General features: G+C 66.8%; 48 protein-coding genes and 1 pseudogene (1 of these 49 running past the window's edge). 19 read left to right on the top strand and 30 right to left on the bottom strand.

Annotated features, from left to right (window positions below):
- From AC07NX_RS14070 to AC07NX_RS13990, 17 genes are all read right to left on the bottom strand, one after another.
- Positions 1-78, bottom strand: the 5' portion of a protein-coding gene (locus tag AC07NX_RS14070) for a FliH/SctL family protein (protein WP_494642565.1). Its footprint begins 621 nt before the window's first position; 78 of the gene's 699 nt are visible here — the first part of the coding sequence; its start codon is at positions 76-78; the stop codon falls past the left edge of the window.
- Positions 75-434 (bottom strand): hypothetical protein, encoded by a 360-nt coding sequence (locus tag AC07NX_RS14065; RefSeq protein WP_494642563.1) that lies wholly within the window; start codon positions 432-434, stop codon positions 75-77. The genes AC07NX_RS14070 and AC07NX_RS14065 overlap by 4 nt, the downstream gene beginning before the upstream one ends.
- Positions 435-489: 55 nt before the next feature.
- Positions 490-1728: a flagellar basal-body MS-ring/collar protein FliF gene (gene fliF / locus AC07NX_RS14060; protein ID WP_494642562.1), complete on the bottom strand. Its 1239-nt coding sequence runs from the start codon at positions 1726-1728 to the stop codon at positions 490-492.
- A 54-nt stretch (positions 1729-1782) separates the two neighbouring features.
- Positions 1783-2100: a flagellar hook-basal body complex protein FliE gene (gene fliE / locus AC07NX_RS14055; RefSeq protein ID WP_494642561.1), complete on the bottom strand. Its 318-nt coding sequence runs from the start codon at positions 2098-2100 to the stop codon at positions 1783-1785.
- Positions 2100-2513 (bottom strand): flagellar basal body rod protein FlgC, encoded by a 414-nt coding sequence (gene flgC, locus AC07NX_RS14050; protein WP_494642560.1) that lies wholly within the window; start codon positions 2511-2513, stop codon positions 2100-2102. The genes fliE and flgC overlap by 1 nt, the downstream gene beginning before the upstream one ends.
- Positions 2514-2515: 2 nt before the next feature.
- Complete coding sequence (locus tag AC07NX_RS14045; protein ID WP_494642558.1) at positions 2516-2848, bottom strand: flagellar basal body rod protein FlgB; 333 nt, start codon at positions 2846-2848, stop codon at positions 2516-2518.
- A 9-nt stretch (positions 2849-2857) separates the two neighbouring features.
- On the bottom strand, positions 2858-3985 hold the full coding sequence (locus AC07NX_RS14040; RefSeq protein ID WP_494642556.1) for a flagellar basal body P-ring protein FlgI: 1128 nt from the start codon (positions 3983-3985) through the stop codon (positions 2858-2860).
- Positions 3985-4581 carry a flagellar basal body L-ring protein FlgH gene (locus AC07NX_RS14035; RefSeq protein WP_494642555.1) on the bottom strand — a complete coding sequence of 199 codons (597 nt, stop codon included), beginning with the start codon at positions 4579-4581 and terminating at the stop codon, positions 3985-3987. The genes AC07NX_RS14040 and AC07NX_RS14035 overlap by 1 nt, the downstream gene beginning before the upstream one ends.
- Complete coding sequence (locus tag AC07NX_RS14030) at positions 4578-5261, bottom strand: hypothetical protein (protein WP_494642554.1); 684 nt, start codon at positions 5259-5261, stop codon at positions 4578-4580. The genes AC07NX_RS14035 and AC07NX_RS14030 overlap by 4 nt, the downstream gene beginning before the upstream one ends.
- A gap of 6 nt (positions 5262-5267) precedes the next feature.
- Positions 5268-6038, bottom strand: coding sequence for a flagellar hook-basal body protein (locus AC07NX_RS14025; RefSeq protein ID WP_494642552.1), 771 nt, complete (start codon positions 6036-6038; stop codon positions 5268-5270).
- Position 6039: 1 nt separating this feature from the next.
- The gene (locus AC07NX_RS14020) at positions 6040-6744 is read right to left on the bottom strand and encodes a flagellar hook-basal body complex protein (RefSeq protein WP_494642550.1); all 705 of its coding nucleotides are present in this window, start codon (positions 6742-6744) and stop codon (positions 6040-6042) included.
- 95 nt (positions 6745-6839) lie between these two features.
- A complete protein-coding gene (locus AC07NX_RS14015) occupies positions 6840-8870 on the bottom strand; it encodes a flagellar biosynthesis protein FlhA (RefSeq protein ID WP_494642548.1) in 2031 nt (676 codons plus the stop codon).
- Positions 8867-9946, bottom strand: coding sequence for an EscU/YscU/HrcU family type III secretion system export apparatus switch protein (locus AC07NX_RS14010; RefSeq protein WP_494642546.1), 1080 nt, complete (start codon positions 9944-9946; stop codon positions 8867-8869). The genes AC07NX_RS14015 and AC07NX_RS14010 overlap by 4 nt, the downstream gene beginning before the upstream one ends.
- Positions 9947-10678, bottom strand: coding sequence for a flagellar biosynthetic protein FliR (locus tag AC07NX_RS14005; RefSeq protein WP_494642544.1), 732 nt, complete (start codon positions 10676-10678; stop codon positions 9947-9949).
- 34 nt (positions 10679-10712) lie between these two features.
- Entirely contained in the window at positions 10713-10979 is a 267-nt protein-coding gene (locus AC07NX_RS14000) for a flagellar biosynthetic protein FliQ (protein WP_494642542.1), read from the bottom strand.
- 97 nt (positions 10980-11076) lie between these two features.
- The gene (locus tag AC07NX_RS13995; RefSeq protein ID WP_494642541.1) at positions 11077-11421 is read right to left on the bottom strand and encodes a hypothetical protein; all 345 of its coding nucleotides are present in this window, start codon (positions 11419-11421) and stop codon (positions 11077-11079) included.
- A gap of 83 nt (positions 11422-11504) precedes the next feature.
- Complete coding sequence (locus AC07NX_RS13990; RefSeq protein WP_494642540.1) at positions 11505-12104, bottom strand: hypothetical protein; 600 nt, start codon at positions 12102-12104, stop codon at positions 11505-11507.
- Positions 12105-12230: 126 nt separating this feature from the next.
- Between AC07NX_RS13990 and AC07NX_RS13985 the strand changes: the two genes are divergently transcribed.
- Positions 12231-12443, top strand: a complete 213-nt coding sequence (locus AC07NX_RS13985; protein WP_494642539.1) for a hypothetical protein — start codon at positions 12231-12233, stop codon at positions 12441-12443.
- 28 nt (positions 12444-12471) lie between these two features.
- Here the strand turns inward: AC07NX_RS13985 and AC07NX_RS13980 are convergent, their stop codons facing one another.
- Together AC07NX_RS13980 and AC07NX_RS13975 are read right to left on the bottom strand one after the other, a co-directional pair.
- A complete protein-coding gene (locus AC07NX_RS13980) occupies positions 12472-12747 on the bottom strand; it encodes a hypothetical protein (RefSeq protein ID WP_494642537.1) in 276 nt (91 codons plus the stop codon).
- A gap of 19 nt (positions 12748-12766) precedes the next feature.
- Complete coding sequence (locus tag AC07NX_RS13975) at positions 12767-25351, bottom strand: pyocin-S2/colicin E7-DNase domain-containing protein (protein WP_494642536.1); 12585 nt, start codon at positions 25349-25351, stop codon at positions 12767-12769.
- Between the two features lie 248 nt (positions 25352-25599).
- On the opposite strand from AC07NX_RS13975, the gene AC07NX_RS13970 reads away from it, so the two are divergent.
- On the top strand, positions 25600-26754 hold the full coding sequence (locus AC07NX_RS13970; protein ID WP_494642535.1) for a tetratricopeptide repeat protein: 1155 nt from the start codon (positions 25600-25602) through the stop codon (positions 26752-26754).
- Positions 26755-26879: 125 nt separating this feature from the next.
- Here the strand turns inward: AC07NX_RS13970 and AC07NX_RS13965 are convergent, their stop codons facing one another.
- Positions 26880-29015, bottom strand: coding sequence for a M3 family metallopeptidase (locus tag AC07NX_RS13965; RefSeq protein WP_494642534.1), 2136 nt, complete (start codon positions 29013-29015; stop codon positions 26880-26882).
- 231 nt (positions 29016-29246) lie between these two features.
- Here AC07NX_RS13965 and AC07NX_RS13960 point away from each other — a divergent pair, with 231 nt between their 5' ends.
- Positions 29247-30098, top strand: coding sequence for a glutamate racemase (locus tag AC07NX_RS13960; protein WP_494642532.1), 852 nt, complete (start codon positions 29247-29249; stop codon positions 30096-30098).
- Positions 30099-30191: 93 nt separating this feature from the next.
- Positions 30192-30722, top strand: a complete 531-nt coding sequence (locus tag AC07NX_RS13955; protein ID WP_494642530.1) for an SRPBCC family protein — start codon at positions 30192-30194, stop codon at positions 30720-30722.
- Positions 30723-30875: 153 nt separating this feature from the next.
- On the opposite strand, the gene AC07NX_RS13950 is transcribed toward AC07NX_RS13955, so the two are convergent.
- The 4 genes from AC07NX_RS13950 to ahpC all read right to left on the bottom strand — a co-directional run bounded on the left by AC07NX_RS13950 (position 30876) and on the right by ahpC (position 36719).
- A complete protein-coding gene (locus AC07NX_RS13950) occupies positions 30876-32540 on the bottom strand; it encodes a hypothetical protein (RefSeq protein WP_494642528.1) in 1665 nt (554 codons plus the stop codon).
- A 207-nt stretch (positions 32541-32747) separates the two neighbouring features.
- Entirely contained in the window at positions 32748-34136 is a 1389-nt protein-coding gene (locus AC07NX_RS13945; protein WP_494642527.1) for an intermediate filament-like cell shape determinant CreS, read from the bottom strand.
- Positions 34137-34404: 268 nt separating this feature from the next.
- Positions 34405-35991: an alkyl hydroperoxide reductase subunit F gene (gene ahpF, locus AC07NX_RS13940; RefSeq protein WP_494642526.1), complete on the bottom strand. Its 1587-nt coding sequence runs from the start codon at positions 35989-35991 to the stop codon at positions 34405-34407.
- 164 nt (positions 35992-36155) lie between these two features.
- Positions 36156-36719, bottom strand: coding sequence for an alkyl hydroperoxide reductase subunit C (gene ahpC, locus AC07NX_RS13935; protein WP_028039395.1), 564 nt, complete (start codon positions 36717-36719; stop codon positions 36156-36158).
- 182 nt (positions 36720-36901) lie between these two features.
- On the opposite strand from ahpC, the gene AC07NX_RS13930 reads away from it, so the two are divergent.
- The 9 genes from AC07NX_RS13930 (at position 36902) to rimM (ending at position 45407) form a co-directional block, all read left to right on the top strand.
- Positions 36902-37852 carry a hydrogen peroxide-inducible genes activator gene (locus AC07NX_RS13930; protein WP_494642524.1) on the top strand — a complete coding sequence of 317 codons (951 nt, stop codon included), beginning with the start codon at positions 36902-36904 and terminating at the stop codon, positions 37850-37852.
- A gap of 23 nt (positions 37853-37875) precedes the next feature.
- Positions 37876-38889 carry a TraB/GumN family protein gene (locus AC07NX_RS13925; RefSeq protein ID WP_494642523.1) on the top strand — a complete coding sequence of 338 codons (1014 nt, stop codon included), beginning with the start codon at positions 37876-37878 and terminating at the stop codon, positions 38887-38889.
- Between the two features lie 157 nt (positions 38890-39046).
- Positions 39047-39538 carry a hypothetical protein gene (locus tag AC07NX_RS13920; RefSeq protein WP_494642522.1) on the top strand — a complete coding sequence of 164 codons (492 nt, stop codon included), beginning with the start codon at positions 39047-39049 and terminating at the stop codon, positions 39536-39538.
- Between the two features lie 55 nt (positions 39539-39593).
- Positions 39594-41729: a M10 family metallopeptidase C-terminal domain-containing protein gene (locus AC07NX_RS13915; RefSeq protein WP_494642520.1), complete on the top strand. Its 2136-nt coding sequence runs from the start codon at positions 39594-39596 to the stop codon at positions 41727-41729.
- Positions 41730-41842: 113 nt separating this feature from the next.
- Entirely contained in the window at positions 41843-42235 is a 393-nt protein-coding gene (locus tag AC07NX_RS13910) for a VOC family protein (protein ID WP_494642519.1), read from the top strand.
- A gap of 64 nt (positions 42236-42299) precedes the next feature.
- Positions 42300-42506: a hypothetical protein gene (locus AC07NX_RS13905; protein ID WP_494642518.1), complete on the top strand. Its 207-nt coding sequence runs from the start codon at positions 42300-42302 to the stop codon at positions 42504-42506.
- Positions 42507-42702: 196 nt separating this feature from the next.
- Positions 42703-44238, top strand: coding sequence for a signal recognition particle protein (gene ffh / locus AC07NX_RS13900; RefSeq protein WP_494642517.1), 1536 nt, complete (start codon positions 42703-42705; stop codon positions 44236-44238).
- A gap of 24 nt (positions 44239-44262) precedes the next feature.
- Entirely contained in the window at positions 44263-44769 is a 507-nt protein-coding gene (gene rpsP / locus AC07NX_RS13895) for a 30S ribosomal protein S16 (protein WP_494642515.1), read from the top strand.
- Between the two features lie 65 nt (positions 44770-44834).
- On the top strand, positions 44835-45407 hold the full coding sequence (rimM, locus tag AC07NX_RS13890; RefSeq protein WP_494642514.1) for a ribosome maturation factor RimM: 573 nt from the start codon (positions 44835-44837) through the stop codon (positions 45405-45407).
- A gap of 21 nt (positions 45408-45428) precedes the next feature.
- Here rimM and AC07NX_RS13885 read toward each other — a convergent pair whose 3' ends face one another.
- The 5 genes from AC07NX_RS13885 to AC07NX_RS13865 form a co-directional block, all read right to left on the bottom strand.
- Positions 45429-46283, bottom strand: a complete 855-nt coding sequence (locus AC07NX_RS13885; protein ID WP_494642513.1) for an acyl-CoA thioesterase — start codon at positions 46281-46283, stop codon at positions 45429-45431.
- 305 nt (positions 46284-46588) lie between these two features.
- A complete protein-coding gene (locus tag AC07NX_RS13880) occupies positions 46589-47401 on the bottom strand; it encodes a WcbI family polysaccharide biosynthesis putative acetyltransferase (RefSeq protein ID WP_494642512.1) in 813 nt (270 codons plus the stop codon).
- 131 nt (positions 47402-47532) lie between these two features.
- Positions 47533-48288, bottom strand: coding sequence for an SAM-dependent methyltransferase (locus AC07NX_RS13875; RefSeq protein WP_494642511.1), 756 nt, complete (start codon positions 48286-48288; stop codon positions 47533-47535).
- A 722-nt stretch (positions 48289-49010) separates the two neighbouring features.
- Entirely contained in the window at positions 49011-49430 is a 420-nt protein-coding gene (locus tag AC07NX_RS13870) for a PaaI family thioesterase (RefSeq protein ID WP_494642509.1), read from the bottom strand.
- Positions 49427-49927, bottom strand: coding sequence for a PaaI family thioesterase (locus AC07NX_RS13865; RefSeq protein WP_494642508.1), 501 nt, complete (start codon positions 49925-49927; stop codon positions 49427-49429). The genes AC07NX_RS13870 and AC07NX_RS13865 overlap by 4 nt, the downstream gene beginning before the upstream one ends.
- A 41-nt stretch (positions 49928-49968) precedes the next feature.
- Between AC07NX_RS13865 and AC07NX_RS13860 the strand changes: the two genes are divergently transcribed.
- The 3 genes from AC07NX_RS13860 to AC07NX_RS13850 all read left to right on the top strand — a co-directional run bounded on the left by AC07NX_RS13860 (position 49969) and on the right by AC07NX_RS13850 (position 53888).
- Positions 49969-50982, top strand: coding sequence for a ligase-associated DNA damage response exonuclease (locus AC07NX_RS13860; protein WP_494642507.1), 1014 nt, complete (start codon positions 49969-49971; stop codon positions 50980-50982).
- A gap of 310 nt (positions 50983-51292) precedes the next feature.
- Positions 51293-51901: a sulfotransferase family protein gene (locus AC07NX_RS13855; RefSeq protein ID WP_494642506.1), complete on the top strand. Its 609-nt coding sequence runs from the start codon at positions 51293-51295 to the stop codon at positions 51899-51901.
- A gap of 358 nt (positions 51902-52259) precedes the next feature.
- The gene (locus AC07NX_RS13850) at positions 52260-53888 is read left to right on the top strand and encodes a cisplatin damage response ATP-dependent DNA ligase (RefSeq protein ID WP_494642504.1); all 1629 of its coding nucleotides are present in this window, start codon (positions 52260-52262) and stop codon (positions 53886-53888) included.
- Here the strand turns inward: AC07NX_RS13850 and AC07NX_RS13845 are convergent.
- Positions 53863-54822: a right-handed parallel beta-helix repeat-containing protein gene (locus AC07NX_RS13845; protein ID WP_494642503.1), complete on the bottom strand. Its 960-nt coding sequence runs from the start codon at positions 54820-54822 to the stop codon at positions 53863-53865. The two genes, AC07NX_RS13850 and AC07NX_RS13845, sit on opposite strands and share 26 nt — an antisense overlap.
- Before the next feature lie 291 nt (positions 54823-55113).
- On the opposite strand from AC07NX_RS13845, the gene AC07NX_RS13840 reads away from it, so the two are divergent.
- From AC07NX_RS13840 to AC07NX_RS13830, 3 genes and pseudogenes are all read left to right on the top strand, one after another.
- Positions 55114-55824 (top strand): hypothetical protein, encoded by a 711-nt coding sequence (locus tag AC07NX_RS13840; RefSeq protein WP_494642502.1) that lies wholly within the window; start codon positions 55114-55116, stop codon positions 55822-55824.
- Between the two features lie 15 nt (positions 55825-55839).
- Complete coding sequence (locus tag AC07NX_RS13835; protein ID WP_494642500.1) at positions 55840-57360, top strand: glycosyltransferase; 1521 nt, start codon at positions 55840-55842, stop codon at positions 57358-57360.
- A 186-nt stretch (positions 57361-57546) separates the two neighbouring features.
- Positions 57547-57671 (top strand): annotated as a pseudogene (locus AC07NX_RS13830) (IS5/IS1182 family transposase); the annotation flags it as partial.

Raw genomic sequence — 57671 nt, 5'->3', positions numbered from 1 at the left:
CGCCTCGCCCGCGGCCAGGGAGGGAATGGCGCGGACGAGGGAGGCGCGCGCGTCGCTGGCGGACTTGATGATGCTCATGGGCGGCCTCGCCGAGGAGCCAGCAGCATCTGCAGACGCGAGGACTGGCGTCGCGCGGGGGCTGGCGGAGCTTCGCCGGGCGCTTCCCGGACGCCGGCGTCCGTCGCACACGACAGCAGGGTCGCCGAAGCCGCCGGCGTGAGGACGAAGGATGAGGATCCGGTCGCGCGGCCGTTGTTCCGCGCCTCGGCCGCCAAGAGACGCTCCGCCAGCCACGGCGACACGCGCCAGGCGCCGGTACGCGCGCCGGGACCGTCTTCCGCGGCGTCGCGATCCACGAAGGCCCCGTCATAAGCCTTGAGCAGCGTCGCCACCTCGCGGCGGTGCGCGGGCGCTAGTCGATCCAGCACGCCCAATACGTCGTCCGGGGACGATCGCGCCAGCTTGGCCACGAGACGGCGGAGCGACTGATCAGTAGCGCGGGTTCGCAACGGCCTCCCCTTCATCCAAGAGAGCCTTGAGACGGTCGGCATAGGCTTGCTGTTCTTTTGGGGCCAACCGCCGTGCGACGGGCCGTGACCGGTGCAGCAGCCAAGCCAGGAGCAGCAGCACCGCCAGGGCTAGGGCATAGATCAACGGAAGGGTCAGCGGGGTCGGCGCCTCCAGGGCAGGTCCCGCCCCCCAGGCACGCGGCGCGGCGCTGGGCGCGACGGGCGCTGGGGTCGTCGGCTCCGCCGCGACCGGCCCAAAGGACGCCCTGGACACCCCGATCGTCACCAGGTCGCCCGCGGCGGGATCAGCGCCGATCGCTTGCTCAGCCAGACGCCGGACCTGCTCCTCGAGTTCGGGCGACACGGGTTCCGGCAGGGTGATGTCGACCCTTACGCCCTGGCGGACGACGGGGGCGTCGCCGTCGACACGATCCTGCTGGTCCGCGCCACGGGCATGGCCGCTGAGGACAACGACGGTGAAGCGGTCCGCGGGCAGCACCTCCTGCACGGCCTGCCGGACCCGCGTCTCCAGCTCGCCCTGCACCGTGCCCGCACCGACCATCGCCGCCTGGGCCGGTTCGGTGCTGACGACATCGCCCTGCTCGTCCAGCACCACCACATTGGCCACCGTCAGGTCCGGAACCGCTGCGGCCACCAGCCTCTGGACACCACGAACCGTCCCCGGAGCCAGATGCTGGCCGGACCGGGGGACCAGACTCACCGACGCCTTGGGTGGGCGCTGGTCGGCGCGAAAGATCGTCGCCTCGGGAAGCGACAGATGTACGCGCGCCGTGTCGATCGCCTCCATCGTCATGATCGTGCGCGCCAACTCGCCCTGAAGGGCCCGCTGGTAGTTGATCTTCTGGGCGAACTCGGTCAGCCCCATGTCCGACTTGTTGAACAGCTCGAAGCCGACCATGCCTTTTAGCGGCAGATCTTCGCTCATCACGCTCAGGCGCGTGGCGTCCACCTGTTCGCGCGGAATCAGGATCGTGGCCCCCTGGTCCCGCAGCTTGTACGGCACCTTCCGCTTGTCGAGCTCCGCCACGATCGTGGCCGCGTCCATGGTGCGCAGGTCGGTGAACAGCACGCCATAAGGCTTGCGCAGCGTCGTCCAGTAGGCGGCGATCAGGATCGCGCACAGCAGGACCGCGCCGATCGCGACAAGGACGATCTGGCGCGTCGGACTGGCCGCCCGAAATTGGCCTAGCGGATTCATGCGGGCGCGAATTCCAGAACGACGACAAGGGAAAGCAGGGGCGGTTTCACGAGACTAGAGCTGCATCTTCGAGAGATCTTGATAGGCTTCGAGCAGACGCGTGCGGACCTGCATCGCCAGCTCGAACGACAGGCGCGCTTCTTCCAGCGCGAACGTCACCTGATGGATGGGCACGCTGTCATCGAGGGCAAAGGCGGTGACCGTTGCGTCGGCGGCGATCAGCTTCTGGTTCACTTGCTCGATCCCGCTGCTCAACAGCTGAGCGAAGGACGCTCCGGGCGGGGCGCGAGAAGCGAGCGGCGCGGCGTCCAGACGAGCCATGGACGGTTCGACCGCGACAGCGCCGATGGCCTGGATCGGAGGATGGCTCATCAGCGGCGCCCCAGTTCCAGGGCCTTGGCGTACATCTGCCGCGCTGCGCCCAACGCCACCAGGTTGGCCTCATAGGCCCTGCTGGTCTTGAGCATCAGGGTCATCTCGCCAGCATGGTCGAAGCCCGGATAGGTCACATAGCCTTCCGCGTCCGCTTGCGGGTTCGAAGGCTCCAGGACGCGCCGCGGCGGAGCGTTGACCGGCTCGACGCCATACGCGACGACGCCGGCGGCGTCCCCCGCCTTCAGCATTCGCTCGAACCCGACCCTGGGGCCCGAGACCAGTCGCATGGCGCGATAGGCTTCGCCGTTCGCCGTGCGCGTGGTGTTGGCGTTGGCCAGGTTCTCGGCGATGACCTCGAGCCGCCGCCACTCGACATCGAGTCCCGAGCGGCTGATTTCCATGGCCTGCATGGTCAGAGGGTCCCCTTGATGGCCAGCGCGTGCAACTGGAGTTGACGGTTCAGGACTTCGATCAGCGCGGCATAGCGCAGCTGGGTGCTCGATGCGGTGGCCATTTCCAGGTCCAGGCGAAGCTCCGGCTGATCCGAACGCTCGATGATCGGCTGGAGGTCGCGCACGGCGTCGCCGCCGCGCGCGGCGGCGGCCGACAGCGCCGCCTCGAAGGTGACGCGCGAAGGGCGATAGTTCGCCGTCCCTGCATTCGCGATATTCTCGGCGGTGACGATCGAGCGCTGGGAAAGCCCGTCCAGGGCCTTGAGCGCGGTAATGACGGCCAAAGAGTCCAAGACCCGCTCCTACTGGACCAACAGATCGGCGTGCAGCGCCCCGGCGGCCTTGATGGCCTGCAGGACCGCGATGGTGGTGCGCGTGTCGACATGGACCTTGGACAGGCCCTGTACGAGGTCTGCGACGGTGGTGTCCGGAAAGCTGACGACGGCGTCGGCCGGCTCGGAGATGTCCAGCTTGGTGTTGGTGACGATCAGGCTGCGCACGTCCGGCGAATCGCTCCACGGCCGATAGCCCACATCGCCGTAAGGCTGCGAAGCTTCGGATCGGGCGGTGACTGAAACCCGAATGTCGCCTTGCGAAATCACGACGTTGGAGATGCGCACGTCGCCGCCGGAGACCACCGTGCCCGAGCGTTCGTTGATCACCACGCGGGCCGGCGTGTCCGGATTGACCGTCACCGCCTCGATCCGCGAGATCAGGCGGAATAGCCCCGAGCGGCCGGCGGTCCCCGCGATGGAGACGGAGTCCGCGCCACGCACGGTGGCGATCGACGCCCCCCAGGCCAGGTTGATTGCGTCCGCCACCCGGACCGCGGTCGTGAAATCCGGCGACTTCAGCAAGAAGGTCAGGTCGCCGCCCTGGCCCAAAAGCTGGGCCTCGACCGAGGTCTCGACCGTGGCGCCGTCGGGCATGACGCCCGAGGTGGGATAATTTTTCTGCTGGCGATTGCGGTCGGAATCGAAGCGATAGCCGCCGACGACGAGCTGCCCCTGCGCCAGGGCGTAGCTCCTCTGGTCGGGGCCCAGCAGCGGCGTCATCAGCAGAGTTCCCCCGACCAGGCTGCGCGCGTCGCCGATCGAGGATACCGTGACGTCGATCCTGTCGCCGACGTTCGCTGAAGCGGGCAAGGTGGCTGTAACGATCACCGCCGCCACGTTGCGGCTTTGAATCTGGTCCTGCGGAACATTGGCGCCCAGACGGCCCAGCACGTTGCTCAGCGCCTGGCGGGTCACCTCGCTGCGCGGCGTGTCGCCCGAGCCCGAAAGCCCGGTGACGACGCCGTAGCCGACCAGGGCGTTGTCGCGCCAGCCCTGGAACCGGCCCAGATCCTTGACGCGCACCTCGTCCGCCCGGACGGGCGCGCCGAACGCCAGGCACAGCAGGCTCAAGACAAGTGCGACGGGGCGGTTCATCACATCAGGCCCAGCCAATTGAAGATGCGCGTCGCCGCTCCCGGCTTGCCGCTTCGCGAGACATAGCCGGAGCCATCGTAGTCGATCATCACGTCGGCCAGCCGCGTCGAGGCGACGGCGTTAGCGTTGGAAATATCCGCCGCCCTGACTCGACCCTGCAGTCGAATGAAGGTTCGCTCACCGCTGATGTTGAGGGTCTGCTCGCCGGCCACATGGAGGTCGCCGTTGGGTAGGACGCCGTCCACGGTTACGCTGATCTGGGCCAGCAGCTTGCCCGAGCGCCCGGTCTGCCCGGAGCCGTCGAACCCGCCGTCGAGACCGAGGCGAGCGCTGTTGGTCGATCCGCCGGCGTCGGCCTGGCCAGACAGGCGGTGCTTCTTGCTCGATCCCGTCTGGGCCGAATTCACCGCCGAGGAGGTTTCGTAGATGACCACGGTGAGCGTGTCGCCTAGCGCCTGGGCGCGACGATCCGAGGCTAGCGACGGCCAGTTGCCCGACTTGTAGAGATCGGTGGCCCCGGCCGGCGCGCTGGTCGCCAGCGCCGCGAGGCCGGTCACCGCCACCAGCAGGGCGGGGTGAAGGCGGGATAGGGTCAAGGCTGCACCTCCGGCGCCTGGGTGGCGAACACCACGCCGTCGGCGCCACGCACGAACAGTTCGCCGCCGGCCCGCGCGCTCTGGACCGCCTGGACCTCGCGCTCCACGGTGACCGCGCCGAACCGGGCGGACAGGCGGAGCGGCTGGCCAACGCGGATCGACGACAACAGGGTCAGGGGCGGCGCACGCACCACCTCGCCCGCCCGCAGGTCGCGAGTGGCGCGGATCGTCGCCGACGCCTGATCGTAGCGCCACGGCCCGGCCGGGTCGCCGCCGCAGGCGGCCGGGTCGAGATCGGTCCGGGTCAGCGTCCGCCCCGCAGCCGCCGAAACCCGCATCCGAGCGCAGGCGAACGTTGGCGCCCCCCGGGCGATGGCTGGCGACGCAACAGGGCGACGGACGACGATCTGGTCATCGCCGACATCTGTCAGGAACGCGCCAAGCGCCGGGATCTGACGACGGGCGACCTCCGCGATCCGGCGCGGCGTCGTCACCAACACCTCCCGGCCCGGGGCGAACCTCCCCACCGGCAGCCGTTCGGCCCGCCCCCGGAACTCGGCGGGAAGCGCCGACAGGTCCGCGACTTGGCCCAGCCTGACGGTGTCCCCGTCAGGCGCCCGGGGCGCCGACGCCGCACGGACCGGCGGCGGCGGCATCAGGGGAGGCTGGCCGATCATCATGCCCGACTAGCGCTTCAGTCCGTTGGCGATGGCCATCAGCTGATCGCCGGCCTGGACCACCTGGGCGTTGGCGGCATAGGCGCGCTGCGTGAGCAGAAGCGTCACCATTTCGTCGGCGATCTCTACATTCGACCCTTCCAAGGCGCCCTGGACGAAGGTCCCGCCGGCATCTTCACCGGCCGCGGCGGAAACAACGGCGCCAGGATCGCTGGCTTCGTAGATTCCGTCGCTCAACGCGGTCAGCGCGCCGGGATCCTGCACCATGGCCAGACCGATGCGCCCGAGTTCGGTGCGGGTCGTCGCACCGTCAACCGAGGCGGTCACCCGGCCATCGGCGGCGATGGCGATCTCGCGCGCGCCGGTCGGCGCCGAGATCATGGCGCGCAAGGGCATGCCGTTGGAGGCGGCCAGGAAGCCGTCGCCGTTGATCGTCAGCGCGCCGCCGCGCCAGAGCCGGGCCTGGCCGCCGGGGCCCAGGAGCTCGATGAAGCCCTCGCCGCGGATCGCCAGGTCCATCGGGCTTCCGGTCTGCTTGATGTCGCCCTGGGTGAAGGATCGCAGTCCGAAGGCGGCGGCGACGCCGGACAGGTCCGGCTGGCCATCGGATCTGGTCAGGGAGTCGAGCGCGTCCGGGGCCGGAGCGATCAGTTCGGAGAATCGAACACTGGCGCGCTTGAAGCCCACGGTGTTGATGTTGGCGATATTGTTGGCGGTGACATCAAGCGCGCTCTGTTGCGAGCGCAGCCCGGTAGCCCCGATATAGAACGCACCGTTCATTCTATGACTGTCCGAACGAAGTGACCGCACGACCCATCAGGTCGTCGTAGACATTGGCCAAGCGCTGCCCGGTTTCGGCGCGCCGCAGGGCTTGCATGATGGTGAGCATTTCGTCGCCCATCGAGACGTTCGACGCTTCGAGCACGCCCTGGCGGACCACCGGATTCGCCACGGGGTGGAGATCACCCTCGGGGGCGGAGAACAGGCCCGATTGGGTGCGCGAGAACACCGCGGGATCGGCCGCGTCGACAATCGCCAGGCGCCCCAGCGGTTCGCCGTTCTCGATCAGCACGCCGTCGGCCGTCACCGTAAGGTCGCCGCCGTGAAGGACAAGGTCGCCACCGCCCTCCAGTTGAACGGTCTGCCCCTCGCCGGTCGTCACGCGGCCGTCCGAAGCGCGCTGAAGTTGACCCTTGCGCGTGTAGAAAATCCCGTCGTCGGTGCGCACGACAAAAAAGCCCGCCCCTGCGAGACTCAGGTCAAGACCGCCGCCCGTCTGGAGCGCCTTGCCCACCGAGAAGTCCGTCCCGTCGTTGCGGGCGGCGAGCTCCTGACCATCGACACCGCCCTTCTGGAGCAAGGTCGAGAACTCCACATGGCGCTTGTAGCCCGGTGTGGTGACGTTCGAAATGTTCTGGCCCGCGATCTCGGCGCTGCGCTCCGACTGCGTCAGAATCCTCGATACCAGATCTATAATTTGCCCCATGCCGAATTAGCTATCCAATAGTCAAGCTATCAGCAACCGACATTCCAACGCCGACACATTTTGTGACCTCGCAACCCTGGCTACGGGTAGCCAACCTACTCCAGATTGATCACGTCGAACGATTTCAGATCAATCGTGTGGGGAACCTCGTTCACCGAAATGATCGCCAGCCGCGGCACGTTGCGGCGCGTGAACGTCCGAAGGTGACGGCGAATCTCGCCTCCGCACAGCAGCACCGGTGAGAAGCTCTGCTGGAGCATGGCGTCCGCCGCCGGGATGAGTTTGCGCATTAGCTGCTCCGCCAATCTGGGCTCGATCACCAGCGCGCTCTTGCCGTCGCTGCGCCGCAGGGCGTCGGTGATCTGCGCTTCCACCCGCGGATTGAGGCTGAGAACGGAAAGCTGATCGTGCACGCCACGAAGGTCATGGCAGATGCCGTGACTGAGGCGCTGGCGCACCAGTTCGGTGATCTCCGCATGATCCTTGGTGTGGCGCGCCACATCGACCAGGGCCTCGGCGATCAGGTCGATATTGCGGATTGAAACCCCCTCGCCCAGCAGGTTCTGCAGGACCCGTTGGATGTCGGACACCGTCAGGATCGCCGGAACCAGTTCCTCGATCAGGCCGGGCTGCCGGATTCGCACGCCTTCCAGGAACCCGACCACGTCGGTGCGCGAGAGCATCATGGGCGCCTCGGTGCGCAGCACCTCGCCCAGATGGGTCATCAGCACGGTCAGGGGATCGACCAGCGTATAGCCCGTTTCCTGGGCGCGATCGTGCTGGCCCGGCTCGATCCAGACGGCCGGCAAGCCAAAGGCTGGATCCCGCGTCGCCAAGCCGGACAGGCCTCCGCTGGGCGGCCCGGCCCCGATCGCCAGGGTCATGCGCGGGAACAGGCGGCCATGCGCATGTCGCGCTCCGCTCAGGACGATTTCGTAGTCGTTGCCGTCCAGGTGAGAGCCGTCCTTGAACAGCACCGCCGGGAAGCCGAAGCCCACGGCCTTTTCCTGCTGCCGGCGCAAGATGGTGACCCGCTCGCCGAGGATCGCCTTCGTCGGCTGCCAGTGATCGTTGAGCTCCCTGCCCAGCATAACCTCGATCGGCGCCGGGGCGCGTGCGTCGCTGACCACGTTGGCCGGATCGGCGGGCGACTCGGTCGCGGCGTCGGCCAGGACTTGTCGCCGCCGGCGCGAGGCCAGCCACATCGCGCCGGAGATGGCCATCAGGATCAGGATCGGCCACTTGGGCATGCCGGGCATGATCAGGAGCAGGGCCAAGGCGGCCACCACGATCAGCGGGATCTTGGGCACCGACGAGAGCTGACTGAACAGCTCGGTGCTCAATTGCCGGTCGGCCGCCGAGCGGGTGACGATGATGCCGGTGGCCACCGAGATGATCAGGGCCGGGACCTGGGTGACGATGCCGTCGCCGATCGTCAGCAGGGTGAAGGTCTGCAGGGCTTCCAGCCACCCCATGCCCATCTGGGCCATGCCGATGAACCAGCCGGCGAAGATGTTGATCAGCAGGATGATGATGCCGGCGACCGCGTCGCCCTTCACGAACTTGCTGGCGCCGTCCATCGCGCCGTAGAATCCGGCTTCCTTCTCGATCTCCTTGCGCCGCCGCTTGGCCTCGTTCTGGTCGATGAGTCCCATGTTCAGGTCGGCGTCGATGCTCATCTGCTGGCCCGGAACCGCGTCCAGCACGAACCGCGCGGCCACCTCGGACACGCGCTGGGCCCCGGAGGTGACCACCACGTACTGCACCACCACTAGGATGAAGAACACCACCAGCCCGACGATGAAGCTGCCCTGCACCGCGAAGGCGCCGATCGCTCCGATCACCTCCCCGGCGCTGCCTTGAGTCAGGATCAGGCGGGTGGCCGCGACATTGAGCGACAACCGATACAGCGTCATCACCAGCAGCAGCGACGGGAAGGTCGAAAACGCCACCGGCTTCTCGACATAGAAGGTCATCAGCAGGATCGTTAGCCCGAAGGCGAAATTGACGATGATCAGAAGGTCCAGAAGGACTGGCGGGATCGGCGCAAACAAGACGAGCAGGATCGAAACGACCCCGATGACCAGAAAGAGATCCTGATTTTTACCGAAGAAATTTCTGATCATGACATCGATGCTTTTGGAATCGGCGATTTTCTCTCACGCAAGGTGAGATAAAGCTTGGCGACAGAGGCGTAATAGGCGTCGGGGACGATCTGATCGAGTTGACACCCCCGATACAGGGCCCTGGCCAGAAGGCGATCCTCGACGATCGGCACGCCGTAGCTGAAGGCCAACCCCTTCAGGCGCTGCGCGAACTGGTGGGCGCCCTGCGACACCACCATCGGGGCGACCATGGTCTTGGCGTCATATTTCAGCGCGACGGCGAAGTGGGTGGGGTTGGTGACGAGCACGTCCGCGCCCTTGAGGTTGCGCAGGCTCTGGCTCATTTTCACGAATTCGCCGTGCAACTGCTTGCGCCGCTGCTTGATCCTGGGCTCGCCCTCGCGATCGCGGGATTCACGGCGCAACTCGCGGCGGCTCATCCGCATCTGCTTGGAAAACTCCCGGCGGACCAGCACCTGGTCGATGGCGGCGAACAGCGCCGCCGCGCCGGCGAAATAGAGCAGCAGCCGAAACGTCGTCGCGCCCATCATCCGGACCAGATCGGTCGCGTCGGCGGCCGCCGGTCCGCCCACCTTCAACGTCGAGCGGATCAGCAGGTAGGCCAACACCACATAGACGGCGAGCTTGACCAGGCTCTTGCCTGTCGCCGTCAGGGTGCGCAGCGAGAAGACGCGCTTGAAGCCCTTGGCCGGGCTCAGTCGCGAGAAGTCCGGCTTGAGCGGAACGGCCGAAAAGACCAACCCCGTCTGGGCGACCTCGAACGCCAGGACCACCACGAAGGTCGCGGCGACCAGAAAGGCCAGTGGCTGGAACACCGACGCCAGAAGCACGCCCGTGACGTGGAGAATTTCGTGCTGGCTGCCCACGACGTTGGGCGCCGCCACGAAGGCGCGTTCCGACGCGTGCAGGATCTGGCCCTTCAAGGCGGGACCGGAGATCCACAGATAGCCCACGAACGCCAGCAGGGCGGCCAGGAAGCCCAGGTCCGCGCTGCGGGCCACCGCGCCCTTCTCCCGGGCCTTCTTGAGCTTGAACGGCGTCGCGCGTTCCGATCGGTTTTGCTCGGCTTCCTCCATCTAGAACAACCTTGGAATCGTATCGAGCGTCAGGGCCATCAGCCTGACCATCAGGGCGCCGCAAGCGCCGATGGTCGCGGGCAGAACCAGCAACAGCAACAGGCTCTTGACCTGCAGGCCCAGGACCAGGACGTTCATCTGGGGCAGCGTGCGCGACAGCAGGGCGATGGCCACGTCGGCGAGAAACAGGCCCAGCACGGCCGTGGCGACGACGCCGAAACTGATGAGGAAGACCACGGACATGAAGTTCGTCAGGGGGGCCAGCGTCGTGGGCATCCGGGCCGCGCCCAGCGGAATGGCCTCCAGCGACGCCGCCAGCAGCTTCAGCAGGCTGACATGCCCGTCCATGGCGAAGAACACCGCGCCGGCCGCATAGGCCAGCATGGAGCCGACCAGCGGGGACTGGGCCTGGCTGGTCGGATCGATCAGGGTCGCCAGGCCGTAGCCGGCCTGGATGTCGACCGTGCGGCCCGCCAGGTAGAGCGCCCCGAACGTCAACTGGAAGGCCAGCACGAAGATCGAGCCGATCATCAGCTCCCTGGCGGCCACGATCACGAGATGGGCGAGCCCGAAGTCGGACAGGCGGGCCGAAGGCGGCAGCGACGACGCCAGCAGCGTCGCCAGTCCCAGGCCGAAGAAGACGCGAAACGACGTCGGCGTCCGGGTCAGGGAGAAGGGCGGCGCCATGGCGAACACCGGGGCGACACGCAGCCCCAGCAGGAGACTGGTCAAAGCCCATCGGGTCAGATCCGTCGTCGTCACCCGGCTAGCTGAGCGAAGGGATCAGCTTGAAGGCGTAGATCGCGAAACTCGCGACCCGGCTGATCATCCAACCGCCCAGAGCCATCAGGACCACGACCGCGACGACCAGCTTGGGAATATAGCTGAGCGTCGATTCCTGGAGTTGCGTCGCGACCTGCACGACGCTGATCAGCAGCCCGACGGCCAGGGCCGAAACCAGGACGGGCGCCGAAATGATCACACTGTTCCACAGGAGCTGCTTCATCAGCTCCAGAGCCTGATCGGCGCCCATCCGTTTTCCCCGGCCTAGCTTCGTCGCTTCGCACGAGCGCGTGACGCGAACAAGCCACCCTGCTCCAGAAAAACGTGTAGCGTCGGACGCCGACGCTTCAGCGGGCGCCGGCCCGCAGGTCCGAGACCGCGCGGGACAACAGTTTGGCCGTTCTCGGCTCGGCTTCGATCGTCTCGCTCACCCGGTCGACGATCTGCTGGAACTTGGCTTCGTTGAGCAGGGCCGGGCCGAACCCCTCCGACAGGGCGGCCTGGATCAGCGCCCGGCTCAGCTGCCGGTCATCGACGCCCTCCACGGCGGCCAAGGCGTGAACCCCCTCGAGGCCGACCACTTTCGAGTCGCCGGCGCCGCGGGGCGCGGCGACCGCGGACCCCTTCGCGCGCTCCTGCAGCTTTCGCCGCAGCAGCATGACCAGGCGATCGACGTTGGAAATCGGATCCATGACCTAATCCCGACCGGCGGCGCGAGGGCCGCGCCTCCTGCGTTCCTTAGAGAATCTGGCACCCGTCGAAAAGACAAGACCCGTCAGGACCGCCAAGCGCGGACAGGGCCCACTTGATCCGCGCCGCCAGAAACGCGGCGAGCAGATCCCCAGTCAAGCCATCGGGACGCGGCGGTGACATTGCGAAAGCCCGCGCACCAGAAGGTCATAGCGTCGAGAAGCGATCCGGCCAAGATTACCTCGCCCTGACCGCCAGCAAGGGCCTCCCGGTTCCAGACACCGCGCATCGGGCCGGGCAGGAAGAGGTCAGTTGGCGTCCCCGGTCGCAGATCGTCCCTGATCTTGCGGCCGTGAACCTGAACGACCTCGCCATTCTCGCCGAGGATCGGGACGATCAGGCTGCCGTTGAAGTGCTCGTGGCCGGAGGAGCGGTAGAGGCCGATCCGTTCCAGTTGGCCCCGGATCGCCGCGCCCGCCTTGCGGGTCTTCTCGGGCAGTCGCAGGCCGAGCGTGCGGTTGGCGTAGCCGAGGCGGAAGCGGTCGATCAGTTCGCCGTGGATCAGACCCTTGGCCTGAAGGAATTCGATGCCTTCCGGCGCCTGCTTGAGAGCGTCGGTGTAGAAGTCGAGCACACGCTCAAGCAGAGAATGGTCGTCGATCTCCGACGCAGAAGTTAAGCCCAACCTTTATCCCCGATACAAACCCAAGACGCACTTTACGAAATCGCACAGTATTGGCGATAGTTCACAAGCAGAGTTGGAATGTATCGAAAATTTCTACGCGCTGCCAGCCACATGAAGAAAGGGAATATGAAAGCACTGTCCGCGCCATGCGCGTCCTACATCGCGGACAGCTTCAATGAAGCGGGCCACCGCAGCACGCCAACCAATGAACAACTATTCGGCAAATGGGCGAGCTTGACCATGCGAGCCATCTTCATTCCGGAAGGCCCAAATGCCAGCTTCCTGCCCATTCTCATTCCGCCCTTCAGCAGCAAGGGCACCGTTCTTACCGTTGCATAGCTACCAAGCCGCACCCATGAGCAACCCGCTACATTGTGAGCGATCTTAGCGGATGGCCAGACGGCAGCTCTGATATCGGAACGTCAGCAACTTTTCGAAGAGGCATACTCATTGCCCGATCAACAATCTGCTCATCCGTCATTGGATCAAGGCATTCTACGATCAGCCACCTCGCGCCCACCGGATCAGGGCACCCGGCACAGAACATCAACAAGACCTCGTCGCTCTCCTTGTCTCCAAGACCATAAGTCTTTGGATTCATGAGCTTATCAAGCAGCTCAAGCAATTGCTCTCGGCTCAGCATCACACTCTTCACTCCCCCCTTAGAGACCTGTCTCGTAGTGTATAGAGTAGTGCACCTTCGGAGAAACGATCTGAAGGTTGCTTAAATCATACACTGAGCCACCGTTGGCGATGGGGTTCGCGTGGTGCAGGTTGAACTTTTCGCCAAAGGCACCGGTCTCCGCAAGAAACTCCCTTGGGGCGAACGGCGCGTTACCCGCCCTCATTTGTGCCAAACTCGTCCGAGAGAAGCCAGCACTTAGCTCTGGGTGCCCTCCAATTTGCTCCCAAACGGCGGATCTCAGATCGTTGAAAGAGTTGAACGTTTGACCAGCGAGCACGTCCCCCACTTGCGATGGGATCGGCGTCGGAACGCCGGGGTCAAGCCATCTTCCAGCCGCTGGCGAAAGCTCACCACTCACCGTAGCAACTCCGGGCGCGCTCCTCAGTTGGCCTGCACTGAATGATAGTTCTGTCTTTGCGGTGGACCCGAACATCCGCACGGAACCCGACTCATCGGCCAAGAAACGCCCAGTGAATCGCGCTGCCGGACCGACAGCCCCGGCCGCCCTGGTTGCCGCGATGGGGCCAGCCGCAACGTTGAACGCCAAAGAGCCGACCAGTTCGGTCGCTTGGGCAGCATCCGCGCTCATCCCAAGGGCCATCAAACCCTGTTGGGTCATCGTGGCCTGTGGGATTCCAGTCTTGTAAGCCCTGTAGCTTGTCAGCCCCACATCAACGCCATGCGCGATCAACGGCACACCCAGCACCGCACCGCCGCCGGTGCTGCTCGCGAATAGTCCGGTTCCGACCTCGCCGACCGCGCCAACCATGCCCACGGCCAATCGCCGCTCAGGCGTGGCGTTCATCCAACGTGCCGCAGGATCAGCAACGTACCTCTGGACGGGGTCGGCTGCGGCCTTGGCATCGGCAAACTCGGCCTGCCGCTGCCTGAAGTAGTTGTACTGGGACACGCTGGCGAACGCGGCTTGCGAGGTTCCGGGCTGCGCGCTCCGCGAGGATGGCGATTTCAGGTAGAACAGTTGGCCTGCGGCCTCGATCGAAGCCACGATGCGCTGAAGCGTCGTACGGCGTGGCGCGGTGACCACGACCGGTTCGACAACGTTCTCGCCCAACGGATCGCCGGAAAGCGTTCCAGCCTGAACGAGGCTGACCTGCCCGCCTTGCGATCCGCCGTAGCCCGTCGGACGGCTCGATGTGCCGCCGCCCATATCCGAGCCAGACCATCCGGCAACGCCGCCGTAATCGCCAAGATCGAGGCTCTGATCGTCGATCTGGTAGTTCCCGCCCAGCGGGGTTTTCAGCCGCAGTTCGCCCAGATCGCTATTGGACCGTTTCTCGGCCGATTGTGCTCCGATTTTGGCGCCGATGGCGTTCCCAATTGTGCTGCCGATCACGTCCGGCAGCGCCTTGAGGATGTTGTCGCCGAAGTCTGTGCCTTCGAGCAGCGAGCGGCTCGCCGCCCCGGCCACGGCGCCGGCCGCGCCCGAGACCAGGCTGTTGGCCAGGCCCGTGGAAGACCAGGCCGGGCCTTGCGGCATCCACCCGCTGACGCTGGCCGACACTCCGCCGACCACGGCGCCGACCGCCACCCCGGACCAGTCGAACCGATCCTGCAGGCCCGTGGCGACGCCGATCCCCTGGGTGATGACGTTGGCCGTCGCGCCCCGAACCGCGCCCTGGGCGAGGGCGCCGCCGATCTTGTCGAACAGGCCCGCGCCTTGCAGACCCCCTCCGACCCCGCCGGCCACGGCCGCCATGGCCACGCCCTTCCAGCTGAACTTGTCCTGGACCCCTGTCGCCACCGCGAAGGCTTGGCTGGCGACACTGCCGACCGCGCCGCCGATCGCCCCGGCGCTGACGGCCGTGGCCAAGCCCACCGAGGCGAAAGTCGCGTTCGCTCCGGCCATCGCCGTCAAGGCCGCACCGGCCGTCACATAGGCCACCGCCACGGCGACCACGACCGTGAGGATCTTTCCGACCGTGCCGCAGCCCTTGGCCTTGGCTTGCGGCTTGGGCTGGGCCTGGGTGGTGGGATTGACGTCGCCGATGGCCTTGTTGGGGTCGTAGACCCGGAAGGTGGCGCTGGTGTTGTGGAAGTTGGTGACCTTGGCCGGAATGATCAGGATCATGCCGGCGGAAATGGCGTCACCGATGCTCAGGCCGTTGGCCTGGGCGATCAGGTACCACATGGCCTCGTCGCCCCAGACCTGGGCGGCGATCGAGCGCAGGGTGTCGCCATCGCGGGCGGTGATCCGCGTGTCGGCCATGCCCTCGGAGGTGGGATTGATCGGGTCGAAGCTCTGGTCGAAGTCGGCCGCGGAGACCCCGGCGTCGAACCCGCCTTGGAACGGCCCGTTGGTGCTGGCGTTGCGCTGGGCTATGGCGGTGACGTAGTCGGTGTCGCTGGGCCCGTTATTGCTGATCTCGCCCAGCTGGCGGCCTTCGAACTGGTAACGCAGCTGCCGGGGATCGCCGGTGGTGCGGCCGTCGGCCTCCCGGCGCGACAGGATCTGGCCCTCGGCGTTGGTGACATAGGTCACCGTCCGTGGCCGCCCGTCGGAGATGCTGACCGCCGACAGCCTGCCGGTGGTGTCGTAGACGAAGCTGGAGCGGTTGGTCGTGGCGAGGCTGACATTAGGCCTGTAGACGACCTCGCCCTGCCGCGCCCCGTCCCACCAGACGTAGCTGGTGGCGGTGTCGGAGGTGGTCGTCTGGCCCGACGTGGTGGTCTGGGTCCGGGTGTGGGTGATCACCCCGCCCAGATAGGCTCCGTCATAGACCCCCGAACCCGCCGTGGCCTCGGTCCTGTAGTCGTTATGGATAACGCTGGTCGATGTCTGCGCCACGACCGTCTCGTCGGAGATCTCCCCACGGTAGCTGTAGGTCAGGGCGCGGCTGTAGGTCAGCGCGCCGTCCACGGCGTATTCCTCATACTTCAAGACCCGGCCCAGGAGGTCGCGCAGGTTGCGGACCATCAAGCTGGGCGAGCCGGTGACGAGGTTGGGCTCGCTATAGCCGCCGTCACGGACGGCGGTCTGGACGTAGGTATCCCGCGCGGTCGAAACCGTCGAAAGATAGCCGTCTTCCGTATAGGTATAGGTTTCGCGGCGGTCGGCGCCGAAGTTCTGGCGGTGGATCAGCGGTCGCCCGGCCTCATCGTATGGGTCCGCCTCGATCTCGACAGCCACACTCACCATCTGGGTGGTGGTGGCCATCTGCCGTTGGCCCGCCAGGTCATAGGTAATGTCCGTGCCGGTGATCCCGCGACCGATCTGACCGCTGCCGCGGGCGCCGGTGAAGGTCCCCTTCGTGGTCACGAAGCGGTTCATGTTGTCGTAGCGATACCAGAAGTCTTGCCCCGGTGCGGACGTGGCGGCGCCATTGGAGTCGAGATTCGAATAGGTCGCGGCCATGTGGCGCACGTTGCCGACCGCGTCGTATTCGTAGTTGATCGTCGCCGGAACCACGCCCCCCTCGCCCGTGTCGCTGAAGCTGACCATGCGGTTCAGGGCGTCATAGGTGACGACGGCGTTCTGGTGCGAGGTGGTGTAGTCGTAGGCCTGGTACGACACCGCCGTCTCGTAGGCGTTGTCGTACCACTGGTCGTAGCCGTAGCTGTAGCTGTAGACGGCCCGCGTGCCGTAATTGCGGGTGGTGTAGGCCTCGGTCAGGCGGTTGCCGTCGGCGTCGTAGCCGTAGACCGTCTTGGCGGTGACATGGTCGTCGCCGCTGTCGGTCTGGTCGGAGACCTGGGCCAGCTTGCCGGTGTTGTAGTAGGCGTAGGTGCGGGTGCTGGCGACCGAGCCGCTGATGGTGCTGACCTGCTGGACAACCCGGCCGGCCTTGTCGAACTGAAAGTTGAACTGGTGGCCGCCCAGGTCGGTGCGCGCGGTCGTATGGCCGTAGTAGTCGAGCGTCTCGACGGTGGTCAGGCCGCTGACGTGGGTGGTGGTCTTGGTCCAGCCGCCAAAAGCGCCCAGGCCCGAAGTCGTGATGGCTCCGTCGAACGTATAGACATAGCTGGTGCTGGCTCCGCCATAGGCGGTGGTGCGGGAAACACGACCTTGCCGGTCGTAGTCGGTGGTCTCCGCGACGCCGGAACCGAACTGCGAGTTCCAGTGCTTGAGCCTCTGGCCCAGCCCGTCATAGCTATAGTAGTCGGCCAGGGCCACGGCCGCGCCTGTCTGGTTGCCGGGGGTGTTGGGCGCCCGGCTGGCATGGGTCACTGTGATCAGCCGGCCCATCATGTCGTAGTCGCGCAGCTCGACGGCGTTCAGCTCGTTGGTGATCGATCGCGCATTGCCGAAGATGTCGTAGGCTGTCCGCACCACGCCGTAGTCGGCATGGGTCTCGACGGTCACCAGGGCCTCTTCGCCGTCGTAGCCCGTGCCGCTGAGCAGCTGGCGGGTGGTGACATTGTTGTTGGCGTCGCGCACCGCGACCAGGCGCCCGGAGAGATCGTAGAAATAGGAATCGATGGGACGGTCACCGACGGTGATCGCGCCGTTTTCGGCCGTGGTGTTGACGGCCGGGCCCAGCTTCTGGATCAGCTTGCCCATGGTGTTGTAGGCGAAGTCGGTGACGTTGCCGCGGGCGTCGGTCTCGCGGACCACCTCGCCGAAGGCGTTGTAGGCCCGCTTGTGGCTGACCAGGGCGGTGTCGGTGACGGCCGGATTGGCCGCGTTCTGGTTCAGCTCCCGGAAGGTCTCGCGGGTCTCGATGTTCTGGCCGCGCTTGTCATAGACAGTGATGGTCGGCGCGATGGTGTTGCTGACGCCGGCGACAAAGGCGTTGCCTGTCGCCGCGCCCGCGCCCTGGGATTCCAGGTCGCCAAGGGCGGCTTCGATGTTGGTATAGTTCGCGCCGGCCAGGTCCCGGCCCGCCGAGCTGATGGTCAGGGTCTGGGCGCCGGCGCCGTCATAGAGGTGGAGCCGGGTGACGCCGTCGCCGGTCGTGGAGCGCCACATCCGCCCGCCGGCGTCGTAGTCGAACGTCTCCTGATAGACCGGCGCCCCCACGCTGCCGGACGTCAGCCCCTTGCCAGTGACTTCGCCGAAGGCGTTGTAGCGCAGCCAGGTCCGGTCGCCGGTGGAGATGCTCGTCGGGCTGTTGACCGTGATGGTCGCCTGCATGGTCAGCCGGCCCAGGGCGTCGTAGCGATAGCCCACGCCGTCGGTCACCGTCGTCCCGTTCGCCTTGAGGCGGACGAAGCTCTCCCGCACGACGTGCCCCATGACGTCATAGGCGTAGTTGCGGGTGAAGCCTTCCGCGTCGGTCATCGAGGCCAGGCGCCCGCCCGCGCCGTAGGCGTACGTGGTGATGCGGTTGGGGCCGGTAGCCGGATCGTATCGCCCCTCCCGGGTTCGAACGATGTTGTTCAAGCCGTCGTAGAAGGTGGAAACACGATGCTGGGTGCTGGTCCCGCCACCGCCGTAGTCGACGACCGGCGAATCCAGGACGTCGGTCTGGCGGCCCTGCAGATCATAGAAATAGGCGACGAACTCGCCGGTCCCATAGATCTTGCCGGTGACCTGTCCCAGCCCGTTGTAGCTGTAGGCGATCGTGCTGGTCCCGTAGGTGTCCTGCAAGGCTCCGTTGCCGGCGTCGACCTTGCCGATCCTGACGTTGGCGCGGGTCTCGCTCAGACGCCGGCCGTTCTTGTCGTAGGTGAAGGTGGTCGTGCGGTCGTTATTGTTGACGTCGCGCTGGGCTTGGGACTTCAGGTCATAGGGATTTGTTTGCACCGAGGCCTGCCAGGGCAGGCGGATCGCCAGCCGTTCCTCGCGTGTGACATTTCCTTCGCCGTCGCGGTCGTAGAACGTCATGTAGTTTTCTTGATCGATCCGAACGATCTCGTGGCCGACCTTGTCGTAGTAGCTGAGGATCACGCCCCCGCGGCCGTCGACCTGCCGCACGACATTGCCCATCGCGTCGTACTGAGTCTGGGTGACCACCGAAACGACCGAGGTCGCATAGGCCCCGGACACGAACTGGCCAGTCCGCAGATTGGCCACGCTTGTCGAGATCAGGCGATTGTTGCTGTCGTAGGCATAGGTGGTCTCGCGGTAGTTGCCCGCGTTGACCGGCGCCGGCGGCGCGCCGCCGGCCGTGCCGGGCAGCGCCACCGCGTCGCCGTAGATCCTGGCCGAGACGGCGTTGCCGGCCGCGTCATAGGTCCAGGTGCTCAGCGTTCCCAAGGCGTCGATCTGGCCGATCTTGCGATCGAGCGCGTCGTAATAATAGAGCGTGCGCTTGCCCGCCGCGTCGGCGCTCTGGATGAGGTTGCCGCGCTTGTCGTAGACCAGGGACTGGCTCGGCGTCACGCTGGTGACGGTGAAGAGGTCCGTGCTCATCACCTGGAGGGCGTCGCCCGTCTCCTTGATCAGGCGATCAAGCTTGTCATAGGCAAAAACGGTGGTGCGCTGCTCGGCCAAGCCGAAGGCCTCGATGGCCTTGGTGCGGTTGCCGCGACCGTCGTACTCGTAGGTGTTGACGATGTTGGTCGATTGCACCGAACCATCTGCCCGGGTCGACCCGACCGGTAGGACCTCGCGGATCAGCAGGCCGCGCTTGTCATAGGTGCTGGTGGTGACGCCGCTCAGGCGGTTGGTGGTCGAGATCCGGTCGCCGAACGCATTGAGCGTGTAGCTCTCGGTGAAGTTCATCGCGTCGGTGGTCGAAATCACCCGGCCGAGCTTGTCCAGCCCGATAGTCGTGACGGCGTCGGCCGCACTAGGATTCAGCGTCGGACGTGTAGTCACCGAACCGATGTTCGTGGCCCTGAGGGCGTAACGCTTGACACTGGCGACCTCGCCGCCGGCCGCATAGCTGGTCTCGGTGGCGTAGCCTTCCGGATCGATCTGCAGGGTCAGCTGGTTGAGCGCGTTGTAATAGAAATAGCCCGCATTGCCGCGCGCGTCGGTCACCTTCACCCGGTTGCCAAAGGCGTCATAGTCGTAGGTCGTGACGGCGTTGACGCCGGTGTCCAGCGGAACGGTTTCGGTCTTCACCCGCCCAGCGGCGTCATAGGCGTAGGTGGTGACGTAGTTGCGGCCATTGGTGCGCGTCAGCACGCGACCGAGACCGTCATAGGTGTACTTGGTGGTGGAGGCGTCGGTGGTACCGTAGCCCCGGGTTTCGCTCGTCACCCGGCCGGCGGCGTCATAGACGCGATGGGTGGTGGCCGCATCGGTGGTCGCGTTGGCCGCCGTGCTGTCGATGATCTGGCCCAGGGCGTCGAGCGTGAACCGGGTATGGAGGCCCAGCGCGTCCATCACGTCGTACAGACGTCCGGCCGTGTCGTAGGCGTAGGCGGTCTGAGCCGCGGTGGCCGGCAACGCGCCGATCAGCGCGGCCAGACTGGCCTTGGTGTCGCTGTCGGCGACGGCATAGCGGTCGGCGTAACGGATGATCCGGGTGGTTCGACCGGCGGCGTCGTACTGGGTCTCGCTGACATAGCCCTCGGCGTCGACCTGGTAGACCGCCCGCCCGGCGCCGTCATACAGGGTGCGGCTGATCCGATCGTCATCGATCTGAGTTCCGCTCAAAGCCGCGGACCAGGAGACCATGGTCTCCTGGCTCGGGTCGGCGGTGCCGATGTAGGTCGTTTCGTATCGACGTGTTTTCACCAGGTCGCCAGCCTGGTTGTACGTGTAGCCGGTAACGCCTCCCGTGGCGTCGATGCTGAATATCAGCCGGTTCGCCGCGTCATACACCATGCGGGTGACCCGCTTGTCTGGCGTCGCGGGCGAGGCCATGCCGGTGCTGGTGATCTGGCCGTCGATATAGCCGACCGTGTACGGCCAGGTGGCGGCGATCGAGCCCGGGAAGACCTCCGTACGGATCAGGTTGCCGGCGTTGTCGTAGACATATCGGGTGGGCCGCAGCGCCGTGTTCAGGACATAGCGCAGCCGACCGGCGCCGTCGTAGACGTTGACCGTGAACTCATCGGCGGCCGTGGTCGCGACGGCGCTGGTGACGTTGGCGGCGGTGATCGCCAGCGGCAGCGCCGCGAGGGTCGAGGCCGCCATCTGGCTGGCATAGGCCCGCGTGACCAGAACCCGCCCTTCGCCGTCATAACTGGTGTTGGTCACCGCGCCGACCGGGTCCACGGTCCAGATCACGCGGTTCTCGCCGTCGTAGACGTAGCGCGTGATCCCTTTGGCCGCGTCGGTCACGGCGACGACGTTGCCGTTCTTGTCGTAGGCGTACTCGGTGGTGAGGTTCAGTCCAGCGGGATCGACCTGGGTCTTGGTCCGCCGGTCGGCGTTGTCGTAGGTGTATTTGGTGACCCGCGCTGCGGACGTCCCGACCCCTTCTGTGACCGTGAGGACCCGGTCTCTCTTGTCGTAGGTATATTCCGTGCGCAAGGAGGCGACCACGACCGCGGTCTGGCGACCGGCGTTGTCGTAGGTGATCGTGGTGACCCGGTTCGCCGGGTCGGTCACCTTCACCTGCTGGCCCCGGGCGCTGTACTCGTACTTGGTGAGCAGGTTCAGGCCGCCGACGTCCTCGGTGCGGGTCAGGAGACGATTGACGGCGTCGTAGGTGTAGCTGGTCTTCGATCCGTTCGGATCGGTTACCTGGATGAGATGACCGGCGGCGTCATACTGGTTCTGGGTCTGACCGCCCAGGCCATTGATGGCGACGACAAGATCGCCGTCGGCGTTGTACTGGTAGATCTTCGTGCGGCCGGCGCCGTCCGTGACCTGCACCGTCTGGTCAAGAGCGTTGGTGATTGTGGTGACCATGATCCCTTCGGGGCTGGTCATGCTCACCTGACGATTGAAGGCCGTGTAGGCGAAGGTCGTGGTCTTGCCCGTGCGGTCGGTCTGGGTCAGGAGATTGCCCCGCCCGTCATAGCTGTAGCTGGTGGTCAGCCCCGTCCCGTCGGTCGAGGTGACAGTACGGCCGGCGCGGTCATAGCTCGTCCAGTGCTGCTTGCCGTTGGGATCGGTGACCAGCACCGTCCGCCCGAAGGCGTCCAGGCTGAGGAAGGTCGACAACTGCAGGATGCCAACGCCCGCGTCGCGGGTTTCACCCGTCAGGAGGCCGCGCCGATCATAGGCGCGGCTGGTGAGCACCAGGGACGTCCCTTCGGTGGGCGCCCGGGTGGCCGTCAGCTGGCCGAAGGCGTTGTAGTCGTAGGTCGTCGTCGCGCCCATGGCGCCGACCGTCTGGCTGATCTGGCCGGTCAGGTTGTAGTCCGTATGGACCCTGCTATCGACGCTGGAGTTGGTAATGGCCGTGACGGCCGAGACCACGTCGGTGGTGAGCAGCCCGCCGGTCAAGGTGGCCAGGGTCGACGTCCCAAGCCGCGCGCCGTGGACGATAACGTCCGACAACCGGCCAAGGGCGTCATAGAGCCGCTCCTCGACCTCGCCCAGCGGGTTGATGGTATGAGTGAGTTCTCCATCCCTGTTGTAGTAGTACAGCGTGCGCACGCCAGCCCCGCCGGCGCCGTCCGGCTCGGTCTTGGAGATCAGTCGATCGGCGTCGTCATAGGCGTAGGTCGTGGCGTAGAGTGCGTCGATCGCGTTGAGCTGCTCCTGGGTCGGAGCTTCGCCCAACGCCGCCAACGCCGCGCTGCCTACACCCGACAGTTCTTTGACGAGCCGTCCGCGCAGGTCGTAGCGACGGTTGGTCCCCCGTGAAACATCGGCCGCAGTGACGAGCGTCGAGGTCAGCCGGCCCAAAGCGTCGTAGGTATAGCTGGTGGTCTCCGTCCCGCCCCCCGTGAGGACCTTGGTTCGGCTGTAGAGCAGCCCCTTGCCCCCCCAATGATAGGTCGTGGTTTCGATGGCCCCGGAGGGGGCCGCAGAGACCACGTTGGCCAAGGTCGCCGCCACCCCGGCCGCCAGTTTCTGACCTCGGATTTCCTCCCTGACGTCGCCGGCGGCGGTGTAGTTGTAGCGGGTGACGTCGCCTTCGCCGTCCACGGTCGCGCGCAGCAGACCCTGACCGTCATAGATATTGCGTTCGTGGATGTCCTGGGCGCTCTGGGCGCCGGAGACCACGGTCGCCAGGAGCTGGGCGAAGGTGTCGGTCGCGCGGTTGCCGCCCGTCGGCGTCGCGTACCGGACGGTTTCGATCAGGCGTCCGGCCTTGTCGTAGATCAGCTGGGTCAGAAAACCCTCGCCGTCCAGCGTTCCCGCCAACCGGTCCGCGCCGGTATAGAAGTTTCGGGTCAGGCGATCGAAGGCAGGAGCCGCCGTCGGAAGCACCTTGGAGGTCGGCGGGCTGGACTTCAGCGTCGCGATCGTCAGCAGGTTGGCGTAGCCGTAGGTCGAGACCAGCCGAGAGGCCCCGTCATAGCTGAACTCGGTGACGGCCCCCCGCGCGTCGATGGTCTCGACCAGGCGTCCGGCCGCGTCGTAGATGCGCCACTCCCATTGATCGACCGCCGCGTCGGCGACCGGCCGCACGCTGGCCAGCTCCACTGCGGTCGGTTTGCCGGCGCTGTCGGTCAGGGTCGCGATCTGGCCGCTGCTGAGCGCGGCCTTGTAGCGGATCGTGCGAACCAGCCGGTCGTCGCTGTTGTAGACATACTCGACCAGGGACCCGTCGGGGGCGATGTCGGCCACCTTGCGGCCGACGCGGTCGTAGAGGTACTGGGTCTTGAGTCCCGTGGGATCGATGCTGACGCGCAGACGACCCTGGCTGTCGTAGACGAAGCTGGTGGTTGAGGTTCCCTGCCCTGCGACGGCGCCCGACGTGGCTTGGCTGATCAATTCGCCGGCCAGGTTGTAGGTCGAGGTTTCCGTCGTCAGACCGTCGGCCAGGGTGACGACCGTCTGGCTGGCGGAATCGAGGAAGGCGATGCTGGTGCGCTTGCCGCGCAGGTCGGTCGAGGCGATCAGGCGTCCCAGGCCGTCATAGACGAAGGTCTCGTAAGGGTTCGAGCCTTCCGGGTCGCCATTGCCGTCCGCCGTCATGCGGCCCAGCAGATTGCCGGCCTGATCGTAGATGAAGACGGTGGTCGAAACCTCGCTCGGGTCGCTGAGGTCGAACCCGCCCGTGGACAGCAGCTTGCCGTACCGTGTGATGCTGGCGACATTGCCGCGGTAGTCGTAGGCGGTGTCGGTGCGTACGCCGGTGCTTTTGTCGGCGACCGTACCAAACCAGTCCGCCACCTGGCTTTCCGTCGGCATGACGCCCGGGGCCCAGGTGCTGATGTCCATCTGGCTGCCGGGCAAACTGAACACGACCGTCTGCTGGCCGACGGCGTTGTAGCCGTAGGCGGTGACCAGGCCGTCCGGGTCGAGCCGGAACCTCAGATGGTTCTCGACGTCGTAGACGAAGCGCGTGGTCAGGGGGTTAGACGGCTGTCCGGAACCGGCCCCGTCGGGATCGGGGGTCAGATAGCGCGTTTCTCCGAGCAGTTCGTTCCTGGCGCCGTAGAGACGCGTGACGGTGACGCCCGCCTGGTTGCGTTCGAGCGTGAGATTGCCATTGGCGTCGTATTCATAGGCGACCAAACTGGTTCCCGACGCCACGCTCGTGACGTCGCCATTGGCGTTGTAGGCGAAGTCGGTGACCTGCGCCGTCGCGCCGGCCTCCGCCGGCGGCCCCGTCAGACGGGTCAACTGTCCGCTGGCGTCGTAGACCAGGCTGGTGATCTGTCCGCCCGGATCGGTGACCGTGGTTGTCCGCGTCGCGGTGTTGTAGCCGAAGGTCGTCACGCGCTGGACGCCGGACGCCGCCGTCTGGGTCAGGGTTCCGACGCGATAGTCGCCCGCCGTGGGCTGCACATAGGCGATCTGCAGCAGCGAGCCGTCGGTCTGGCCGATGGAAGCGACCCGCTTGCTCGTCCCGTCATAGGTGTAGGTGGTGACATAGGTCTTGGTGTCGGTGACCGAATTATCATCCGGCGTCAGGTCGACCGTCACCGTGCTCAGGCGGTTTTGCGCGTCATAGCCGTAGCGGACCCGCGTCAAGGTCTCGATCGTGCTCCCGGCCGGCCTGTAGCCGGTGACCACCTGGGTCAGCAGCGTCCCCGAATAGACCAGGTCGGTGTAGTAGCCGTCGGCCGTCGTCACGCGGGAAAGCTGGCCGTTCGCATAGCTGAAGGTCAGGGTGTTGCCGTCGGTGTCCCGGCTGGAGGTGATCCTGCCGCCGGCGTTGTTGTCATAAAGTTCGACAAGGCGGCTCGAACCGTCGGTCCACGTCCAGGTCGAACCGGCGAACGTCAAGGTGTCGTAGGCGCCGTCGCCCTCCTTGGAGACATAGGCCCCGCGCGCGGCGTCATACGCATAGACGACCTCCGAGCCGTCCCAGTCGACGCGCTTGATCGTGCTGCCGGCGGTGTTGACCGTGCCCGTCAGGCCAGTGACCTGCCGTTGGGCGCTGACCCTCCAGTTGTCACCGTTGTCGTCGGTGAAATTGCCCTGGCTGTTGTAGGTGCGCGCGATGACGTCGTCGGGCCCGAGTCCCGTCAACGTCTCGTCGATCTTCTGGATGACCAGGTTGCCGTTGGCCGCGTTGACGTAGACGTTCTCGCCGCCTCGCCCCAGCGCGGCCTGGCCGAGCTGCCCTCGCGAACCCAACACCCAAGCCGAGCTGCGAGAAACGCCCACACCCGCGCCGGTGACAATCGCGACCATCGAACAACCCCTACCCTGCACTGGAAGGGCCGCCCCACGGACTCCACCTCCATATCTACGGGGTCCGACGCGGGACGGATCGGTTTAGAACTTTCTTTCGGAAATCCTCAAAGGCGCAGCAAACATCAGAAATATATAGATAATATTCTTCGGGCGAGGCGTTCTTGCCGCTCCTGGGCCATGACTGTAGGTTGGCCGTCGGCTCCAGCGTCGCTTGACGCGCGGACGCGATTTTGAGGTCTCAGTCCATGAGCGTTTCGACCGCCGCGCCCTCGCCGGAATCTCGCCTGCAGGGGCTGCTCGATTTCCTGCAACACGACCAGGACAACCTCGGTCTGATCGCCGAGGCCGCCGCCGCCGCCCTGGACGCCGGAAACCTCGCCGAGCTCGAGCGCCTGACCGAGCGGCATGAAAGCCTCGCCCCCCTCACCCCGGCGATGCTGGGCCTGCGCGGCGTGGCCTTGCTGAGTCGAGGTGATCCGTCCGCCGCTGCGGCGCTGTTCGAGACCTTGTTCCTGGAAGCTCCAGACAACCCCGCGATCGGTTTCAACCTGGCCTGGGCGCGGGGGCTGACGGGCGACTATGCCGGCGCCTTGGAAAGCCTGCCGCACGCGGTCGCCGCTGGAGTGCCCGGCGCGGCGGCGTTGCAGGTGAGGGCCCTGCATCACTTGGGACGAGTGGACGAGGCTTTGGCGCAGGGAAAGGCGCTGGCCGAGCAGCGGCCCGGCGACCAGGACCTGGCCGCCGCCGTGTCCCAGGTCGCCATCGACGCCGAGCAACTGGACTTGGCTCGGCACTTTGGCGAAAGGGCCGGCCCCCAACCCGACGGCCTGGCCAGCCTGGGCGCGGTATGCCTGAACGACAACAAGGTCGAGGAAGCGCTCGCCTATTATGACCAGGCGCTGAAGGGCGATCCGAACAATGCCCGCGCTCTCCTGGGTCAGGGACTGGGCTTGCTGATACGCAACCAGGAAACCGTCGCCGCCGAGCGCCTGACCCAGGCCGCGGAGATCTTCGGCGACCATCCCGGCGCGTGGATCGTCGCGGGCTGGGCGCGCTACATTCTGGGCGACCGCGCCGCCAGCCGCGCGGCCTTCGAGCGCGCCCTGGCGGCCGATGACACCTTCGCCGAAAGTCATGGCGGTCTGGCGGTGCTCGACGCCGTCGAAGGCCAGTACGACAACGCCCGGCGGCGCGTGGACGTGGCGCTCCGCCTGGACCGGGCCTGCTTCTCGGGAATCCTGGCGCGGAGCATGCTCCTGGAGCACGAAGGCGAGCCCGACAAGGCCGCTCGCATCCGCCAGATTGCGCTGAACACGCCCATCGCGCCGGACGGCCGGACGATCGCCAGTTCCCTGGTCGCCCTCGCGCCGGGGCGCCGCGGCCGCCCGGACGCGCCCTAGGGTCTTTTAGCCTCACATGGAATCATGTGAGGCGTCTAAAAAAGGCTATAGATCAGACATTTAGAGCGTGGCGGCCGAAAACGCTCACGCTTTCGACTGCCACGCACTAGGTGTTCAGTCCCGGGTCAAGTGGACGGGACCGGGAAGCCGCGGTTGCGCATCAGGGCGCCGATCTTGACGTCGCGGCCGCGGAACCGGCGGAAGGCTTCGCCCGCGTCGACGGTGTTGCCCACGCTCATGATGTCGTCATGCAGGCGCTTGGCCACTGCCTTGTCGTAGAAGCCGCCCGGCGCCTCCTCGAAGGCCTCGGCGGCGTCCGCCGTCAGGGTGTCGGCCCAGATGTAGTCGTAGTAGCCGGCCGAATAGCCCTCGCCGGCGAAGATGTGTCCGAACTGGGTGGGGCGGTGGCGCATGACGATCTGCGGCGGCAGGCCGATCTCGTCCATGGCCGACTTTTCGAACGCGGCCGGGTCGATGGCCTGGCCCTTGGCGGCCAGGTGGATCTTCATGTCGTAGATCGCCGAGGCCAGGTACTCGACCGTCGAGAAGCCCTGGTTGAAGGTCTTGGCCTTCTCGATCTTGGCCACCAGCTCGTCGGGGATCGGCTTGCCGGTCTGATAGTGGACGGCGAACTGGCTCAGCACCGGCTTGGTCGGCAGCCAGTGCTCGTTCAGCTGGCTGGGGAATTCGACGAAGTCGCGGGCGACATTGGTGCCGGCCAGGGCGGGATAGGTCACGTCCGAATTGAGGCCGTGCAGGGCGTGACCGAACTCGTGGAACATGGTGACGGCGTCGTCCCACGAGATCAGCACCGGCTCGCCGGGCTTCCCCTTCACGAAGTTGCAGTTGTTGGAGACGATCGGCGTGACCACGCCCTTGAACTTCTCCTGGGTGCGGTACTCGCTCATCCAGGCGCCCGACTGCTTGCCGGACCGGGCATAGGGGTCGAAGTACCACAGGCCCACGCGCTGGGCGCCCTTGGTCACCTCCCAGACGCGCACGTCCGGATGGCAGACCGGCACGTCGGTGATCTGGGTGAAGGTGAAGCCGTAGAGCTGGCCGGCCGCCCAGTGGATGGCCTCGCGCAGCTTCTCCAGCTGCAGGTAGGGCTTGACCACGTTCTGGTCGAGGTCGTAGCGCGCCTTGCGCACCTTCTCGGCGTAGTGACGATAGTCCCAGGGGGCGATCTTGAAGGTCGCGCCTTCGGCGTCGGCGACCTTCTGCATGTCGGCTACCTCCTCGTGGACCCGGGCCACGGCCGGCTTCCAGACCTGCATCATCAGATCCATGGCCGCGTCCGGGGTCCTGGCCATCTGGTCGTCGGTGATCCAGTGGGCGTAGGTTTCGAAGCCCAGCAGCTGGGCCTTCTCGGCCCGCAGCTTGAGAATCTCGGTGATCACCGCCTTGTTGTCGTGGGCGTCGTTGTTGTCGCCGCGCGACACCCACAGCCGCCAGCCCTTCTCGCGCAGGTCGCGACGGTCGGAATAGACCAAGAAGGGCTCCATGGACGAGCGGGTGTTGGTGATCAGCCACTTGCCCTTCAGGCCCTTCTCCTCCGCGGCGGCCGCCGCCCCGGCCTTCACGGAGTCCGGAAGGCCGGCCAGGTCGCCCTCGGAGAGCTCCAGAGTGTAGCCCTCTTCGTCGGCCAGCTCGTTCTGGCTGAACTTGGTGTAGAGGCTGGCCAGGGCCTGGTTGATCTGGCCCAGCCGGGCCTTCTTGGTCGCGTCCAGCGCCGCGCCCTGGCGGGCGAAATAGTTGTAGATCACCCAGGTCAGGCGCTTCTGCTCGGGCGTCAGGTTCGAGGTCTCGCGGGCGTCGTAGACCGCCTTGATGCGGGCGAACAGCTGTTCGTTCTGGACGATCTCGTCGCCGAACGCCGCCAGCTTGGGCGTGGTCTCGGCCTCGACCTTCTGCATGGCCGCGTCGTTCATGGTCGAGGTGAACACCCCGAACAGCGCGCTGACCCGGTTCAGGGTCCGGCCGGAGTCCTGGTAGGCCGCCATGATCCCCTCGAAGGTCGGCGCCGAGCGCTTGGCGGTCAGGGCGAAGATCTCCCGCCGCTGCTCGGCCATGGCCGTCTCGAAGGCCGAGGCGAACAGGTCGGGCTTGACCTTGTCCAGCGGCGGCAGGCCGCCGTGCGGGCCGGTCCAGGGGGCGACCAGGGGATTGCCGGACGGAGCGGCGGCGGGGGTGGCGGCTTTGGCGGTCATGGGCATCAGGGCGGTCGCGCTGGCGGCGGCGAGGAAGGAACGACGCTTCACGGCGGGTCTCCAGAGGATGGAAGCGGAACCCTAGAGTGTCGCGCGGCTGAGAAGTAAGTGCTTTCGGACGGAATTCGTCCCACCGATCGTGAAATTTGCGACAGGATTCCCGTGCGGACCCGCCTCGCAAAGGTCTGTTCATGCGCGAAGCCGGGGGTCTGCACGGAAACCACACGAGAATCTGGGACGCCGCGCGTGGACGGCTCGGCAACGGCGAGGTAAGCCAGATTCATGTCCATCGGCGTCTTCGACTCCGGCGTGGGCGGCCTCACGGTCCACCGCGCCCTCGTGAACCGTCTGCCCCAGGCGGACTTCGTCTATCTCGCCGACCAGGCCAACGCCCCCTATGGCGGCCGGCCGGGCGAGGAAGTCGTCGACCTGACCCGGGCCGGTTGCGAGCGCCTGTTCGACACCGGCGCCAGCCTGGTGGTCCTGGCCTGCAACACCGCCTCGGCCATCGCCCTGCGCCGCCTGCAGCAGACCTGGCTGCCCGGCTATCGCCAGGCGCTGGGCCGGCCGATCAACGTGCTGGGCATCATCGTCCCGACCATCGAGGCGGCCACGGGCCTGCCCTGGGAGCACGAGGCCGAGCGGCGCGGCGACAAGGTCGAGCAGCTGGACGTGCTGGGGGTGTTCTCCACCCAGGGCACGACGAATTCGCGCGTCTACGAGATCGAGATCGACAAGCGCAAGCAGGACATCGCGGTGTTCTCGCAGGCCTGCCCGGACCTGGTGCCGATGATCGAGGCCGACGCCGGGGCCGTGGACCTGGCCAAGGCGGTCGAGGGCTATGTCCAGGCGCTGAAGACCCGCATCGGCCGCTATCCGGACCGGGCGGTGCTGGGCTGCACCCATTACGAGATCATCGCCGACATCTTCCGCGCCGCCCTGCCGGCGGGGACGCCGGTCATCCACCAGCCGGCCTCCACCGCCGACGCCCTGGAGCTGTACCTGCGCCGCCATCCGGAGTTCGACCCCGGGACCGGCGGCTCGCGCCGTTTCCTGACCACGGGCAAGCCGGGCCCGCAGAACGCCCTGGTGGAGAGCTTCTGGGGCGGTCCGCTAAGGTTCGAGGCGGCCTAGGCGCTTCTCCCTCGCAAGTCTCGCCTCACGGGCGAGGACCTTGACGGCGCGCGCCCCTCGACGGACGGTCCTCCAACCGGGAGGGGCCACCCCATGAAACACCTGTTGCTGATCACCGCCGCGGTCGCGCTCACCGCCACCGCCGCTCGCGCCGAGGTCGTCGACGCCCAGGCCAACGGCTTCGAAGTCAAGCGCACGGCGGTGCTGAGCGCCCCGGCCGACAAGGTCTACGCGGCGCTGGCCCAGCCGTCGCAGTGGTGGAACAAGGACCACACTTGGTCGGGGTCGTCGGCCAACCTGTCCCTGGCCCCGATGGCCGGCGGCTGCTTCTGCGAGAAGCTGCCGAACGGCGGCTCGGTCCTGCACATGACCGTGGTCTACGCCCAGCCGGGCCAGGGCCTGCGCCTGTTCGGAGGCCTCGGGCCGCTGCAGATGTCCGGCGCGACCGGCCACCTGGGATGGTCCCTGGCGGAGAAGGACGGCAAGACCACCCTGACCCAGACCTATGACGCCGGCGGCCACATGACCGGCGGGCTCGACAAGATCGCGCCGGTCGTCGACCGGGTGCTGGGCGAGCAGTTCGACCGCCTGAAGGCCTATGTCGAGACGGGCAAGGCGCCGTAGGGAATCTTGAAGCCCCAAAAGTTGTCATCCCGGAAGCCTCGCAGAGGCTGTCCGGGACCCAGGGGACTGGGCGAAAGCCTTGCGGTTCACCTGGGTCCCGGACAAGCGCTCCGCGCTTTCCGGGATGACAACCGTTTTTGATCTCGCCTCAACCTACTTCTCGTAGCTGGCCTTCTGGCTGAGCAGCCAGGAGAAGTCGGCCGTCAGCTGGCCCGACTGTTTTCCCTTGCCGGTCTTGGGGTCGTAGGACGTCCAGACCCCGGCCGACGAATGGCAGCCCATGCAGCTTTCGGTCTGGAAGGTCAGGGTGTTGATCCCCGGCGTGACCGGCTTGCCCTGGTTGTTGAGCACCGAGTTCCAGACCGGCGGCTGGGCGGGGCCCGAGGCCGGGCAGTCCTGGCCGCTGGGCAATTCCTCGCCGTTGCAGGCGACCTGGTTGCCCTTCTGGAAGTAGGTTTCCATGGTGATGTTGGTCAGGAACACCGGCGTGGGGTTTCCCCCCGGCTTGTTGTCGATGGCGTTGGGCAGGCCGCCGTTCCACGGCGCGGGCGGCGCCGACGGGTCGGTCGGCCACTGGGTGTCGATCAACTGGTAGTACTGCCAGACCGAGCCCTGGGCCTTCAGCACCGCCTGGGCCTGGCGGTTCAGGGCCACCTTGTCGCCGGGGATCGGAACGCCGCGCCAGGCCTGGGTCGGGATGCGCGGATAGACGCCCTTCACCTTCTGCGGCAGCTGGTTGACGGCGCACATCGGGCAGTTCGGGTCGACGAACGACGGGCTCAACTTGGGGTGGGCCACCGCATCGACGTCCAGGTTGTCGATCTGCTCGAAGGTGGACCAGATCCATTGCGGCGAGGTCTTGGTCTTGTGGCCGATGTGCATGCCGACCAGGCCGACCGTCACCTTGCGTTCCAGCGGCTTGCCGTCGGGCCCCGGGTCCATGACCACCGCGGGGCTCGTGTAGAAGCGCGAGAAGTCGTCCTTGCCGGGCTTGAGGATCCGCCAGGCGAACTTCAGCTCGAATGACCCGCTCCAGTCCTTGTCGGGCGTGCCGATCGGCATGGCCACCTTGCCGCCGGCCTTGGTGAAGGCGACCTGGCCGTTGATGTTGTAGAGGCTGTTGTCGCAGAGATAGCCGACCTCGTTGGGGTCGATCATGATCTCGTAATAGACGAACTCGCCGTTCTGATCGAGCATCGGGCCGGAAAAGGCCTGGTTGATGTCGTCACCGAGATTGGCCGCGTTCAGCTCGCCCACCGCCGACAGCACGCCCAGGAAGCGGGTGGCCCGAGGGTCGGTGTTCGCCGTGGCCTGGGCCGAGAACGGCGCCAGCCCCTTGCTGACCGGCTTGGCCAGGTCGCCGCGGAACAGCACCAGGGTCCGGGCCTTGGGCGACAGGCCGCAGGCGGCCGGCCGCGCGCCGTCGGTCTGGAAGATCGCGCTGGAATTGTGCCACAGCGTCCAGTGCGGCGGGCCGAACCGGGTGTCGGTCAGCCTGGGCGCCGCCTGGCCCTGGCTGTTGGTGGGCCAGTTGAGCGCCAGGAACATCTGCCAGGAATAGAGGTCGAACTCGCGCTGCACCTCCGAGAACTTCTTGGCGTTCTCCAGCTGGGTCTTCAGCGCGATGTCGACGTCGCCCGGCATCTGCGGCGTCAGCCTGGGCGCGAAATTGGGGAAGGCGGCCAGGTAGGCCGGTTTGGCCGGGGGGGCGGCGTCGATCGCCTGGGCGCCGAACAGCCCGCCTCCGCCCGCCAGGCACACCAGGGCCGCGCCCAGCGCCCGCCAGCCGATCTTCCGTCCCGGTTTCGAGATCTTCATCGCACCCTCCGCCCTTTTGGCCGGGAGTCGCGCGAGGCCGCGCCCGCGTCGATCGCCCCAGGCCCACCGCAGGGTGAGCACTCTATAGGGGAACCGTCAACATATGATCGTCATGGTAGAACATGTCATGGGCGGAAGATCCAAACAAAAACCCCGGGCGCGAAGCCCGGGGTCGATGTTCTCGCGACCTGAACCGATCCCGGAGAGCTAGCCGACGGCCTGCATGTCGTCGCTGGTGGCGCCCAGCAGGGCCATCTGCAGACGCGAACGGTCGCGCCGGGCCGATTCCAGGGCGCCTTCTGCCAGGGCGGCTTCCGAGCGGACCCGTTCGATCTCGGCCTGCATCTCGGCGATCTTGTCGTCGTGGGCGCGGCGGGTCTCGTCTTCCGAGGCCTGCAGGGCCTCAAAGCGGGTGCGCAGCTGGGCGGCGCGTTCCTCGGCCCGCTTGAGCGCCTTTTCGTGGGCCGCGACGGTCTTGGCCAGCTGGTCGGCGCGCTCGATCGCCGCGGCGCGGGCGGTGTCGACGCCGGCGTGGCGGCCGCGCAGGTCCTCGACCTCGTCCTCGAGGTTGCGGACCCGTTCCAGGGCGCGCTCCAGGGCGACGTTGAGGTCGCCGGCCCGGCGCTCGACGGCCTGCTGCTGGGCGCTGCTCTCGTTGAGCCGGGCCGAGATCTGGCCGTTCATTTCCTCGAGCTTGTCGGCCCGGCCGGTGGCGGTCTCCAGCCGGGTCTGCAGGGCCAGGGCCTCGGCGCGGCCCGCCTCCACCTGGGCTTCCAGGCCGCGGATCGTGCGGGCGCTGTCGGCCTGGATGGTGGTCAGGGCGTTCTCGGACGCCAGCACGCGGGCGCGCTCGGCGGCGACCTGGGCTTCCAGCTCGGTCTCGATGCGCGACAGGCGGGCGACGTCGGCGCCGGCCTGCTCCAGGCGCTTCTTCACGGTGCCCAGCTCCTCGGCCTGCAGGGCCGACTGTTGCTTGGCGGCGGCCAGGGCGGCTTCGGACTCGCCGCGGCGGGCGTCGATGTCCTGGGTCTGGATCCGCAGGGTCTCGACGTCCTGGGCCAGGTGTTCGGCGCGGGCGGTGGCGTCGCGCAGCGCCGCCTCCAGGCCGCCGACCTTGAGTTCGGACTGCTGCAGGCCGTTGCGCAGGCGGTCGATCTCCAGCGCGCTGTCCTCGAGGGCGACGTCCAGGGACTGGCGGCGCGCTTCGGATTCGGTCAGGGCCGCGTCGGCGGTCGCCAGGCGGGCCGACAGGTCGCGTTCCTCGGCCTGAGCGACGGCCAGCTGGCGGGCGGCCTGGTCGTGGGCCGCGCGCAGGGCGATCAGCTCGGCGTGCTCGGCGCGACGGGCCTCGAACTCCTCGGCGACCGGACCGCGGATCTCGGACAGCAGCGGCTCGATGGCCCGCAGGTGCTCGACCACGCGGCTGATGCTGTCCAGCCCGCCGTGGATGGTCTCGTAGCGGACGCCGATGGCCTGGGTGGCCTCGACCAGACGGTCGGCGCCTCCGTCGCTTTCGGGACGATCGTTCTCGGCGGCCAGCATCACCGGCTTGACGCCGCCCTTGGTGTTGCGATCGCTCTTCGACAGCAGCCTCATCTTGCCCACCCTCTAACGACCCGCGGCTCGACGCCCATCGCGCCGATTCGGCCCCTCAGCCGCGCAGAATCATTTGCCCATTCGTTAACAGGATAGCCCGCGGTCAAGATTGCTGTCGAGGTCCAGATCACGCGCTCGGCGGGAGGCGCATTGACGCATCGCCAAATACACGAAACCGACGCGAGAAAGCCGCCGCGACGGCCTCGAAAGGCGGTCACGGCGGCTTCATGGAGACCCGATCGGGACGCTTGGCCCCGTCGAAAAGGCCTCAGGCGGCCTCTTGCTCGGCGGGAACCGCCGGCTCCAGGCGGATCATGTAGTCGAAGGCCGACAGCGCCGCCTTCGATCCCTCGCCCATGGCGATGATGATCTGCTTGTAGGGCGTGGTCGTCGCGTCGCCGGCGGCGAACACGCCGGGCAGCGAGGTCTCGCCGCGATGGTCGACCTCGATCTCGCCGCGCTGGGTCAGGGCCACGCTGTCCTTCAGCCACTCGGTGTTGGGCACCAGGCCGATCTGCACGAACACGCCCTCCAGGTCGACCCGGTGGACCTGGTCGTGGTTGCGGTCCTTGTAGGTCAGGCCGGTGACCTTGTTCCCGTCGCCCAGCACTTCGGTGGTCAGGGCCGAGGTGACGATGCGCACGTTCGGCAGGCTGGCGAGCTTGCGCTGCAGGACGGCGTCGGCGCGCAGCTGGCTGTCGAACTCGATCAAGGTCACGTGGGCGACGATGCCGGCCAGATCGATGGCCGCCTCGACGCCGCTGTTGCCGCCGCCGATCACCGCCACGCGCTTGCCCTTGAACAGCGGACCGTCGCAGTGCGGGCAGTAGGCCACGCCCTTGTTCTTGTACTCGGCCTCGCCGGGCACGTTGATGTTCCGCCAGCGGGCGCCGGTGGCCAGGATCACGCTGCGCGACCTGAGGCTGGCGCCGTTCTCGAGCTTGACCTCGATCAGGCCGCCCGGCGTCTTGGCGGGAACCAGGCCGACGGCCTTCTGCAGGTTCATGATGTCGACGTCGTAGTCCTTGACGTGCTGCTCCAGGGCCGTGGCCAGCTTGGGGCCCTCGGTGTGCGACACCGAGATGAAGTTCTCGATGGCCATGGTGTCCAGCACCTGGCCGCCGAAGCGCTCGGCCGCCACGCCGGTGCGGATGCCCTTGCGGGCGGCGTAGATCGCCGCCGCGGCGCCGGCGGGGCCGCCGCCGACCACCAGAACGTCGAAGGCGTCCTTGGTCTTGATCTTCTCGGCCTCGCGAGCCGCCGCGCCGGTGTCCAGCTTGGCCAGGATCTGCTCAAGGCTCATGCGGCCCTGGCCGAACGGCTGGCCGTTCAGCAGGATGGTCGGCACGGCCATGACCTGGCGCTCCTCGACCTCGGCCTGGAACAGCGCGCCGTCGATGGCGACGTGGCTGATGCTGGGGTTCAGGGCGGCCATGGTGTTCAGCGCCTGGACCACGTCCGGGCAGTTCTGGCAGCTCTGCGAGAAATAGGTTTCGAAGCGGAACTCCCCTTCCAAGGCGCGAACCTGATCCAGGACCTCGGCGTCGAACTTCGGCGGGTGGCCGCCGACGTGCAGCAGGGCCAGAACCAGCGAGGTGAATTCGTGGCCCAGGGGCAGGCCGGCGAAGCGGACATCGGCGCTTCCATCCTGGCGCGCGATGGCGAAGGACGGCTTGCGGGCGTCGTCGCCGGCCAGGTTCAGGCTGACCTTGTCGGAGGTTCCGGCCACGTCCTCGAGCAGCGCGAGCATGTCCTTGGAGCCCTGCCCCTCGCCCAGCGAGGCGACCAGCTCGATCGGCTGGCGCAGGTTCTGCAGATAGGCTTTCAGCTGGGTCTTCAGACCATCGTCCAACATGGCGGGCTCCGACTGTGGGCGCGCGGGGAGACGCGACGCCGGATTTGGAATTGTCTGGAAAGGGAAGGGCGTCGCCGCCGGTTCCCCAAGGCCCGCCGAGGGGCTGACGGAACCGGCGGCGAGCCCTGTCGCGACCCGGAGGTCGCGACAGGTCGTGGAACGGCCTAGATCTTGCCGACCAGGTCGAGCGACGGGGCGAGGGTCTTTTCACCCTCTTCCCACTTGGCCGGGCAGACTTCGCCCGGGTGCGACGCGACGTACTGGGCGGCCTTGATCTTGCGCAGCAGTTCGATCGCGTTGCGGCCGATGCCCTCGGCGGTGACTTCCACGAACTGGATCACGCCTTCCGGGTCGATCAGGAAGGTGCCGCGGTCGGCCAGGCCGACGCCTTCGCGCATGACGCCGAAGTTGTTGGTGATCTGGCCCGACGGGTCGCCGACCATGGTGTACTGGATCTTGCCGATGGCCGGCGAGGTGTCGTGCCAGGCCTTGTGCGAGAAGTGGGTGTCGGTCGACACCGCGTAGATCTCGACGCCCAGGCGCTGGAACGTGGCGTAGTTATCGGCCAGGTCTTCCAGCTCCGTCGGGCAGACGAAGGTGAAGTCGGCCGGGTAGAAGAACACGACGGACCACTTGCCCTTCAGGTCGGCGTCGCTGACCTCGACGAACTTGCCGCCCTTGTAGGCCTGGGCGGTGAAGGGTTTGATCTGGGTGTTGATCAAGGACATGAAGTTCTCCTGCAGGAATTGCGAGGAGCCTTGTACGCAAGGTAAGTCGATAGGGCCAATCGATTGTTTCATACTCGGCGATAGGGCCACTCTATGCGATGGCGCCGACGGCTCTCGCGGTTGCAGCAAAGATCACGTCGATTGTCTTTTGAAATCCGATAGACCTGACCTATCTATCGGCCATGCTCCCCACTCTGCGCCAGCTGCAATATCTGAAGCTCCTGTCGGAACACGGCTCGTTCAGCCGGGCGGCCGAGGCCTGCCACGTGACACAGCCGACCCTGTCGGCCGGCATCCAGGAGCTGGAGAAGATCTTGGGCGCGCCGGTGGTCGACCGCGCGCGGTCCGGCGTGATCCTGACCGCCGCCGGCCAGGAGGCCGTGCGCCGGGCCGAGGCGATCCTGGCCCAGGCCGAAGACCTGGTGCAGGCCGCGCGCGGGGCGGGCCAGCCCCTGGCCGGGCGGTTCCGCCTGGGGGTGATCCCGACCGTCGCCCCCTATCTGCTGCCCCGCGCGCTGCCGGCCCTGCGCGACCAGTTCCCCAAGCTGAAGCTGTACCTGCGCGAGGACCTGACCCACCGGCTGATCGCCGCCCTGAAGTCCGGCGCGCTGGACGCCGCCCTGATCGCCCTGCCCTACGACATGGCCGGCCTGGACTGGGCCCATGTCGAGGACGATGAACTGCTGGCCGCCGCCCCGGCCAACCACCGCATGGCTGCCTTCGAGCGGGTCGATCCCGACAGCCTGCGCGGCGACGACATGATCCTGCTCGAGGACGGCCACTGCCTGCGCGACCACGCCCTGGCAGCGTGCGGGCTGGAACCGCCCCGCGGCGCCGGGCTCGGCGACGAGGAGAGCTTCGCGGCCACCTCCCTGCCCACCCTGGTGCAGATGATCGGCTCGGGCCTGGGGGTGTCGTTCCTGCCGTCGATGGCGGTGGCGGCGGGCCTGGCCCACAACGCGCCGGTCACCATCCGGCCGCTGGACTCCGACCATTCCAGCCGCGAGATCGTCGTCGCCTGGCGGGCGGGCTCCAGCCGCGGCGCCGAGGGACGGCTGCTGGCCCAGACCCTGCGCGACCTGCCGCCCGCCGCGCTTTCGCCACGGCATGCGGATACCTATCTGCCAGGCTGACGCCCAGGGAGGATGAGGACGCCATGGCTCGAGGCATATCGGCGCTGGTCGGCGGGGCGGCCCTGGCGCTCGCGGCTTTTCCCGCCTCGGCCCAGAACCCGCCGCAGGCTCCCGCCCAGGCGTCGCCGGCCCAGACCGTCGAGCTCTTCCCCCAGGACCCCGGCAGCGCCGTGGTCGAGGAACTGCAGGTGGTCGCCCGGCCGCCCGGCCCAGCCCTGTGGCTGGTCGAGAAAGGCGCCGCCAAGCTCTATGTGGTCGGCTCGGCCTCGCCCCTGCCGCACCAGCTGAAGTGGGACAGTCCCCGGCTCAACCGCGCCATGGACCAGGCCAGCCTCGTCCTGGTCCCGCCCGAGGCCTCGGTCGGCCCGCTGCAAGTCACCAAGTTCTTCCTGACCGGCGGCGGCGGGGTGCGCTACGGCCCGTTCAGCAAGAGCCTGGAGGACCGCCTGCCCCCCGACCTGAAGGCGCGGTTCGTCAGCGCCCGCGAGCGGGCCGGCCGCACGGCCGTGCCGTACAAGGACTGGAAACCCGCCGTGGCCGGCTTCATCCTGCTGTCGGACTTCCGCCAGGCGGCGGGCCTTTCGGAGGCCAAGCCGGTCAGCACCATCGAGCGCATGGCCAAGGCCAAGGGCGTCAAGGTCAAGGCGATGAGCCAGTATCGCCTGGGCCCGATCCTCGCCAGCGCCGGCAAGCTGTCGGACGACGCCAACCTGGCCTGCCTGCGCGACGCCCTGACCGAACTGGAATACAACGGCGCTCATCCGACCGACATCGGAACCGACTGGGCCAATGGCGATCTGGCCAGCGTGCGCGCCCGCTATTCCAGCTCGGCCGCTCAGCGGTGCGTGATGCGCGCGCCTGGGGGTCCGGCCCTGTTGGCGCAGCAGATCGGCCAATCGGCCGACGCCCTGAGCGAGGCGCTGAACCGGCCGGGCGTGACCATCGCCGTCGTCGACCTGGCCTTCCTGCTGCCGGCCAATGGCGTGCTGGATCGCCTGAAGGCCTCGGGCGCGACCATCACCTCGCCGGCCGACTGACGGCGCGTCGCCACTAGCTTGAGCGCACCTTGAAATATGTAAGCTTCACAATACACCTTGGGCTTGCATAACGGCAATTTCCTCGCGAAGGTCATGGGGCCGAAGACGCCCAAGACGGATCGGCTGCGGGAAATCCATGTCGCCAAGACGACAATTCATGGCATGGGCGTGCGCCCTGCCCCCGATCGGGGCCATGATCTTCGGCGGCGTGGCCACGGCCGCGACGCCGGTTCTGGCCTGGGACGGCGCCAAGCGCCTCGGCGTCCAATGCCTGGTCGACCCGGATCGGACGCCGGATCGCCGCCGGCTCCAGGCCGCGCTTTGCGATCGGGTCCGGACCCTGGCCGCCGACAAGGCGCCGATCCCGGTGGTCCTGCTGGCGCCGGGGGATCCCGGCCTGATCGCCGCCGACACCGCCGTCCTGCTGTTCCACGCCAACCTCCAGCCGGGCGAGGCCCGGGACGGGCCGCTGCTGGTCTTCAGCCTGCGCGTGTTCCGGGCCACGGCCGCGCCGTCCGAGCTGTTCGGCGCCGCGCCCCGCGCGACGGCCCTCCCGGCCCTCGGGACCAGCGCCAGCCCCCGATTCGACGCGGCCGTGAACGCCGCGCTCGCCGAAATCCTGCCGTGGCGCTCACGGCCGGCGCCCTGACCTCGCGCGGCCCGATTCCGCGAAACCCCCTCCACACCAGCCAACGGAAAAACCGATGCGCCTCCACGACGAAAGCCTGGACCAGGATCTCCACCGGGACATCGACTTCCCGGTGTTCCAGGGGCCGACCGACGCGGTCGCGCCGGCGCTGGAGGTCTCGGTCGAGCCGGTCGCCGCCTCGGTGGACGGCCAGGGCGGCACGATCCGCGACAAGCCGGTGTTCACGATCGAGCAGGTGATCGAGCAGCTCAATCGCGGCGGGGCCGGCTGGACGCCGGGCCAGGTCGAGCACGCCGTACCCCGCGACGGCGACGTCAGCGTGCTGAACTTCGGCTTCCACACCGCCGAAAGCATGTTCGCCGAGCCCTACGTCTACGAGCAAGACGGCCAGCTGTACGGCCGGCCCGAATATTTTGGCTTCGCCCCGTTCACCGAGGACCAGAAGGCGGCCGCCCGCGAGGCCATGGCCAGTTGGGACGACCTGATCGCCCCCACCCTGGTGGAGACCGCGCCGGAACAGGCCGACATCACCTTCGCCAACTACACCAACCGGCCGGGCACCCAGGCCTACGCCTACCTGCCCTATGACTACACCCCCGACAACGCCGACCTGATCGCCGGCGACATCTGGGTCAGCGCCAACCAGCCCAGCAACTTCCAGCTGGACGAGGGCCTCTACGGCATCCACACCCTGACCCACGAAAGCGGCCACGCCCTGGGGCTGGAGCATCCCGGCGACTACAACGCCGCCCCCGGGGTCAGCATTACCTACGCGGCCAACGCCGAGTACTACCAGGACAGCCGCGCCTACAGCATCATGTCCTACTTCGCCGCCGCCGAGACCGGGGCGCGCCATTTCGATTTCAATCTCTCGGCCACGGTCTACGCCTCGACTCCGCTGGTGCACGACATCGCCGCCATCCAGGCGATCTACGGCGCCGACATGACCACCCGCACGGGCGACACCACCTACGGCTTCAACAGCAACGCCGGCCGCGATTCCGACGACTTCACCAAGACCCCGGCCCCGGTCATGGCCATCTGGGACGCCGGCGGGATCGACACCCTGGACGCCTCGGGCTACGCGACCGACCAGATCATCGACCTGACGCCCGGCTCGCTCAGCAGCATCGGCGGGGTGACCTACGACACCGCCCCGTCGTTCGAGCAGGTCAACGCCAACCGCGCGGCGGCGGGCTACGCCCCGGTGGCCCTGGCGACCTACAACGCCAACATGGCCCTGCTGGCCGCCAATCCTGTGGTCGGCCGCCTGACCGACAATGTCGGCATCGCCTACGGCGCGACGATCGAGAACGGCGTCGGCGGCTCCGGCTCGGATCGGCTGATCGGCAACGCCGCGGCCAACACCCTGACCGGCAACGCCGGCAATGACACGCTGGAAGGCCGCGACGGCGCCGACATCCTGGTCGGCGGGCTTGGAAACGACGTGCTCGACGGCGGAACGGGCGCCGACAGGATGACCGGCGGGGCCGGCGACGATCGCTATGCGGTCGACAGCTGGCGCGACACGGTGACCGAGCTGGCCGGCGGCGGTGTCGACACCGTCTGGAGCTCGATCAGCTACAGCCTCTCCACCAACCTGGAGAACCTCAGGCTGATCGGCGACGCCGCCCTGGGCGCGGGCAACGGCTCGGCCAACCTCATCGAGGGCAACGACGCCTTCAACCTGCTGAGCGGCGCAGGCGGGGCCGACCGCCTGTTCGGGGCGGGCGGCAAGGACGTCCTGATGGGCGGCTCGGGCAATGACCGGCTGAACGGCGGGACGGACTTCGACATCCTGCTGGGCGGAGGCGGCGCCGACGTCTTCGCTTTCGACGCCGCCTCGTTCGGGAATGGCGGCCTGTCGATCGACTACGTCGCCGACTACAGCCGCGGCGACCTGTTCGACTTCAGCGCCCTGGACGCCAACGCCGCCCTGGACGGCGACCAGGCCTTCTCGCTGGTGTCGACCTGGACGGCCGGCGGAGTCGGCCAACTGATGGTCAGCGCCTATTCCAGCCTGCTGGGCGCGGTCGCCGCCCTGGGGGGCGTCGACCTGGGAATCTACGGGCTGGCGGGCCTGTTCGGCCAGGCCTCGGTCATCTGGGGCGACCTGGACGGCGACGCCCATTCCGACTTCGCCGTGCTGGTCTCGGGCGGCGGCCTGTCGCTGGAGGGCTGGCTGCTCTGAGAGGGCCCGTCTGGGCCACCGGAAAGGGCCGGTCGTCCTCGCGGCGGCCAGCCTTGCCAGCGGCGCGGGCGATGAATAGCTCAACGGATCATTCCCGTCCGAGGACCTTCGTCATGCGCCTGCTCGGCATCGATCACGTGGTGATCCGCGCCCGCGACCCCGCCCGGCTGGAGCGGTTCTATGTCGAGGTGCTGGGTTGCGCGGTCGAGCGGCGGCAGGACGCCATCGGCCTGGTGCAGCTGCGGGCCGGCGCCCAGCTGATCGACCTGGTCGACGTGGCCGGCCGCCTGGGCCGGATGGGCGGGGCGGCGCCGGGCCAGGACGGCCACAACATGGACCACCTGTGCCTGCGGGTGGTCGATTTCGAGGTCGAGGCGGTCCGGGCGCATCTCGAAGCTCACGGCGTCACGATCGGCGACGTCGGCGAGCGCTACGGCTCGACCGGCAAGGCCACCTCGCTCTATCTTTCGGATCCTGAAGGCAACGGGCTGGAACTGCGGGGTTAGCGCCATGAAGGCCGGGCTACGCGAAGCCGTGGAGCGAGATCTCGCCAGCAGGGGCCTAAAGCTGGTGACGCTGAAATGTGTCTGGTTCTACCTGCCGGCTCTGTTTTCGATGTCGCTCAGCAGCCTCGCCGCCTTCTACAGGGCCTGGGCGATCAACGCTGCTGGCGACACCGTACGGCTGACCTACGCCCACGACCCTATCGGCTGGTCGGTTCTCGAACGCGCCGGCTTCAAGCGCAAGGCCGGCCGCGTCTGGGTGGACATCCTGTAGTCCACGGCTTTTGACTCCCCGCCCCCTTTCGTGCATAAGCGCGCGCTTCCGGCGCTATATCAGCAGCGCCTCCACCGTCACGACCCCGGCCTGGTAGCCCAGGATCCATCCGGACGAGGACGGCGAGGACCCCCGTCGACGTGATCGTCCACGGGGGCTGATCGCGTTTGGACTGTAGTCTTAACCAGGGTTCGACATGTTCGACGGCCTTACAGAGCGACTTTCAGGGGTCTTCGACCGCCTCGGCGGTCGCGGCGTGCTGTCCGAGAAGGACATCGACGAGGCGCTGCGCGAGGTCCGCGTCGCCCTGCTGGAAGCCGACGTCGCCCTGCCGGTGGTCAAGGACTTCATCAGCAAGGCCAAGGAAAGCGCTTCCGGCGAGGCGGTCATCCGCTCGGTCAAGCCCGCCGACCAGGTGGTCAAGATCGTCTATGACGGCCTAGTCGACATGCTGGGCGGCGAGGTCCCCACCGGCCTGAACCTGGCCCTGAACCCGCCGTCGGTGATCCTGATGGCCGGCCTGCAGGGCTCGGGCAAGACCACCACCACCGGCAAGCTGGCCCTGCGGCTGAACAAGGTCGAGCGCAAGAAGGTGCTGGTCGCCTCGCTCGACACCCGCCGTCCGGCCGCCATGGAACAGCTGGCCATGCTGGCCAAGCAGGTCGAGGTCGAGAGCCTGCCGATCGTCGCCGGCCAGAGCGCCGCCGACATCGCCAAGCGCGCCATGCTGGCCGCCAAGCTGGGCGGCTACGACGTCCTGATCCTCGACACCGCCGGCCGCACCACCCTGGACGAGGCGATGATGAGCGAGGCGGCGGAAATCGCCCGCATCGCCACGCCGTCCGAGACCATCCTGGTCGCCGACAGCCTGACCGGCCAGGACGCCGTGCGCACGGCCAAGGCCTTCCACGAGCGCCTGCCGCTGACCGGCCTGATCCTGACCCGCGCCGACGGCGACGGCCGGGGCGGGGCGGCGCTGTCGATGCGCCACGTCACCGGCCTGCCGATCAAGTTCCTCGGCGCCGGCGAGAAGATCGACGCCCTGGACGTCTTCGACGCCCGCCGGGTGGCCGGCCGGATCCTCGGGCAAGGCGACGTGGTCGCCCTGGTCGAGAAGGCCGCCCAGGACCTCGACGTGGCCGAAGCCGAGCGCATGGCCAAGAAGCTGGCCAAGGGCCAGTTCGACCTGAACGACCTGTCGGCCCAGCTCTCGCAGATGCAGAAGATGGGCGGCATGCAGGGCATCATGGGCCTGCTGCCCGGCGTCCAGAAGGTCAAGAAGCAGATCGCCGAGAGCGGCATCGACGACAGCATCTTCCGCCGCCAGCAGGCAATCATCGGCTCGATGACCAAGCTGGAGCGCAAGAAGCCCGACATCCTGGCGGCCTCGCGCAAGCGCCGCATCGCGGCCGGGGCCGGCGTCGACGTGGCCGAGGTCAACCGCCTGCTCAAGCAGCACCGCCAGATGGCCGACATGTTCAAGGCCATGAGCAAGGACGGCGGCAAGGGCATGGCTCGCATGGCCGCCATGATGGGCGGCGGCGACATGTCCCGGCTGAAGGCCATGGGCGGCGGCAAGACAGCCGCGCCCGACCAGACTTCCGCGGGGGGCCTTGGCGGCCTTCCGGGGCTCCCCGGTCTTCCGGGATCCGGGGGCGGCGGCGACGCCAAGCCCAACCTCCTGTCCGGACTGGGCGGCCTGCCCCCCGGCTTCAACCCGTTCAAGAAATAGAACTTTAGACCAAGGACTAAGACTATGCTGAAGATCCGTCTCGCCCGTGGCGGCGCCAAGAAGCGTCCCTACTACTCGATCGTCGTCGCCGACAGCCACTCGCCCCGCGACGGCCGCTTCATCGAGAAGGTCGGCACCTACAACCCGCTGCTCAAGAAGGACGACGCCGCGCGCGTGACCCTGAAGGTCGAGTCCATCCAGGAGTGGCTCAAGAAGGGCGCTCAGCCGACCGACCGCGTCGCCCGCTTCCTGGCCGCCGAGGGCCTGACCACCTGGGCCCACGGCAACAACCCGCAGAAGGGCGCCCCGGGCAAGAAGGCCCAGGAACGCATCGCCGAACGCGCCCAGCGCGAAGAAGAGCGCGCGGCCGCCGAGGCCCAGGCCAAGGAAGACGCCAAGGCCGCCGCTGAAGCCGCCGCCGCCGCGGCCGCCGAAGCCGCCGCGGCTCCGGCGGCCGAGCCGGAAGTCGTCGCCGAAGAGGCTCCGGCCGCCGAGGAAGCTCCGGCTTCGGAAGAAACCACCGAAGGCTAAGGCCCTCGGAAGCGCCGCCGCCGGGCTCCCGCCTGGCGGCGGCGTTTTCTTTTGCGCGCCCGCTCATGACCTCACCCGCTCCGCAGACCCTGATCCTGGTCGGCCGCGTCGCCGGCGGCTTCGGCGTGCGCGGCGAGGTGCGCATCGCGACCTATACCGAAGACCCGCTGACCCTGACCCGGTTCAAGGTGCTGACGCGCCAGGACGGCTCGCCCGCCCTGACCCTGACCACCGCCCGCGTGGCCAAGGACGGCGTCGTCGCCCGCTGCGTCGGGATCGACACCAAGGAGGCCGCCGACGCCCTGCGCGGCCTGCGCCTCTATGTTCCCCGCTCGGCCCTGCCCGAGCCCGAGGAAGACGAATTCTACCTGGCCGACCTGATCGGCCTGACCGTGCGCCACGTGGCCACCAACGACCTGATCGGCAAGATCAAGAGCGTCCAGAACTTCGGCGCCGACGACCTGCTGGAGATCACCCCGGCCCTGGGCGGCCAGACCTGGTACCTGCCCTTCACCCGCGCCGCCGTGCCCGAGGTGAAGATCGCCGAGGGCCTGGTCCTGGCCGATCCCCCTGTCATGGTCGGCGAGCCGGAGGGGCCGGTCGAGGGCGGAGAGGACGCCGAGCGTCACTACGACTGAGTTCGACAGGCGGCGTCCGGCCTACTTCCGCACCCGCATCAGGCATTCCTGGGCCACCGAGGCCACCAGCTTGCCATCGCGGGTGAACATCTGGCCGCGCACCAGACCGCGGCCCTGCGAGGCCGACGGGCTGTCCTGGGCGAACAGGATCCAGTCGTTGAAGTCGAATGGATGGTGGAACCACATGGCGTGGTCCAGGCTGGCGGCCTGCAGGCCGGGGGTGGTCCAGATCAGGCCATGCGGACGCAGGGCGCTTTCCATGAAGGCCATGTCCGAGGCGTAGGCCAGGGCGCACTGCTGCAGGCGAACGTCGTCGCCGATCGGCGCCCGGGCCCGCATCCACACCTGCTTGGTCGAGGATTTCGGCACGGGTCGGGTCGGATGCTGCGGATCGACCCAGCGCAGGTCCACGGGCCGGGGATGTTCCGCCATCCTCGCGAAGCGGGGATGCAGGTCGTCGCCCAGCCCGCGCAGATATTCGGCCTCGGTCGGCAGGGTCTCCGGATCGGGCGCGTCGGGCATTCCGGTCTGGTGCTCCAGGCCCTCTTCCGGCGTCTGGAACGAGCAGGCCAGGTTGAAGATCTGCTCGCCGTGCTGGATGGCCGCCACCCGGCGGGTGGTGAAGGTGCCGCCGTCGCGGGCCCGCTCGACCTCGTAGAGCACCGGGGCGTTCACGTCGCCGGGTCGGATGAAATAGGCGTGCAGCGAATGGCAGATGCGGTCGGGCACGGTCTTGTAGGCCGCGGTCAGGGCCTGGGCGATCACCAGGCCGCCGAAGATGCGGGGAAAGCCGTCATTGGAGCTGACGCCCCGGAACAGGTTCACCTCGATGGGTTCGAGGGTCAGGATTTCGGCGAGGTTCTCGGGCGTGCGCATGGCGGTTGGTTAGGCGCGTGAAACCGGCGGGGCAAGACGTGACCTTGCGTCAGGGCGGCCTGCTCATCCGAAAGAGGCGCGCGGTCGCCGTCGCGAGGCGCCGAACCCCGAGGCCCACGGACGTCCCCAGCCAACGCCCGTGGACGCGACCCGGGCCCAGACGCGACGGCTAACCTGGCTGGAACCGACCGCTAGGTGCGTGGCAACCGAAAGTGTGAGCGGTTTCGGCGCCTGCTACGCTCTGAATGTTTGATTTAGAGCCCTTTTTAGACGCCTCACGTGATTCCATGTGGGGCTAAAAGGCTTTAGGCCAGTTTTCGAAGCTGCGCCTGCGACGCGCGCCAATTGGCGCAGTGGGTTTTCAAGATCGCCCGATAGAAATGATCGGCGCCCTCGTCGGGTGCAGCTTGAAACGTCACGCCTAGCTGTTCGATGCTGTACCGGTCGAGCGGATAGCGGCCTGGCAGGGCCGCGAGGTTGTTGTCCACCAAACCGATGTCGCGCGTCTGGAAGGCGTCGCCCCAGAGCAGGCGGCAGATCTGGCTGGTCATTTCTCGAAAGATGACCGACGAGGGGTGGTTCTGGGTGAACAGCAGTTCGGTCGACAGCAGCTGCTCCGCCACCATGGCGTGCATCTTGACGTCGGTGTCGGCCTCGCGCTGCCGAAGCGTGTCCAACGACAGCGCCATGCGCTCGGCGAACCGGAAGTCCATTTCGCCGCGATCGTAGGCCTGTTGGACATCCTCGTCCGTAGCGCCGGCTTCCAGCAACACGTCGATGGCCTCGCCGTTGCGGACGCTCTCCCCCTCGACGAAGCATGGCCAGAGCGCGTCATTGTAGACGTACGGGACGGAGATCGCCTGCGCGCCCTGCCGGACCGCCGAGCGGATGTTGTCTTCGCCGGGCGTCGTCGACAGAAAGCCGTGATTGGAGCCAACCGGCTGATAGATCAGCAGATCCGAGGTCTTCAGGTCGTCCAGAAAGGTGTCGACCGAGATCTCTCCGTTGATCACCCGATAGTTTTCTACCCGACGAAAGGTGAACTCGCGATTGGTCAAGAGCGGCAGGAAGGCTTCGACACCCGCACCCTGGCAGTTGGAGTAGATGAAGATCTTCATGGCAGCCACTGTCTCACACTATGCGCCCGTCGATCATATAGCTGGTGTCGGCGATGTCGCCGCCTGGGCGCCAACGTGTAACGCCAGCGCGGGACTTCGGACAAGCGCCGGCCGCCTCGCGCTCGCGATGGTCAACGCCTGAAATGCACGATCGGATCGCGCCGATTGCAGCCGATATCCGGATCCAAAACGGTCAGGCCGACGTCGCCCAGCAGGTCGCAGAACCAGTCCGTGCCGAGATGGGACCACGGAACGCCAGCGCCATTGCCGCCTTCGACGAAGTTGTCCGGGTCAAAGACGCCGCCAGCGGCCGCGAACATCTTGACGTAGTCGCTGATCATGATGAAGCCCTCCGCGCCCACCTTCATCCGGTCCCGGACGTTGCGCATGTATTCGGAAACGCCGGGCCGGCGGATATGGCAGAAGCAGCCGAACGAGAATACGAAGTCCACCTGCGCGCCCTCGGGCAGGGTCGCATTGAAGTCCGACACCTGCCGATAGCTGATTTTGTCGCCGTGAACCCCCCGAGGATCGACGTAGGGAAAGAATTGATTGTGCTCGGCTGACAGGGCGTCGAGCGCGAACAGCCGCGCGGCGCCGCTTTCCAGGATCGCCTTCGACCAGGCGCCGCGGCCAGGGCCGATTTCCAGCACGACCTTGTCACGAACCCGATTGCGGATGCACATCAGATAAACGACGTGCAACGTGCTGAGAAAACCCAGCTCTTCCGCGCAGATTCTCTTTTCCGCTCGGACGGCGGCCTGGCTGGCGTAGCCCTCGTTCATGTCGATGGCGGAATAGCTGGAAACCGTGTGTGGATCGGCGGGGTCGCCTTCCCAATATCCCCCAGGCCAGAGCCCCTCAAAGGCCTTAATTTCTGCGTGCATCAACTTCTCCACTCCACCTCAGAGGGCGCTGGTATGGCCCAGGTGTCAAGCCGGCCGCGCCGCTGATGAACGCGGGTTCGCACGCCGAGTTACGTGACCCGACGGCGGCGGCCCCAATGTGGCGCGAGGATGTTGATCACTGCGGCTTTCCAACCGCGACCGGCCAGCGGCTGGATGAACAGCCCTTGCCTATCGCTGAGCAATGCACTGGGCGCGCCGCTGGCGAAGGTGGATGGCAACCACACGTCGTAAGCACAAGTCTGGGGAGGGCCCTCGTGGCAAGGGCGGTCGGCGATGGACTAGACGCCGACATGGAATACCGGGCGCATCGTCGCACCCTTCTCCACCGGGCGGCCCGAAATGCCTTTGAGGCCTTGAGGTCGCAGACCCGGTGGAGCTACGCGGCGATCACCTAGAAGCTCGTGACGAGCGAACCGGCGATCACGACGAGGGGCAGCATGGCCAGGACGATGCTGGCGAAACCGGAGAAGGCGTTGTTCGAGAAGGTCATGGTCTTGGTTCCCTGTTGGTCCGGCGCGCCGTCCGCGTCCGGTGATCAGGGGTATAGGCCCGCGGGATGGTGAACACCCGTTACCTTTGCTTCATGAAGCGTTTTTAAGAAACGTTGACGGCGATAATCGGCATTACAGGGGTGTAATGTGATCGAATAAAACCGTTACAGTGAAAACTTTCACCTTCAAGACCGGCGTTCTCCATCCGGATCAATCCTCCGCCGAGGTCAACAGGAAATGGCCGCGCAGGGCCGCGATCGGGGCGGCGCGCTGCTCCTGCCAGGCCTCGACATGGACATTGGCGATCCGCCGGCCGACCTTGTTGATCCTGGCGCGCGCGAAGGTCGTCAGCGGACGGCCCGAGCGCAGGTACTCTATCGAGATGTCGATGGTGCGCGGCTGGCGCTTCAGGGGCTCGGCCACCGACAGCTGGGCCAGGGCGGTCATCTCCATGAAGGCCCCCAGCACGCCCCCGTGGATGGCCGGCAGCATCGGGTTGCCGATGATATGGTCGGAGAACGGCAGGATGGCGGTCATCTCGTCGCCGGCCAGTTCGGCGCGCATGCCGATGAACCGGGCGTAGGGGATCGAACCGAGCACGGCGCTCAGGCGAGTGTCGGCGTCGCTCATGCCGCGCCCTCCGTCTTGGAACGGGGCGGCTTGAGGTTGGCGCCGGGCTTCTTGCCGGCGCTGGAATCCAGCATGAAGGCGGCCTGAGCGGCGGCCACCGGATCGTCGGGATCGTCCTCGTAGGCCACGGCCCGCACGAAGGCCACGGAACGGGTCAGCTTGTAGCAATGGGCGCGGGCCAGGACGTCGCGGCCTGGCTGGGCCGGCCGCATGTAGTCGATGCGCAGGTCCAGGGTGGCGATCGAGGTCCATTCGGTCATGGCCGCGTGCACCGCCTGGCCGCTGGCGTGGTCGAGCAGGGTGGTGACCACCCCGCCGGCGATCACCCCGGTCTCCGGATCGCCGACGATCTCGGGCCGATAGGGCGCCTTGAGAATGGCGACCGCGTCGCCGATCTCGAGGGTCGTGAGGCCCAGGGCCCGCGCCTGGGGGCTGCCTTCGTTCATGGCGTTGGCGATGAACCGGTGCTGTTGGCCGGGACTGTTGTCTGTCGTCATGGGGATAGGTTTATAGCCGTGCGCGTTCCCATATCCAGCCGATGAAACCACGGGACCTGATCTGTCCGAAGCCCGGCGGGCTCTACTGCCCGCCCGGAGACTTCTACATCGACCCCGTCCGCCCGGTGGCCCGGGCGGTGATCACCCATGGCCACGCCGACCACGCCCGGGCCGGTCACGGCGTCGTCGCCGCCACCCCCGAGACCCTGGCGATCATGGCCGAGCGCTACGGCGAGGACTTCGCCGGCCGCCGCCAGCCGATCGCCTATGGCCAGACCTTCACCCACAACGGCGTGGAGGTCGGGCTGGTCCCGGCCGGCCACGTGCTGGGCTCGGCCCAGGCCGTGGTGCGCTGGAAGGGCATGACCATCGTCGTTTCCGGCGACTACAAGCGCCGCCGCGATCCCACCTGCCCGGCCTTCGAACCCGTGCCCTGCGACGTGTTCGTGACCGAGGCGACCTTCGGCCTGCCCGTGTTCCGCCATCCCGACGACAAGGACGAGGTGGCGGCCCTGCTGAAGTCGGTGGAGCAGTTTCCCGAGCGCAGCCACATCGTCGGGGCCTACGCCCTGGGCAAGGCCCAGCGGGTGATCAGCCTGCTGCGCGAGGCCGGCTGGGACCGGACCATCCACGTCCATGGGGCAATGGAGCGGCTGAACCGGCTCTATGGCCGCCACGGCGTCGATCTCGGCCGGCTGGCGCCCGCCACGACCGGCGTGAAGAAGGACTTCGAGGGCGCGATCATCATCGCCCCGCCCTCGGCCTTGGCCGACCGCTGGTCGCGGCGGTTCCCCGATCCGGTCGACTGTTTCGCCTCGGGCTGGATGCGGGTGCGGGCCAGGGCTCGCCAGCGGGGCGTGGAGCTGCCGCTGATCATCTCCGATCACGCCGGCTGGGACGAGCTGACCGCCACCCTCGACGAACTGCGCCCCGGCGAGGTGTGGATCACCCATGGCCGCGAGGAGGCGCTGGAGCGCTGGTGCGAGCTGCAGGGCATACCGGCGCGGGCGCTGCGGCTGGTGGGCTATGACGAGGAGGAGGGGGAGGGGGAGTAGGCCGCCTCCCTTCGCCCGGGACCACGGCGTCCTCGTCTCGGGCCTGGCCGATGCCCAGCTTGTCGTAGCTCGGAGAAACGACGCCTCCGAACGGCGCGATGCGCCGAATCCATCCTGACACGGCGTCGTCCTCGGCAACCGAGAGGCTCAGCCCGTTTCGACACGTTCCACCTCCCGGATGGCCACTGATGATTGTGCGTTGTTGATATCAACCTTGGTAATTTCCTATATTCGGTTAGCTTGGCTATCGCCGCCAAGCACTACGCGGCGAGGCGCGCGAGCTCACGGTCTCGTATTTCTAGGACAGATAATGCCGTATATAGATATTGAAGGGCGAAGGAGCCTATTTGTTCACATACCAAAATGTGGCGGGACGACGGTTGAAAGATACCTGGAAAAGTTCTCTCAACTTTATCTGTTCAATTCGAATGCCGAAGTTGCATTTCGCTACACACCTCAGCATTTTACTTATGCTGATGCTGCATGTCTTTTCCCGCCAGGTTATTTCTCGTATAGTTTTGCAATATGCAGGAACCCGTACTGCAAGATCGCGAGCGAGTACAGATTCCAAGCTATATCTCGACATCACAGGTATACCGAGGTAATCGAGCCCTTTCCGGTGTGGGTCGGTAAGTTGAAGAAGCGATTCTTCAAGGATCCTTTCTTTCCAGACAACCACCTTCGCCTTCAGTCCGAGTTTGTTTCAGATGCCGTAAAGATTTTCCATCTTGAGGATGGGATGGATAACATTATGCGGAAGGTTTGCGAAGATATAGGCATAGATAAGCCTAAATATGTTATGGAACGTCAAAATGACACCTCTGGATACAATATCGATGTCGAATGGACTGAAGAGGACAAGTTCACTATATACCAAATATACAAGCAAGATTTTGACACGTTTGGATATGAGCCATAGTACATATTGCCGTAAGCTTGCAGGATAATACATGCTTGCGTAGCAGAAGATTTGCTATTCTCTATACAGTCATGGCTTTCGGTCGTTTTCTCCGCGTGGGTCGATCGAAATAACCCCCGTTCTGGCGGGACGAAGACAGGAATCGGATACGCGCGCCCTTGGTTACAAGGCCGCGCGTGCGGTGACCTGCCTCGTCGGGCAGGGCGACGATCAGGCTCGACGTCTGCCGGATCCAGACGAAGCCGATCGCGCCGGTTCGCCGAGCGAATCCCGCGCCAGATCGTCGGCGGCCTGACGATCCTGGGCGGTTATCACGAGCACGCTGTGAACCCGGGCTCCGGTGCGACATTCTTTCTCCATGCGCGCCTTCGCCCACCTTCTCGACCGGCTGTCCCTGACCGGCTCGCGCAACGCCAAGCTGACCCTGATCAAGGACTTCCTGCGCGATACGCCCGATCCCGAGCGGGGCTGGGTGCTGGCGGCCCTGACCGGGGCCCTGTCGTTCAACGCCGCCAAGCCGGCCTGCATCCGCAAGGCGGTGGAGAGCCGGATGGACGCCCAGCTGTTCGCCTGGTCCTACGACTATGTCGGCGACCTGGCCGAGACCGTCGCCCTGGTCTGGCCGGCACGGCCCGGCGCCAATCGCGAGCCGGACCTGTCGGAGGTGGTCGAGGCCTTGCGGACCGCCTCTCGGTCCGAGGTTCAGCGGCTGATCGAGAGCTGGCTGGACGCCCTGGACGCCGACGGCCGCTGGGCGCTGCTGAAGCTGATGACCGGCGGCCTGCGGGTCGGCGTCTCCGCGCGGCTGGCCAAGCAGGCCTGCGCCGATTTCGGCCAGGTGGAGATCGGCCAGGTCGAGGAGGTCTGGCACGCCATGACCCCGCCCTATGGCGACCTGTTCGCCTGGCTGGAGGGCCGCTCCGAGCGGCCCTCGCCCGACGCGCCTGGACGGTTCCGACCGGTGATGCTGGCCCAGGCGATCGACGAGGCGGTCGACTTCGCCAAGCTCGACCCGGCCGACTACGCCGCCGAGTGGAAGTGGGACGGGATCCGCGTCCAGGCGGTCAGCGAGCACGGCGCGCGGCGCCTGTACACCCGCACCGGCGACGACATCTCGGCCACCTTCCCCGACGTGGTCGAGGCCCTGGCCTTCGAGGGGGCGATCGACGGCGAGCTGCTGGTGATGCGCGACGGCGCCGTGGCCAGCTTCGGCGACCTGCAGCAGCGGCTGAACCGCAAGACGGTCGACGCCAAGCAGCTTCAGGCCTTCCCCGCCGGCGTCCGCGCCTACGACCTGCTGCTGGACGGCGAGACCGACCTGCGCGGCCTGCCGTTCAGGGACCGGCGCCGGCGGCTGGAGGCCTTCGTGGCCCGGGCCGGGAGTCCCCGGATCGACCTGTCGCCCATCCAGCCGTTCGGCTCCTGGGAAGACCTGGCCGCCCTGCGCGCCCGGCCGCCGGAAGGCGACCCGGCCATCGCCGAAGGCCTGATGCTCAAGCGTTGGGACAGCGTCTACGAACCCGGCCGGCCCAAGGGCCCGTGGTTCAAATGGAAGCGCGATCCCCGCCTGATCGACGCGGTGCTGATGTACGCCCAGCGCGGCCACGGCAAGCGGTCCAGCTTCTATTCCGACTACACCTTCGGGGTCTGGCGCGAGGATGAGACCGGTACGCGCCACCTCACCCCGGTCGGCAAGGCCTATTTCGGCTTCACCGACGAGGAGCTGAAGCAGATCGACAAGTTCGTGCGCGACCACACCGTCGAGCGTTTCGGCCCGGTGCGCTCGGTGCGCGCCGACCTGGAGTTCGGCCTGGTGTTCGAGGTGGCGTTCGAAGGCCTGCAGCGCTCGACCCGCCACAAGTCCGGCGTGGCCATGCGCTTTCCCCGCATCAACCGCATCCGCTGGGACAAGCCTTCGCGCGAGGCGGACGAGCTTTCGACACTGGAACGGATGCTGACGCCTAGTGTGGAGCGATCGTCGACGTGAAGACTTCCGTACCGGCGCCGTTACCATTCACGAAGTTATTACCATACGAGATGATCTGGCCGGGAGAGTAGGCGATCAAGGCGCTGGTGTTGCCGGAGATGGTGCTGGCGCCGACGCGAGCGACAGCCGTGTTCCCGACCGCGTTGACGCCGGAAGTGTTGGCGCTCAGCACGCTGTTGGTGATCATCATGTCTGCGACATTCGATGCGCCCGAGAGGATCGACATGCCCGACAGGGTGTTGGCGGAGGTCACGGTGTTGTTGATGGCGATGTTGATGCTGCCGGTGGTGCCGCCAGCGTCGGCCCGGATGCCGCGGGTGTTGTTGGACACCAAGCTGCGGGTGATCGAGACCTTGGCCGAACCCGCCCCCGTCGGCGCGACCAACACACCGGCCCCGTCATTGCCCAGGCCGTTCTCGCTGATGGTGCAGCGATCGATGTTCAATTCGACCGTGTTGGCCGTGTTGAGCAGGTTGACGCCAGTGCCGTTTGGAGCCGCCGAGCGGTGGCCGTTGATATAGCAGTTCTCGATATTGACCGTGCCGGCGTTGAGGATGCGCACGCCGTTCAGGCCGGTGCCAACGCCGTCGATCGTCAGGCCCCGCAAGGTGATGTTGTCGGTCGCCGCGGCGTTGATGACGACGCCGTTGGTCGAGGCGGAGAGGATACCACCCATCGCGGGGTCAGTGCCGATGGTGATCGACTTGGTGATGGTGACGGCACCAAACCCGCCCGGATCCAGAGTGTTGATCTCGCCGCCGACGGCGGTCTTGCTAATCGCCCCTGCGAAGGTCTTGCAAGGCGCCGTTCGGCTGCACGGATTAGCGTCATCGCCCACGCCTGACACCCAGGTCCGAGTCGCCTGGGCGTTGGCCATCATGGGTACGGAGACTAGCGCAATGGCGATGACGATGGACTTGATGGAGACTTCCATGGGGCATTCCCTCCCTTTGTGGCCCTTGGACATCCACGTCGCACGGCACAGAACAAGGGCTCGTATTGATTGATGCTCTCAATTTTGCATACTAAGGTAGATTTCAGATAAATCTAGCTTTTCGGGCATTGAGAAGGTTGGGGACGGTCTGCCAATCTCGTTATAGGTTAGGCGGGTGATATTTCCCGTTACGAACGAACAGGTTGGGATTTGGGAATTCAATCGTCCGGGAAGATTGCGTTTGTCGTGGCGCATCCAGGGCACGAGCTGCGGCTTGCACACTGGTTCGTTGTGACCAAGCCCTTTCTCTTCATCATCGCCAAGGGATCGAGGTCGGCCTATTCGGAGGCGCGGATCCAAGCCAGCCGAAACATGGCGACGGAGCTTGGCGCGGTTCCGGTCGAGCCCTTCGGCTCGGTCTACGATCGCGTGCTCTATGACTGGATTCTGAGCGGGAACAGTTCGTCGTTCGGGGTTCTGGCGGACGAGTTGCGCCAAGCCTTCGTCGCGCGCGGCGTCTCGCTGGTGGTGACCGACGCTTGGCAGAACTACAACCCGGTCCACGACCTCACCCACCTGCTGGCGCGCGTGGCCGCCGCCGAGGCCGGTAAGCAACTGCGGCGTCCGGTCGAGGTCTTGGACTATCCTGTCGTCCAGGGCACGTTGGCGCGGGCGCCCCGCGGCATGGAGCGGATACGCATCGCCCTGACCGAAAAGCAGGTGTCCGACAAGCTGGCGTTGATCGCGCGCCATCCCGATATCGCCGACGAGGTGTCGTGCCTGGTAGCCGCCGCTGGGCGCGATATCCTGGAGATCGAAAGCCTGCACGACACCAGGCCGCTGACGGAACTCGCGCCCACGGTGGACGCGCCGCCGCTCTATGAATGCTATGGAGAGATGCGAGTCGCCTCCGGGCTGTATATCGAGGTGCTGCGCTGGAGCCATATGACGCCTATCGTGACGTCGTTGGCTTCGCGATTGGCCGCGGCCGAGCGCCGCTAGCGGTCGGAGACCAAAATGACGTCGCCCAAAGGGAGAGGGCTGCGGGTCCTGCTGACCAATCTGGCGCTGACGGGCCGTTCGGGCACTGAGACCGTGACCCGCGATCTAGCGCTGGCCTTGCTTCGCGTCGGTCACAGGCCGATGGTCTACTCGCCCCGCCTGGGGCCCATCGCTGACGAGTTGCGAGCGGCGTCGATACCGGTCGCCGACGATATCGACAGCATCCGCGAGACGCCAGACGTGATCCACGGACATCACGTCATCCAGACGGCCGTGGCGGCGGCGCGGTTCCCCGAGACCCCGACGCTCTTTGTATGCCACGATTTCACCGCCTGGCACGACGCCCCGCCTCGTCTGCCCAACATCCAGACCTTCGTTGCAATCAGCGATGGTTTTCGCGATCGACTGGTCGTCGAGGAGGGCGTTGACCCGGCCCGGGTCCATGTCGTGCTCAACGCCGTCGATATCGAACGTTTTCAGCCGGGACCACCCCTGCCGCCCAAGCCGCGCCGGGCGCTGGCCTTCGCCAAGAACCAGGGGCATCTGGGGGCGATCCGCCAGGCCTGCGCGGCGCGGGGCCTGGCGGTCGACGCCGTGGGGCCGGCCGCCGGCCGCCTGGTCGACGCCCCTGAGGCGCTGCTGCACGACTACGACCTGGTCTTCACCAGCGCCCTCTCCGCCCTGGAGGCCATGGCTTGCCTGCGCCCGGTGATCGTGTGCGATGGGCGCGGCCTGGCCGGACTGGCCACCACCGACCGCTACCTGGCCTGGCGACGGGAAAACTTTGGGCTTCGCGTCCTGTCCAGGCCCGTCACCGTTGGGACTCTCCTGGCCGAGATCGACCGATACGACCCAGAAGACGCCATCGTGCTGGGCGGCAGAGTGCGCGAAGAGGCCAGCCTGGATAGGTGGGTCGACAGCTATGTGACAGTGTATCGCCGAATGATCGAGACATTTGCGGGAGCTAAGCCAGGCCAGGTGAGCCGGGCGACGGCCCTGCACCTCCAAGCCTGGGATCCCAACCTGAAAAACTCAGCTTGGCTTCGGGAGCGGGCCGACCTGCTGGACGCCCTCCAACGGCTCTCCCTCGGCGTGAAGGCGCTCGCCTTAGGTCAAGAGGCGAGCGTGACCGAGGCCTGGGCCCTTGGACTCAGCGGCTTCCATGAAGTGGAACCCTGGGGAGTCTGGTCTGCACGCCGTCGGTGCGCCGCCCGCTTCAGGCTGGAGCCGGGCGTAGCGCCGACACAAGTCACGATCACCGTCGTGCCTCACTACATGCAGTCGCGCCCCCGCTACGACGTCGTCATAGGCATGAACGGTCGACCGCTGGGCAAGATTGACTTGGATCAGGCCGTCAGTCCCGGCGGCCAAGTTTTCCGCCAGACGTTCGACATTTCCGAGGATCCGGGATTCGAAGACGAGAGCCCGTCGTGGCTGACCTTCGAGACCGAGCGTTGCATTTCGCCCAAGTGCGACGGGCGTTCGGACGATTCGCGCGAATTTGGTTTCGGGCTGGTCTCGCTGACCTTTCACTAGAGCGTGGCAGCCGAAAGTGTGAGCGGTTTCGGCTGCCGCGCTCTAAATGTTTGATTTAGAGCCATTTTTAGACGCCTCGCATGATTCCATGTGAGGCTAAAAGGCTCTAGCAGGCTGTTGAAGAAGTCCGTAGCGGTGCGGGACTGGGCATGATTCACTCTCTCAAGCGAGGCTTGAGGGTTTCGGATGCGTGGGTCGGACGAGCGGTCGGGGTCGCTGTTTTCGTATGTGGACCTAGAGGCGCGGGTTCGGCGGGATCATCCGCTGCGGCCGATCCGGGCGATCGCGAACGCGGCGCTGGCGGACCTGAG

The organism is Caulobacter sp. GW821-FHT09A05, from assembly GCF_059418465.1.
The sequence above is the reverse complement of the archived record's forward strand: the minus strand, read 5'-3'. Positions and strand labels throughout refer to the sequence as shown.

What these genes read in the sequence shown, in the direction of transcription:
- AC07NX_RS13920 (WP_494642522.1), top strand. Translation starts at nt 39,047, where the DNA reads ATGGCATGGGCGTGCGCCCTGCCCCCGATCGGGGCCATGATCTTCGGC.
- AC07NX_RS14025 (WP_494642552.1), bottom strand. Translation starts at nt 6,038, where the DNA reads ATGAACGGTGCGTTCTATATCGGGGCTACCGGGCTGCGCTCGCAACAG.
- AC07NX_RS13980 (WP_494642537.1), bottom strand. Translation starts at nt 12,747, where the DNA reads ATGCTGAGCCGAGAGCAATTGCTTGAGCTGCTTGATAAGCTCATGAAT.
- AC07NX_RS13975 (WP_494642536.1), bottom strand. Translation starts at nt 25,351, where the DNA reads ATGGTCGCGATTGTCACCGGCGCGGGTGTGGGCGTTTCTCGCAGCTCG.
- AC07NX_RS13850 (WP_494642504.1), top strand. Translation starts at nt 52,260, where the DNA reads ATGCGCGCCTTCGCCCACCTTCTCGACCGGCTGTCCCTGACCGGCTCG.
- AC07NX_RS13855 (WP_494642506.1), top strand. Translation starts at nt 51,293, where the DNA reads ATGCCGTATATAGATATTGAAGGGCGAAGGAGCCTATTTGTTCACATA.
- AC07NX_RS13985 (WP_494642539.1), top strand. Translation starts at nt 12,231, where the DNA reads ATGAAAGCACTGTCCGCGCCATGCGCGTCCTACATCGCGGACAGCTTC.
- fliF (WP_494642562.1), bottom strand. Translation starts at nt 1,728, where the DNA reads ATGAATCCGCTAGGCCAATTTCGGGCGGCCAGTCCGACGCGCCAGATC.
- AC07NX_RS13910 (WP_494642519.1), top strand. Translation starts at nt 41,843, where the DNA reads ATGCGCCTGCTCGGCATCGATCACGTGGTGATCCGCGCCCGCGACCCC.
- AC07NX_RS13835 (WP_494642500.1), top strand. Translation starts at nt 55,840, where the DNA reads ATGACGTCGCCCAAAGGGAGAGGGCTGCGGGTCCTGCTGACCAATCTG.
- AC07NX_RS13915 (WP_494642520.1), top strand. Translation starts at nt 39,594, where the DNA reads ATGCGCCTCCACGACGAAAGCCTGGACCAGGATCTCCACCGGGACATC.
- AC07NX_RS14000 (WP_494642542.1), bottom strand. Translation starts at nt 10,979, where the DNA reads ATGGGCGCCGATCAGGCTCTGGAGCTGATGAAGCAGCTCCTGTGGAAC.
- AC07NX_RS13955 (WP_494642530.1), top strand. Translation starts at nt 30,192, where the DNA reads ATGAAACACCTGTTGCTGATCACCGCCGCGGTCGCGCTCACCGCCACC.
- AC07NX_RS14030 (WP_494642554.1), bottom strand. Translation starts at nt 5,261, where the DNA reads ATGATGATCGGCCAGCCTCCCCTGATGCCGCCGCCGCCGGTCCGTGCG.
- AC07NX_RS14015 (WP_494642548.1), bottom strand. Translation starts at nt 8,870, where the DNA reads ATGATCAGAAATTTCTTCGGTAAAAATCAGGATCTCTTTCTGGTCATC.
- AC07NX_RS13845 (WP_494642503.1), bottom strand. Translation starts at nt 54,822, where the DNA reads ATGGAAGTCTCCATCAAGTCCATCGTCATCGCCATTGCGCTAGTCTCC.
- AC07NX_RS13875 (WP_494642511.1), bottom strand. Translation starts at nt 48,288, where the DNA reads ATGCACGCAGAAATTAAGGCCTTTGAGGGGCTCTGGCCTGGGGGATAT.
- rimM (WP_494642514.1), top strand. Translation starts at nt 44,835, where the DNA reads ATGACCTCACCCGCTCCGCAGACCCTGATCCTGGTCGGCCGCGTCGCC.
- AC07NX_RS13960 (WP_494642532.1), top strand. Translation starts at nt 29,247, where the DNA reads ATGTCCATCGGCGTCTTCGACTCCGGCGTGGGCGGCCTCACGGTCCAC.
- ahpF (WP_494642526.1), bottom strand. Translation starts at nt 35,991, where the DNA reads ATGTTGGACGATGGTCTGAAGACCCAGCTGAAAGCCTATCTGCAGAAC.
- fliE (WP_494642561.1), bottom strand. Translation starts at nt 2,100, where the DNA reads ATGAGCCATCCTCCGATCCAGGCCATCGGCGCTGTCGCGGTCGAACCG.
- AC07NX_RS14010 (WP_494642546.1), bottom strand. Translation starts at nt 9,946, where the DNA reads ATGGAGGAAGCCGAGCAAAACCGATCGGAACGCGCGACGCCGTTCAAG.
- AC07NX_RS13950 (WP_494642528.1), bottom strand. Translation starts at nt 32,540, where the DNA reads ATGAAGATCTCGAAACCGGGACGGAAGATCGGCTGGCGGGCGCTGGGC.
- AC07NX_RS13945 (WP_494642527.1), bottom strand. Translation starts at nt 34,136, where the DNA reads ATGAGGCTGCTGTCGAAGAGCGATCGCAACACCAAGGGCGGCGTCAAG.
- flgC (WP_494642560.1), bottom strand. Translation starts at nt 2,513, where the DNA reads ATGCAGGCCATGGAAATCAGCCGCTCGGGACTCGATGTCGAGTGGCGG.
- AC07NX_RS13860 (WP_494642507.1), top strand. Translation starts at nt 49,969, where the DNA reads ATGAAACCACGGGACCTGATCTGTCCGAAGCCCGGCGGGCTCTACTGC.
- AC07NX_RS13995 (WP_494642541.1), bottom strand. Translation starts at nt 11,421, where the DNA reads ATGGATCCGATTTCCAACGTCGATCGCCTGGTCATGCTGCTGCGGCGA.
- AC07NX_RS13925 (WP_494642523.1), top strand. Translation starts at nt 37,876, where the DNA reads ATGGCTCGAGGCATATCGGCGCTGGTCGGCGGGGCGGCCCTGGCGCTC.
- AC07NX_RS13880 (WP_494642512.1), bottom strand. Translation starts at nt 47,401, where the DNA reads ATGAAGATCTTCATCTACTCCAACTGCCAGGGTGCGGGTGTCGAAGCC.
- AC07NX_RS14040 (WP_494642556.1), bottom strand. Translation starts at nt 3,985, where the DNA reads ATGAACCGCCCCGTCGCACTTGTCTTGAGCCTGCTGTGCCTGGCGTTC.
- AC07NX_RS13870 (WP_494642509.1), bottom strand. Translation starts at nt 49,430, where the DNA reads ATGAGCGACGCCGACACTCGCCTGAGCGCCGTGCTCGGTTCGATCCCC.
- AC07NX_RS13885 (WP_494642513.1), bottom strand. Translation starts at nt 46,283, where the DNA reads ATGCGCACGCCCGAGAACCTCGCCGAAATCCTGACCCTCGAACCCATC.
- AC07NX_RS13970 (WP_494642535.1), top strand. Translation starts at nt 25,600, where the DNA reads ATGAGCGTTTCGACCGCCGCGCCCTCGCCGGAATCTCGCCTGCAGGGG.
- AC07NX_RS14020 (WP_494642550.1), bottom strand. Translation starts at nt 6,744, where the DNA reads ATGGGGCAAATTATAGATCTGGTATCGAGGATTCTGACGCAGTCGGAG.
- AC07NX_RS13930 (WP_494642524.1), top strand. Translation starts at nt 36,902, where the DNA reads ATGCTCCCCACTCTGCGCCAGCTGCAATATCTGAAGCTCCTGTCGGAA.
- ahpC (WP_028039395.1), bottom strand. Translation starts at nt 36,719, where the DNA reads ATGTCCTTGATCAACACCCAGATCAAACCCTTCACCGCCCAGGCCTAC.
- ffh (WP_494642517.1), top strand. Translation starts at nt 42,703, where the DNA reads ATGTTCGACGGCCTTACAGAGCGACTTTCAGGGGTCTTCGACCGCCTC.
- AC07NX_RS13865 (WP_494642508.1), bottom strand. Translation starts at nt 49,927, where the DNA reads ATGACGACAGACAACAGTCCCGGCCAACAGCACCGGTTCATCGCCAAC.
- rpsP (WP_494642515.1), top strand. Translation starts at nt 44,263, where the DNA reads ATGCTGAAGATCCGTCTCGCCCGTGGCGGCGCCAAGAAGCGTCCCTAC.